The sequence below is a fragment of the Actinoplanes sp. NPDC049598 genome, from assembly GCF_040675435.1.
Lineage (GTDB): Bacteria > Actinomycetota > Actinomycetes > Mycobacteriales > Micromonosporaceae > Actinoplanes.
Genome location: NZ_JBFAOX010000006.1, coordinates 226,705 through 282,970, shown reverse-complemented (window position 1 = coordinate 282,970; position 56,266 = coordinate 226,705). Strand labels below are relative to the sequence as shown.

52 protein-coding genes (2 of these 52 running past the window's edge) are annotated in these 56,266 nt (G+C 71.1%); 19 read left to right on the top strand and 33 right to left on the bottom strand.

Annotated features, from left to right (window positions below; translation table 11 throughout):
* The 10 genes from AB0J66_RS16825 to AB0J66_RS16780 all read right to left on the bottom strand — a co-directional run.
* Positions 1-267: the start of an NAD(P)H-binding protein gene (locus AB0J66_RS16825; protein ID WP_364660807.1), read on the bottom strand. Its footprint begins 546 nt before the window's first position; only the first 267 of its 813 coding nucleotides appear in the window; it begins with the start codon at positions 265-267; its stop codon lies off the left edge, out of view.
* 9 nt (positions 268-276) lie between these two features.
* On the bottom strand, positions 277-912 hold the full coding sequence (locus tag AB0J66_RS16820) for a response regulator transcription factor (RefSeq protein WP_364660804.1): 636 nt from the start codon (positions 910-912) through the stop codon (positions 277-279).
* A complete protein-coding gene (locus AB0J66_RS16815; RefSeq protein WP_364660802.1) occupies positions 903-1,946 on the bottom strand; it encodes a histidine kinase in 1,044 nt (347 codons plus the stop codon). The genes AB0J66_RS16820 and AB0J66_RS16815 overlap by 10 nt, the downstream gene beginning before the upstream one ends.
* 1 nt (position 1,947) lies before the next feature.
* Entirely contained in the window at positions 1,948-2,550 is a 603-nt protein-coding gene (locus AB0J66_RS16810; protein ID WP_364661207.1) for a DedA family protein, read from the bottom strand.
* A gap of 92 nt (positions 2,551-2,642) precedes the next feature.
* Complete coding sequence (locus tag AB0J66_RS16805) at positions 2,643-3,845, bottom strand: amidohydrolase (RefSeq protein WP_364660799.1); 1,203 nt, start codon at positions 3,843-3,845, stop codon at positions 2,643-2,645.
* The gene (gene kynU / locus AB0J66_RS16800; protein ID WP_364660796.1) at positions 3,842-5,035 is read right to left on the bottom strand and encodes a kynureninase; all 1,194 of its coding nucleotides are present in this window, start codon (positions 5,033-5,035) and stop codon (positions 3,842-3,844) included. The genes AB0J66_RS16805 and kynU overlap by 4 nt, the downstream gene beginning before the upstream one ends.
* Positions 5,032-5,886, bottom strand: a complete 855-nt coding sequence (locus AB0J66_RS16795) for a tryptophan 2,3-dioxygenase family protein (RefSeq protein WP_364660793.1) — start codon at positions 5,884-5,886, stop codon at positions 5,032-5,034. Before AB0J66_RS16795 ends, kynU begins: the two co-directional genes overlap by 4 nt.
* 22 nt (positions 5,887-5,908) lie before the next feature.
* On the bottom strand, positions 5,909-6,319 hold the full coding sequence (locus tag AB0J66_RS16790) for a YchJ family metal-binding protein (protein WP_364660791.1): 411 nt from the start codon (positions 6,317-6,319) through the stop codon (positions 5,909-5,911).
* An 8-nt stretch (positions 6,320-6,327) separates the two neighbouring features.
* Positions 6,328-6,732, bottom strand: coding sequence for a methyl-accepting chemotaxis protein (locus AB0J66_RS16785; protein WP_364660788.1), 405 nt, complete (start codon positions 6,730-6,732; stop codon positions 6,328-6,330).
* Positions 6,733-6,860: 128 nt separating this feature from the next.
* Positions 6,861-8,258 carry a HEAT repeat domain-containing protein gene (locus AB0J66_RS16780; protein WP_364660785.1) on the bottom strand — a complete coding sequence of 466 codons (1,398 nt, stop codon included), beginning with the start codon at positions 8,256-8,258 and terminating at the stop codon, positions 6,861-6,863.
* A 282-nt stretch (positions 8,259-8,540) separates the two neighbouring features.
* Between AB0J66_RS16780 and AB0J66_RS16775 the strand changes: the two genes are divergently transcribed.
* The 6 genes from AB0J66_RS16775 (at position 8,541) to AB0J66_RS16750 (ending at position 18,933) form a co-directional block, all read left to right on the top strand.
* A complete protein-coding gene (locus AB0J66_RS16775) occupies positions 8,541-9,545 on the top strand; it encodes a LacI family DNA-binding transcriptional regulator (RefSeq protein WP_364660782.1) in 1,005 nt (334 codons plus the stop codon).
* 822 nt (positions 9,546-10,367) lie between these two features.
* A complete protein-coding gene (locus tag AB0J66_RS16770; protein WP_364660779.1) occupies positions 10,368-11,750 on the top strand; it encodes a sugar ABC transporter substrate-binding protein in 1,383 nt (460 codons plus the stop codon).
* A gap of 68 nt (positions 11,751-11,818) precedes the next feature.
* Positions 11,819-12,751, top strand: coding sequence for a sugar ABC transporter permease (locus AB0J66_RS16765; RefSeq protein ID WP_364661205.1), 933 nt, complete (start codon positions 11,819-11,821; stop codon positions 12,749-12,751).
* A 4-nt stretch (positions 12,752-12,755) separates the two neighbouring features.
* Complete coding sequence (locus tag AB0J66_RS16760; RefSeq protein ID WP_364660777.1) at positions 12,756-13,628, top strand: carbohydrate ABC transporter permease; 873 nt, start codon at positions 12,756-12,758, stop codon at positions 13,626-13,628.
* A 73-nt stretch (positions 13,629-13,701) separates the two neighbouring features.
* Positions 13,702-15,285 (top strand): glycoside hydrolase family 13 protein, encoded by a 1,584-nt coding sequence (locus AB0J66_RS16755; RefSeq protein WP_364660775.1) that lies wholly within the window; start codon positions 13,702-13,704, stop codon positions 15,283-15,285.
* Positions 15,286-15,390: 105 nt separating this feature from the next.
* Positions 15,391-18,933, top strand: coding sequence for a discoidin domain-containing protein (locus AB0J66_RS16750; protein WP_364660772.1), 3,543 nt, complete (start codon positions 15,391-15,393; stop codon positions 18,931-18,933).
* On the opposite strand, the gene AB0J66_RS16745 is transcribed toward AB0J66_RS16750, so the two are convergent.
* Complete coding sequence (locus AB0J66_RS16745) at positions 18,930-19,316, bottom strand: helix-turn-helix domain-containing protein (protein ID WP_364660770.1); 387 nt, start codon at positions 19,314-19,316, stop codon at positions 18,930-18,932. The two genes, AB0J66_RS16750 and AB0J66_RS16745, sit on opposite strands and share 4 nt — an antisense overlap.
* Before the next feature lie 9 nt (positions 19,317-19,325).
* Positions 19,326-20,000 (bottom strand): alpha/beta fold hydrolase, encoded by a 675-nt coding sequence (locus AB0J66_RS16740; protein ID WP_364660767.1) that lies wholly within the window; start codon positions 19,998-20,000, stop codon positions 19,326-19,328.
* Positions 20,001-20,099: 99 nt separating this feature from the next.
* Here AB0J66_RS16740 and AB0J66_RS16735 point away from each other — a divergent pair, with 99 nt between their 5' ends.
* Positions 20,100-20,972 (top strand): alpha/beta hydrolase, encoded by an 873-nt coding sequence (locus AB0J66_RS16735; RefSeq protein ID WP_364660765.1) that lies wholly within the window; start codon positions 20,100-20,102, stop codon positions 20,970-20,972.
* Here AB0J66_RS16735 and AB0J66_RS16730 read toward each other — a convergent pair.
* The 4 genes from AB0J66_RS16730 to AB0J66_RS16715 all read right to left on the bottom strand — a co-directional run bounded on the left by AB0J66_RS16730 (position 20,969) and on the right by AB0J66_RS16715 (position 25,546).
* Entirely contained in the window at positions 20,969-22,270 is a 1,302-nt protein-coding gene (locus AB0J66_RS16730; RefSeq protein WP_364660763.1) for a serine hydrolase domain-containing protein, read from the bottom strand. The two genes, AB0J66_RS16735 and AB0J66_RS16730, sit on opposite strands and share 4 nt — an antisense overlap.
* A 40-nt stretch (positions 22,271-22,310) precedes the next feature.
* Positions 22,311-23,675 carry a hypothetical protein gene (locus AB0J66_RS16725; protein WP_364660760.1) on the bottom strand — a complete coding sequence of 455 codons (1,365 nt, stop codon included), beginning with the start codon at positions 23,673-23,675 and terminating at the stop codon, positions 22,311-22,313.
* A complete protein-coding gene (locus AB0J66_RS16720; RefSeq protein WP_364660759.1) occupies positions 23,672-24,007 on the bottom strand; it encodes a hypothetical protein in 336 nt (111 codons plus the stop codon). The genes AB0J66_RS16725 and AB0J66_RS16720 overlap by 4 nt, the downstream gene beginning before the upstream one ends.
* A gap of 99 nt (positions 24,008-24,106) precedes the next feature.
* A complete protein-coding gene (locus AB0J66_RS16715; RefSeq protein ID WP_364660757.1) occupies positions 24,107-25,546 on the bottom strand; it encodes an MFS transporter in 1,440 nt (479 codons plus the stop codon).
* Between the two features lie 63 nt (positions 25,547-25,609).
* Between AB0J66_RS16715 and AB0J66_RS16710 the strand changes: the two genes are divergently transcribed.
* Complete coding sequence (locus AB0J66_RS16710; RefSeq protein ID WP_364660754.1) at positions 25,610-26,164, top strand: TetR/AcrR family transcriptional regulator; 555 nt, start codon at positions 25,610-25,612, stop codon at positions 26,162-26,164.
* On the opposite strand, the gene AB0J66_RS16705 is transcribed toward AB0J66_RS16710, so the two are convergent.
* Positions 26,161-27,186 (bottom strand): Gfo/Idh/MocA family oxidoreductase, encoded by a 1,026-nt coding sequence (locus tag AB0J66_RS16705; protein ID WP_364660752.1) that lies wholly within the window; start codon positions 27,184-27,186, stop codon positions 26,161-26,163. The genes AB0J66_RS16710 and AB0J66_RS16705 overlap by 4 nt on opposite strands.
* 104 nt (positions 27,187-27,290) lie before the next feature.
* A complete protein-coding gene (locus AB0J66_RS16700) occupies positions 27,291-28,976 on the bottom strand; it encodes an alpha-glucosidase (RefSeq protein ID WP_364660749.1) in 1,686 nt (561 codons plus the stop codon).
* Between the two features lie 82 nt (positions 28,977-29,058).
* Between AB0J66_RS16700 and AB0J66_RS16695 the strand changes: the two genes are divergently transcribed.
* The 4 genes from AB0J66_RS16695 (at position 29,059) to AB0J66_RS16680 (ending at position 33,986) form a co-directional block, all read left to right on the top strand.
* On the top strand, positions 29,059-30,060 hold the full coding sequence (locus AB0J66_RS16695) for a glycosyltransferase family 4 protein (protein WP_364661201.1): 1,002 nt from the start codon (positions 29,059-29,061) through the stop codon (positions 30,058-30,060).
* Between the two features lie 102 nt (positions 30,061-30,162).
* Entirely contained in the window at positions 30,163-31,302 is a 1,140-nt protein-coding gene (locus AB0J66_RS16690) for a glycosyltransferase (protein WP_364660747.1), read from the top strand.
* A gap of 22 nt (positions 31,303-31,324) precedes the next feature.
* Positions 31,325-32,410, top strand: a complete 1,086-nt coding sequence (locus AB0J66_RS16685; RefSeq protein ID WP_364660744.1) for a glycosyltransferase — start codon at positions 31,325-31,327, stop codon at positions 32,408-32,410.
* An 85-nt stretch (positions 32,411-32,495) separates the two neighbouring features.
* Entirely contained in the window at positions 32,496-33,986 is a 1,491-nt protein-coding gene (locus AB0J66_RS16680) for a glycoside hydrolase family 130 protein (RefSeq protein ID WP_364660742.1), read from the top strand.
* Here AB0J66_RS16680 and AB0J66_RS16675 read toward each other — a convergent pair.
* Together AB0J66_RS16675 and AB0J66_RS16670 are read right to left on the bottom strand one after the other, a co-directional pair.
* Entirely contained in the window at positions 33,980-34,648 is a 669-nt protein-coding gene (locus AB0J66_RS16675; RefSeq protein ID WP_364660739.1) for a response regulator transcription factor, read from the bottom strand. The genes AB0J66_RS16680 and AB0J66_RS16675 overlap by 7 nt on opposite strands.
* Positions 34,627-35,733, bottom strand: a complete 1,107-nt coding sequence (locus tag AB0J66_RS16670; protein WP_364661198.1) for a histidine kinase — start codon at positions 35,731-35,733, stop codon at positions 34,627-34,629. The genes AB0J66_RS16675 and AB0J66_RS16670 overlap by 22 nt, the downstream gene beginning before the upstream one ends.
* A 111-nt stretch (positions 35,734-35,844) precedes the next feature.
* Here AB0J66_RS16670 and AB0J66_RS16665 point away from each other — a divergent pair, with 111 nt between their 5' ends.
* Positions 35,845-36,504: a hypothetical protein gene (locus AB0J66_RS16665; protein ID WP_364660736.1), complete on the top strand. Its 660-nt coding sequence runs from the start codon at positions 35,845-35,847 to the stop codon at positions 36,502-36,504.
* On the opposite strand, the gene AB0J66_RS16660 is transcribed toward AB0J66_RS16665, so the two are convergent.
* Complete coding sequence (locus AB0J66_RS16660) at positions 36,501-37,322, bottom strand: methyltransferase domain-containing protein (RefSeq protein ID WP_364660733.1); 822 nt, start codon at positions 37,320-37,322, stop codon at positions 36,501-36,503. The genes AB0J66_RS16665 and AB0J66_RS16660 overlap by 4 nt on opposite strands.
* Positions 37,323-37,433: 111 nt before the next feature.
* On the opposite strand from AB0J66_RS16660, the gene AB0J66_RS16655 reads away from it, so the two are divergent.
* Positions 37,434-38,828, top strand: a complete 1,395-nt coding sequence (locus tag AB0J66_RS16655) for a GGDEF domain-containing protein (protein WP_364660731.1) — start codon at positions 37,434-37,436, stop codon at positions 38,826-38,828.
* A 1,130-nt stretch (positions 38,829-39,958) separates the two neighbouring features.
* Here AB0J66_RS16655 and AB0J66_RS16650 read toward each other — a convergent pair.
* The 3 genes from AB0J66_RS16650 to AB0J66_RS16640 are packed head-to-tail and all read right to left on the bottom strand — an operon-like array spanning position 39,959 to position 42,166.
* A complete protein-coding gene (locus tag AB0J66_RS16650) occupies positions 39,959-40,399 on the bottom strand; it encodes a GNAT family protein (RefSeq protein ID WP_364660729.1) in 441 nt (146 codons plus the stop codon).
* Positions 40,400-40,412: 13 nt separating this feature from the next.
* Positions 40,413-40,562, bottom strand: a complete 150-nt coding sequence (locus AB0J66_RS16645) for a hypothetical protein (protein WP_364660726.1) — start codon at positions 40,560-40,562, stop codon at positions 40,413-40,415.
* Between the two features lie 56 nt (positions 40,563-40,618).
* Positions 40,619-42,166 carry a CocE/NonD family hydrolase gene (locus tag AB0J66_RS16640; protein ID WP_364660723.1) on the bottom strand — a complete coding sequence of 516 codons (1,548 nt, stop codon included), beginning with the start codon at positions 42,164-42,166 and terminating at the stop codon, positions 40,619-40,621.
* A gap of 50 nt (positions 42,167-42,216) precedes the next feature.
* Here AB0J66_RS16640 and AB0J66_RS16635 point away from each other — a divergent pair, with 50 nt between their 5' ends.
* Complete coding sequence (locus AB0J66_RS16635; RefSeq protein ID WP_364660721.1) at positions 42,217-42,861, top strand: TetR/AcrR family transcriptional regulator; 645 nt, start codon at positions 42,217-42,219, stop codon at positions 42,859-42,861.
* 18 nt (positions 42,862-42,879) lie between these two features.
* On the opposite strand, the gene AB0J66_RS16630 is transcribed toward AB0J66_RS16635, so the two are convergent.
* On the bottom strand, positions 42,880-44,769 hold the full coding sequence (locus AB0J66_RS16630) for an N-acetylmuramoyl-L-alanine amidase (RefSeq protein ID WP_364660718.1): 1,890 nt from the start codon (positions 44,767-44,769) through the stop codon (positions 42,880-42,882).
* 453 nt (positions 44,770-45,222) lie between these two features.
* Here AB0J66_RS16630 and AB0J66_RS16625 point away from each other — a divergent pair, with 453 nt between their 5' ends.
* The gene (locus tag AB0J66_RS16625) at positions 45,223-47,502 is read left to right on the top strand and encodes a bifunctional diguanylate cyclase/phosphodiesterase (RefSeq protein WP_364660715.1); all 2,280 of its coding nucleotides are present in this window, start codon (positions 45,223-45,225) and stop codon (positions 47,500-47,502) included.
* Between the two features lie 127 nt (positions 47,503-47,629).
* On the opposite strand, the gene AB0J66_RS16620 is transcribed toward AB0J66_RS16625, so the two are convergent.
* From AB0J66_RS16620 to AB0J66_RS16610, 3 genes are read right to left on the bottom strand one after another with little or no spacing between them, the layout of a single operon-like run.
* Positions 47,630-48,556 (bottom strand): sugar kinase, encoded by a 927-nt coding sequence (locus AB0J66_RS16620; protein WP_364660712.1) that lies wholly within the window; start codon positions 48,554-48,556, stop codon positions 47,630-47,632.
* The gene (locus AB0J66_RS16615; protein ID WP_364660709.1) at positions 48,553-49,188 is read right to left on the bottom strand and encodes a bifunctional 4-hydroxy-2-oxoglutarate aldolase/2-dehydro-3-deoxy-phosphogluconate aldolase; all 636 of its coding nucleotides are present in this window, start codon (positions 49,186-49,188) and stop codon (positions 48,553-48,555) included. The genes AB0J66_RS16620 and AB0J66_RS16615 overlap by 4 nt, the downstream gene beginning before the upstream one ends.
* Positions 49,185-49,778 carry a hypothetical protein gene (locus AB0J66_RS16610; protein ID WP_364660708.1) on the bottom strand — a complete coding sequence of 198 codons (594 nt, stop codon included), beginning with the start codon at positions 49,776-49,778 and terminating at the stop codon, positions 49,185-49,187. Before AB0J66_RS16610 ends, AB0J66_RS16615 begins: the two co-directional genes overlap by 4 nt.
* Before the next feature lie 171 nt (positions 49,779-49,949).
* Here AB0J66_RS16610 and AB0J66_RS16605 point away from each other — a divergent pair, with 171 nt between their 5' ends.
* Positions 49,950-50,843: an NADP-dependent oxidoreductase gene (locus AB0J66_RS16605; protein ID WP_364660705.1), complete on the top strand. Its 894-nt coding sequence runs from the start codon at positions 49,950-49,952 to the stop codon at positions 50,841-50,843.
* Here AB0J66_RS16605 and AB0J66_RS16600 read toward each other — a convergent pair.
* Positions 50,840-51,517: an SDR family NAD(P)-dependent oxidoreductase gene (locus tag AB0J66_RS16600; RefSeq protein ID WP_364660702.1), complete on the bottom strand. Its 678-nt coding sequence runs from the start codon at positions 51,515-51,517 to the stop codon at positions 50,840-50,842. The two genes, AB0J66_RS16605 and AB0J66_RS16600, sit on opposite strands and share 4 nt — an antisense overlap.
* Before the next feature lie 87 nt (positions 51,518-51,604).
* Between AB0J66_RS16600 and AB0J66_RS16595 the strand changes: the two genes are divergently transcribed.
* Positions 51,605-52,483, top strand: a complete 879-nt coding sequence (locus AB0J66_RS16595; RefSeq protein ID WP_364660699.1) for a helix-turn-helix transcriptional regulator — start codon at positions 51,605-51,607, stop codon at positions 52,481-52,483.
* Here AB0J66_RS16595 and AB0J66_RS16590 read toward each other — a convergent pair.
* Positions 52,440-53,336, bottom strand: coding sequence for a TetR/AcrR family transcriptional regulator C-terminal domain-containing protein (locus AB0J66_RS16590; protein WP_364660697.1), 897 nt, complete (start codon positions 53,334-53,336; stop codon positions 52,440-52,442). The genes AB0J66_RS16595 and AB0J66_RS16590 overlap by 44 nt on opposite strands.
* Positions 53,337-53,453: 117 nt before the next feature.
* On the opposite strand from AB0J66_RS16590, the gene AB0J66_RS16585 reads away from it, so the two are divergent.
* Positions 53,454-54,632, top strand: coding sequence for an FAD-dependent monooxygenase (locus AB0J66_RS16585; protein WP_364660694.1), 1,179 nt, complete (start codon positions 53,454-53,456; stop codon positions 54,630-54,632).
* A gap of 165 nt (positions 54,633-54,797) precedes the next feature.
* Here AB0J66_RS16585 and AB0J66_RS16580 read toward each other — a convergent pair whose 3' ends face one another.
* The 3 genes from AB0J66_RS16580 to AB0J66_RS16570 form a co-directional block, all read right to left on the bottom strand.
* Complete coding sequence (locus AB0J66_RS16580) at positions 54,798-55,475, bottom strand: DUF6518 family protein (protein ID WP_364660691.1); 678 nt, start codon at positions 55,473-55,475, stop codon at positions 54,798-54,800.
* A 31-nt stretch (positions 55,476-55,506) separates the two neighbouring features.
* A complete protein-coding gene (locus AB0J66_RS16575; protein ID WP_364660688.1) occupies positions 55,507-55,734 on the bottom strand; it encodes a hypothetical protein in 228 nt (75 codons plus the stop codon).
* A gap of 320 nt (positions 55,735-56,054) precedes the next feature.
* A protein-coding gene (locus tag AB0J66_RS16570) for a DUF6596 domain-containing protein (protein WP_364660686.1) crosses the window boundary here: on the bottom strand, positions 56,055-56,266 show its final stretch. 982 nt of this gene lie beyond the right edge of the window; the window shows 212 of its 1,194 coding nt (coding positions 983-1,194); its start codon lies off the right edge, out of view — the gene reads right to left on this strand; its stop codon occupies positions 56,055-56,057.

Sequence of the window (56,266 nt, the reverse complement as noted above, 5' to 3'; positions counted from 1 at the left end):
GTGCCCGATGCCGGCTGCGGCCGCCGCGTCGACGAACGAGAGGTGCTCGGCCACCCGGTCCGGGGTCTCCGCGGCCGAGACCATGAGGACCGTGTCGCCGCTGGTCAGGGCGCGCCGGACTGCGTCGCCGTCGTCGTAGGTGGCGACCGCGGCGTCGAAGCCGGCCGGTGCGCGGGAGGCGTCCCGGACCAGCAGGCGCAGCGGAGCGTTCAGACGCTGGACGACCCGCCCGCCCAGGCGGCCGGTTGCTCCTGTCACCACGATCATGGGATCAGCCTACGATTCGAGGTAGCGGAGGATGGCCAGGACCCGGCGGTTGTAGTCGCCCGCCACGGCCAGCTCGAGCTTGTCGAAGATGGCCATGACGTGCTTCTCGACGGCGCTCTGCGACACGAAGAGGCGCTCGGCCACCCCGACGTTCGTGTAGCCCGCCGCCATGAGCCGCAGGACATCGCTCTCGCGTGGGGACAGCCTGCTCAACCCCGCGGTGCCCGACATCAGCTGCCGTACGACCTCGGGGTCGAGCGCGGTCGAGCCGGCCGCGACCCGGTCCAGGGCGTCGAGGAAATCCTCGACCTGGGCCACCCGGTCCTTCAGCACGTAGCCGACGCCGTCGGACCGGTCGGCCAGCAGCTGCGAGGCGTACCGCTTCTCGACGTACTGCGAGAGAACCAGCACCCCGGTCCCCGGCCAGCGGCGGCGGATCTCCAGGGCGGCCCGCAGACCGTCGTCGGTGTTGGTCGGCGGCATCCGGACGTCGGTGATCACGACGTCGGGCTGATCCTCCGCCACCACCGCGATCAGCGACTCCGCGTCGGCCACGGCGGCGACCAGCGAGTGGCCCTCGTCGGCCAGCAGCCGTACGAGCCCCTCGCGCAGCAGCGTGGAATCCTCGGCGAGCACTATGCGCACGGCAGTGAGACCCGGATCGTGGTGCCGCCGCCGGGCGGGCTGTCGAGCTCGAAGACGCCGTCCAGCGCGCCCACCCGGTCGGCCAGCCCGCGCAGCCCGGAACCGGAGAGGGAGGCGCCGCCGGCGCCGTCGTCCCGGACCACCATCTCCACCCCGGGCGTCAACAACACGGTGATCACCGTAGCGCCGGCGTGCTTGGCGGTGTTGGTGATGGCCTCACAGGCGACGAAGTAGAGCACGGTCTCGATCTGCCGCGGCGGCCTCTCGGGTAGGCGATAAGTGACCTCCACGGGAACTGACGAGCGCCGGGCGACCATGGTCAGCACGTCCTCGAGCGTGCCGTGCTCGAGCGCGGACGGATAGACCCGCCAGGCCACCTCGCGCAGCTCGTCGATGGCCCGCTGCGCATCGTCGTGGGCCTGCGCGAGCAACTCGGCCGCGCGCGCCGGCGAACGACGGGCCCGGCCCAGCAGCATGCCCAGCGCGACCAGCCGCTGCTGCAGCCCGTCGTGCAGGTCGCGCTCGATCCGCCGCCGCTCGGCGTCGACCGCCGAGATCACCCCGGCCCGGCTGACCGTCAGCTCGGTGATGCGCTGCTCCAGCTCGGAACGGGTGCCCGAGGCCAGCAGCGCCCGGGCGAAGTGTCGATCGAGCGCCACCGTGCTCGCCATCGCCTGCAGATTGAGCAGCAGCAGCGCCGAGCCGAAGAGCAGCTGTTCGAACAGCCCCAGCGGCAACATCTCCCCGAAGACCACAGCCCGCACCACGATGCCGGCCAGCACCACCCCGACCGCCAGCATCCCGATGGTCAAGATGCCGAGGAACGCCGGCAGCAGCCGCGCCGCCAGGAACCGGTAGGCCCGCCGCTCATCGAACGGGATCGGCCCGAGCCCGAGCCGCCGGCGCTCCCAATCGGCCAGCCGCACGGCCCACGGCCGGACCGCGGGAACGATGGCGATCACCAGGAACACCGCCTCGACGATCCCGCTCAGCGCACCGGCGGCGACCGTGCGGATCAGTCGGAGGAGGCGCACCCTAGCCATTCTGCCTCTGCCGCAGCAGGCGGCTACCGATGAAGTAGGCGACCAGCAGTGCGCAGGCCGCGATCACAACGTTCTGGAAGGCGCCCACATAGGGCTCGACCGCAGTCCAGTTGGCCCCGAGCGCATAGCCGGCCAGCACGAAGGTGGAGTTCCAGATCAGGCTGCCGATCGTGGTGCAGAGCAGGAATGTGGACAGCCGCATCCGCTCGACCCCGGCCGGCACCGAGACCAGACTTCGGAAGATCGGGATCATCCGCCCGAGGAACACGGCTTTCGTGCCGTGACGAGCGAACCAGGCTTCCGTACGGTCGAGGTCGCTCACCTTCACCAAGGGCAGCCGGGCGGCGATCGCCCGCACGCGCTCCCGGCCCAGGGCGGCCCCGATGTAGTAGAGGGCGACCGCGCCGACCACGGAGCCGAGCGTGGTCCAGGCGATCGCCGAGACGACGCTCATCCGCCCCTGCCCGGCGGTGAAGCCGGCCAGCGGCAGGATCACCTCGCTCGGGATCGGCGGGAACAGGTTTTCCAGGGCCACGGCGAGCCCGGCGCCCGGCCCGCCGAGCTGCTCCACGAGATCGGTCACGAATGTCGTCATCGAGGTCATGGATCGACCGTAGAAATCGGACGGACCCGGGACCATGAGGCCGCCCACCGACTTGAACTGAGGAAAACCGCAATGTCGGTCGGTCAGCGCGGGCGTACCGTCGAGTCCAGCACACGGGCAGTGGCCAGCGAATCGGCGAAGCGGGTGGGGTCGAGGTCGAGCCCGCCCGGCACCCATGAGAGCGCGCCATACGGCACCCACGGGAGATCGGTGCCAGCCGGGGCCTGTGGGGCTGTGCCGCCGGCCGGGGTGTGCGGGGGATTGCCGCCGGCCGGGGCTTGCGAGGGATCGCGGTCGGCGGGGGCTTGCCGAGGATCGCTGTGGGCCGGGGTGTGCGGGGGATTGCTGTCGGCCGGGGCCTGCCGGGGGTTGCTGTGGGCCGGCGGGTGCGGGGGAGTGCTGTCCGTTGGAGCGGTTGGGAAGTCGTCGCCGGTCATGGAGAGGAGGATTTCGTTGGGTGTCATTCCGGCGTTTTGGAGGAGGCGTATCTCTCGGGGGTTGATCGCCGGGGGGAGGGGGCCGTTGCCGAGATCGGTGCCGTAGCGGACCTTTCCGCCGTTGCCGAGGAAGAGCCGGAGGTTGGCGATGGCGGTGGCCTGCTCGGGGGTCGGCCGGCCCCAGCCGTGGATGTCGAGCGTGCTGATCCAGGTCGTCTGCTCGGCGCACGCGCGGGCCAGGCCGGGTTCGAGCGGCTCGGTCCACGGGGTGTGCGCCAGGTAGGCGGCGCCGGCGTCGACGGCCAGCTTGACCGTGCCGGGGCCTTCGGCGTGGACGACCACCGGGAGGCCCTCGCCGACGATGGCGGCCATGATCTCGGGGGAGAGCAGCGGGCCGCCGGCGTGTGCGGTGACCTTGATGAGCGTCGCGCCGAACGACTTCGCCTCGGCGGCTGCCTCGATCGCCTCGGCCGGGGAGTGGATGTCGCGCCAGCTTCCGGGCGGGGCCCAGGATCGATCGCTCGGGTAGCCGCCGGGGGCGGTCAGGAACGGGCCGGCGTATCGGATTCGCGGCATCCGGCGGCGTTCGTGGTCGGCGGCCACGGCGGCCACTGTGGAGGGTTCGCCGCCGAGGTCCCAGACGGCCGCGATGCCGCCGGCCCGGACCGTCGCGAGGTCGACCAGGGCGGAATGGACATGGGCGTCCACCAGCCCCGGCAGCAGCGTGCCCGGCAGCCGCCGGGCGTCAGCGGGAATGTCCGTCAGCAGCGCTGGGCGGGTGGCGGCGTGGAGGGCGGCGGGCTGGTGGAGCCGGCCGTTCCACCAGATCGAGTCGGCGGTGAGGGTCACAGGAGGGTGCGCAAGGTGGACAGGCCATGGTGAACCTCGGCGAAGCTGGTGCTCAACGGGGCCGGGCCGATGCGGAGGCCGTCGGGGCGGCGGTAGTCCGGGATGACACCGGCGGCCCACAACGGCTCCAGGAGCTGCTCGAAGCCGGGGCGGCGCAGCGTGATGTGCCCGCCTCGGCGTTCGGGGGTACGAGGGCTGACGACCTCGACGCCGGCGGGGACGAGCCATTCGTCGGCCAGCTCCAGGGCATAGGAGGTCAGGCGCAGCGACTTGGCGCGGACGGCCTCGATGCCGGCCTCCTCCAGGACGTCGAGGTTGGCGTGCAGGGGGACCATGGCCAGGATCGGCGGGGTGCCGCTGAGCAGCGCCCGCGAGCCCTTCGCCGGTTCGTAGCCGGGGCCCATCTCGAAGGAGGCGCGGTGGCCCATCCAGCCCTGGATCGGCTGGCGGAGCTCCTCCTGCAGGCCGGCACGGAGGAACGCGAACGCCGGTGCGCCGGGGCCGCCGTTCAGGTATTTGTAGGTGCAGCCGACCGCGAGGTCGACGCCCCAGTCGTCCAGGGCGATCGGCACCGAGCCGGCCGAGTGGCACAGATCCCACATGGTCAGCGCGCCGGCCTCGTGGGCGATCCGGTTGATATCGGCGACGTCGGCGAGCCAGCCCGAGCGGTACGCGACGTGGCTGAACAGCACCAGCGCGGTGCGCTCGTCGACCACCTCGGCCACCTGCGACGGTTCGACGCCGGCGACCGGGTCGGTCTCGATCCAGACCAGCTCCAGGTCGCGTTCGGCGGCGATGCCCTCCAGCACGTACCGGTCGGTGGGGAAGTTGTCGGTGTCGAGGACCACGCGGCGGCGGCCGGGCCGGGCGTCCACCGCGGCCCGGGCCAGCTTGTAGATCAGCACCGTGGTCGAGTCGGCCACCACCACCTGGCCGGGGGCCGCGCCCAGCGCGATCGCGCCGAGCCGGTCGCCCAGCGTGATCGGCCACTCCAGCCAGCCGTCGGTCCAGCCTTGGATCAAACGGCCGGCCCATTCCGTACGGATGAAGTTGTCCATCAAGTCGGCGGTCGCCTTCAACGGCCGTCCGAGCGAGTTGCCGTCCAGGTAGGAGGTGAAGTCGCCCGGCAGGAACCTGTCCCGGAAATGGGCCAGCGGGTCGGCCGCGTCCAGGGCGTGCGCGTCGGTCAACTTGTGGCTCCGATCTCGGTGCGTACGGCGTACAGCTCGGGGAAGAAGGTCAGGTCGAGGGCCTTCCGCAGGAAATCGACGCCGCTGGAGCCGCCCGTGCCCCGCTTGAAGCCGATCGTGCGCTCGACGGTCTTGAGGTGGCGGAAGCGCCAGAGCTGGAAGTTCTCCTCCAGGTCGACCAGTTCCTCGCAGGCCTCGTACGCCTCCCAGAAGCGCTCCGGATCGCTGTAGATCCGCACGAAGACCGGCACGAGGTCCTCGTCGAAGTGGTGCGGCTCGGCCACGTCGCGGTGCAGTTGCTCGGCCGGGATGTCGTGGCCGTGCCGGGACAGGTAGCGCAGGAACTCGTCGTACACGCTGGGGCTCTCGAGGGCCTCGACCAGCAGGTCACGCGCGGCCGGGTCGTCGTCGAACAGCGACAGCATGCGGCGGTCCTTGTTGCCGAGCATGAACTCGACCGCGCGGTACTGGTACGACTGGAAGCCGGAGGAGGTGCCGAGGAAGCTGCGGAACTCGGAGTATTCGCTCGGGGTCAGGGTGGCCAGCACCGACCACTGCTCGGTCAAGGTCTTCTGGATGTGCTTGACCCGGGCCAGCCCTTTGAGCGCGGGGCGCAGATCGTCCTTGGCCAGGTAGCGCTGGACGGCCCGCAGCTCGTGCAGCACCAACTTGAGCCAGAGCTCCGAGGTCTGGTGCTGCAGGATGAACAGCAGCTCGTCGTGGTGCTCCGGGACGCTGACCGGGTGCTGCGCCCCGAGGATCTCGTCCAGGTGCAGGTATCGACCGTACGAAAGGTTGACCTTGAAGTCACGGACGATGCCGTCCTCCATCGGTCGCTGGTCAGCTGCCATCCCTGAAGGGAATCACACGACCTCAGACATTGGCGAGCGACCCGTTGGTAAGGATCGGACCCCAGTACACCCACTGACCGTCATGACGGACGAAACGGCTTCGCTCCACCATCTCGCCGGGCTTGCCCCGGTCGGTGTAGTGGGCGCGGAACTCGACCACACCCTCGGTGTCGAACATGCCACCGCCCTCGGTCTCGACGATCTCCAGACCGGTCCAGCGCAGGCGCGAGTCGGGCTCGATCCGCTCGGGCCGCGTCTTCGGGTGCCAGGAGCTGAGGACGTACGCGTCGTCGTCGCGGGCGAAGGCGCTGAACCGCGACCGCATCAACGCCTCGGCCGTGGCCGGCTTCCCGCCCCGGTGGATCGGCTCGCAGCACTCCGCGTAGGGCAGGCCGCGCCCGCACGGGCACGCGGTGGTCGTCTTCTTCGCCATGGCTCCATTTAACCGCGCACGAACTCGCTGATCAGTTGTTGACACCGCTCCAGCTCCGCGATCATCGTGTCCACCGCTTCGACCGCGTCCTGGGTGCCGCTGCGGATGCCGCCCACCTCATCACCGATCCGTTTGGTGGCGGTGGCGGTCTGGCCGGCCAGTTGCTGGACCTCGCCGGCCACGACGGCGAAGCCCTTGCCGGCCTCACCGGCCCGCGCGGCCTCGATCGTCGCGTTGAGCGCGAGCAGGTTGGTCTGCTTGGCGATGGTTGCGATGAGCTGCACCACCTGCTCGATCTCGGTGCTGCCGGACGCCAGCCGGCGGATCACCGAGGCGGCGGTACGGGCCGCACGCACCGCGGCCTCGGCCGCGCTCGCCGCATCGCCGGCCAGCCGCTGATCCGCATCGGTCATCGCGCCTCCCCTTGCGCTTTCACCGTGCCATCGTCACCCCCGGCCCGTCCGTCGTTTCGCCCGATTGCGCCGTTCATCGCGGCCGGTCCCCGGGTCTGGCGAGCGTGCGGTCGCTTCGGCTTCGAGCGTCAGGGGAGAGCACGGATGCCGTCGGCGAGGTACGGGGACAGGCGGGCGGCCAAGCCGGCAAGTTCGGCGCGGTCGCCGGCGGAGAGGCTGGAGGGATCGCCGATGCGGGCCAGGCCGTAGCGGACCAGGCGGTCGGCGTCGGCGTGGCCACGGCGGGCCAGACCGGCGTCGGTGTCGGCGGCCAGCAGCAGGGCGGCGCGCAACCGGGCGTGGAGGTCGCCGCCGGCGAGCGCGCGGTAGGCGCCGCGGCGTACCTCCGGCCTCGGGTCGGTGAGCAGGGACCACGGGGCCGCCGGGAGGCGATGGCCGCGCAAGGCCCCGGCCGCCTCGCGGACGACCGATGGCGACGGATCGCGCAGCAGCGGTGTGACAGCGTCGACGGGCAAGCAGTCGACGGCGGCCAGGGCCCGCACGGCGGCCGCTCGGATCTGGGCGTCGCCATGGGCGAGCAGCGGCGTCAGCAGGGCCGCGTCGGCGTAGTGGCCGACTTCGCCGAGGGCGGCGACCGTGGCCGGGGTGGGGTCGGCGGCGACTGCGGCGCGGTAGTGGGCGAGTGGGTCGGTGGCCCGGCTGCGAGCGTAGGCGCGGACCAGGGGAGTGGGGTCGTCCATGAGAGCGGCCACCTCGGCGTCGAGGCCCAGCTTGGCCAGGCCGACCAGCGCGGTCGCGCGGACGCCGGAGAAACGTGACCGCACGAGCGAGCGCAGGACGTCGACGTCGGCGGTGGCGATGACGCCGTCAAGGCTGAGCCGGCGGATGAACGGGTCCTTCTCGCGACGGGCCCAGCCGACGAGGTCGTCGTAGATCCAGCGGCGAAGGCTGACCCCCACTTCGAAGGCGAGCCGCCGTTCGCGCGGCGATCGGGAGCGCATGAGCGCCGGGCCGATGTCGTCGAAGGCCTCGGTCACCCTCCGGCGCAGGTGGGTCATGGCCCACCCGCCACGGCCGCGGGCGGCGGTGTAGGCGGCCATGGGCAGGGCCGCCGGCAGAAAGCGGGCGAGATCGGCCGCGAGTACGGCGGACAGGACGCTACGCGCCGGTCCGCGGACCTGGGCTGCCCAATCGCCGCAGCGCAGGACGATGAACGGGATCAAGCCCGGCTCGGGTGACTCCGCCAGCACGGCCACCGCCCGCTCCCGGATGCGTCCGTCGCGGCTCATGCTCGCGAGAGCGGCGGTGAGCGGCGACGGCGACTGGAGGAAATACGCCTCCGGCTGGCGGATCGGCGCCGGCAGCCAGACCGCCCGCCGGGAGCACGCATCGAGGTCGGACAGCAGCCGGGGCCGCGCGATGAGGGCGGCCAGATCGACCCGCCCCTCGGCCAGAGCCGGCAGCAGCTCGGCCAGCGCCTCACCGCCGCGGCGGGCGGCGCGCTGCAGGATCTCCTCGGCGGTCATCGCGACATCGTGGCGCATCGCTCCGCCCGTCGTCGGCTGGTTTTCGATCGGCCGGGCGTTATGGAACCGTGGTGAAAGCGATGACTTCGGCTTCGTGGCGCAGAGTGATCACTTAATCGCTTCACCTCAGGGACGGCGGCCACACCGCGCAATGTTCCGGAAACAGGATTGCTCATGGAGCGAACGACTTGTTGCCGAGATATGAAATTGTGGGCGTCCGTTCGTGCAAGCGGGGCAGATTGGCGTTCGAAATTTGCAGGGATCTGACGTAGGCTCTCGCTCGTGACCAAACGTCTGGCCGAGGTGGCCAAGAAGGCGGGCGTCAGCGAGGCGACCGTCAGCCGGGTGCTCAACGGGCGCAGCGGCGTCTCCGAGGCCACACGCGCGTCGGTGCTGACCGCTCTCGATGTCCTGGGCTACGAGCGGCCCACCAAGCTGCGCGGTGAGCGGGGCCGCCTGGTCGGCCTGGTGCTGCCCGAACTGCAAAACCCGATCTTCCCGGCGCTGGCCGAGGTGGTGACCGCCTCGCTCGCGCAGCGCGGCTTCACCCCGGCCCTGTGCGCGCGGACCATAGGCGGTGTCCCCGAGCGCGACTACATCGAGATGCTGCTCGACCACCAGGTCTCGGGCGTCGTCTTCGCCGGTGGGTCCTACGCGCTGGCCGAGGCCGAGCACGGGCACTACAAGGCGCTGACCGACCGGCGGCTACCCGTCGTCATGGTCAACGCCGGGGTCGGCGACCTGGGCTTCCCGCACATCTCCACCGACGACGCGGTGGCGGTCGAGCAGGCGTACGGCCACTTGAAGTCCCTGGGTCACGCCCGCGTGGGCATGGTGATGGGGCCGGAAGACCACATGCCGTCGCGGCGCAAGCTCGGCGCCCTGGTGAAGATCGCCGGGCCCGAGGGGGAGGACTGGTTCGTCGAGCGGACCAACTTCTCGATGGAAAGCGCCCGGCTGGCCGCGGCCAAGCTGATCGAGCGCGGCGTGACCGGCATGATCTGCGCGAGCGACGTGCTGGCGCTCGGGTCGATCCGGGCCGCGCGCCGGCTCGGGCTCGACGTGCCGGCCGACGTGTCAGTAGTCGGCTTCGATGATTCGGCGTTGATGACCTGCACCGATCCGCCGCTGACGACGGTGCGGCAGCCGATCGAGATGATGGGCCAGGCCGCGGTCGACCTGCTGGTCAACCAGATCGAAGGCAGCGGCGTCGAGCCGGACGAGCTGCTCTTCGAGCCCGAGCTGGTGGTGCGGGGGTCGACCGCCCCCGCGCCGCAGAGGGTCTAGGTCGCCACTGCTCCCGCGCCGCAGAGGGCTGGATCGCCAGATTTAAAAAGAAGATTTCATTTCACACCACGAAGGGCGGGCCGCCACGGCCCGCCCTTCGTCGTGCGTGGGAAGGAGGCATGCCGGGTGGGGACATCCGTGCATGGGGAGGTGTTGGGGCGGTGGCGCGCGGGGTGCGGCACGCCGCGAGGTGCGCGGGGCGGTGACGCGCGGGGCGGCGGGGCGCGGGGCGGTGACGCGCGGGGCGGCGGCACGCCGGGAGGTGCGCGGGGTGGCGGGGCGTGGGGAGGTGGGGCGTCGGGAGGCGCGCGGGGCGTCTGGGCGCGGGGAGGTGGGGCGTCGGGAGGCGCGCGGGGCGGCGGGGCGGGGCGCTGCGCGCACGGCCCGGCGCGCGGGGAGGTGGGCGGGGCCGCGGCGTATTGGGCGGGGCGTCGTGCGCGGCGGGGTGGCGTGCGCGGCGGGGCGTCGTGCGCGGCTGGGTGGCGGCGTCATGCGCGGAGGCGTGGGTGGCGGGCGTTCGTCGGCGCGGGGAGGCCTGCCGGGTGGGGGCGCTCGCCGGGCGTGGGGGCGGGCCGGGTGGCGGCGTGGGCCTGCGGTGTCTTTGGGCTTGTGCGGGGGCGACGTCTGGAGTGTGGGTGGTCACAATCTCGACATCTGCCGGAGATTCAGTCGTGTTTTTTCAGTGAACGATCGAAACCTTGCCGAAACAGGTCGGTCTCGTTACAGTGACTCCACTCACTCCCGCCCCGGTGTGTCAAGGGCGGACGGCAAATGCGATCAAACGAAGGCCATGGATACACCCGTTCCCGAAGGGATGGACAGATGTCCGCACCGCAGTACCGGAAGGTTGCGGCTCTAGCGCTCGTAACCGGCCTGGGGCTCAGCCTCGTGGGGTGCTCCACGAAGAGCGACGACGACTCCGGGAAAGACGCTGCCGGCAAGACCACGATCACCGTCGACTGTCAGCCCGTCGGCGCGCAGAAGGAGCTGCTGGCCAACTGGAACGCGGATGTCGCGGCGTTCGAGAAGGACAACCCCGACATCACGATCAAGAGCGTCAGCGTCGGCGAGCAGTGCAACAACCCGCCGGACTTCACCGCCCGCCTGGCCGGCGGCACGATGACCGACGTCTTCTACGGTTATATGACCGACCTGCAGCAGGTGCTCGACTCCGGTCAGGCCATGGACATCACGTCGCTGGTGACCAAGGATTCCATCCCGACCTGGGACAGCGTCGACCCCGCGCTCAAGGATGTCTTCACCGACGGCGGCAAGCTGTACGCGGTGCCGGTGAAGAACTACTCGATGGGCCTGGTCTACAACAAGACCCTGTTCAAGAAGGCCGGCCTCGACCCGGCCGCCCCGCCCAAGACGTGGGCCGAGGTCCGTACGGCCGCCAAGAAGATCTCCGCGCTGGGTGGCGGCATCGCGGGCTACTCGGAGTACAGCGCCGGCAACACCGGCGGCTGGCACTTCACCGCCGAGCTGTACGCGCAGGGTGGCCAGGTCGTGAGCGAGGACGGCAAGAAGGCCGACTTCAACAACGCCCAGGGCAAGCAGGTCCTGCAGAACCTCAAGGACATGCGGTACGGCGACAACAGCATGGGCAGCCGCCAGCTGCTGCAGTGGGGCGACCTGCTGACCAACGCCGGCGCCGGCAAGGTGGGCATGTTCATCGGCGCCCCCGACGCCACCCAGGCCATCGTCTCCCAGTTCCAGGGCAAGTACGAGGACTGGGCGATGGGCCCGATGCCCGGCCAGGACGGCCCGGCCAAGGCGACGCTCGGCGGCGGCGAGGGCTACTTCTTCAAGAAGGGCCTCACCGACGACCAGGTCAAGGCCGGTCTGAAGTGGCTCGCCTACCAGAAGCTCACCCCGGGCAAGGGCCAGTTCGACTACGTGCGGGCCAAGCCGCAGAACTACCCGGTCGGCCTGCCCCAGCCGCTGCTGTTCACCAACGGCAGCGAGGCCCAGAAGCAGGAGCTCGACCTGCGCAAGGCCAACGCGAACCTCGACACGGCGAACTTCGCGCCGTTCGAGCAGAACCCGGTCCCGATCAAGGGCGAGCCGGCCAACGCGCAGGCCATCTACGCGGTGCTCGACTCGGCGATGTCCGGGGTGCTGACCAACCCCAACGCCAACATCGACGAGCTGCTCAAGACGGCCGACACCAAGGTCAACCAGCTCCTGACCTCCGGTAGCTGATCCACCGAGGGCGGGGGCCGGATGACGGCCCCCGCCCGCCGATGAAGCAGGAGCTTTCCTTGGCGATCATGACCGCGCCGAGCACGACGCCGCAGCGAAGTCACGCCGTGTCAAAAACACCGACGAAACGGGGTCGCCGGCTCCGGGACAACCTCACTGGGTACTCGTTCCTGATCGGGGCGATCTTCTGCTTCGCCCTCTTCATGTGGTTCCCGATGATCCGCGGCATCGTGATGAGCTTCCAGCGCACCCGCCGCGGCGAGACGACCTGGGTCGGCTGGGACAACTACACCCGGATCATCGCCGACCCCAGCTTCTGGATCGCCTGGAAGAACACGTTCCTGTTCACGCTGCTGGCGCTGGTCCTGGGCTATCTGCTCCCGTTCTTCGTGGCGATCCTGCTCAACGAGCTGCGCCACCTCAAGGGCTACCTGCGGATTCTGGTCTACCTGCCGGTGATGCTGCCCCCGGCCTCGGCCTTGTTCCTGTTCAAGTACTACGCGTACGACCCGAGCGAAGCGGGCCTGTTCAACGCGATCCTGAAGTTCCTGCACCTGCCCACCTCGGAGTGGATGCAGTCGCCGGGCATGACCATCCCGGCCATGGTGATCGCCTCGACCTGGATGAACATGGGCAGCGCGGTTCTCATCTACCTCGCTTCCCTGCAGAACATCCCGGGCGAGTTGTACGAGGCCGCGGAGCTGGACGGCGCGGGCATCGCGCGCCGCATCTGGAACGTGACGATCCCGCAGACCCGCCTGATCCTGGCCCTGCTCGCGATGATCCAGATCGTGGCCACCATGCAGCTGTTCATCGAGCCGCTGATCCTGGCCAACGGCGCCGGCACGCAGGATTCGGCCACCTCGGTGGCGTACCTGATCTATCAGCACGGCTTCTTCCAGAACGACCTGAACGGCGCCGCCGCCCTCGGCGTGATCATGCTGCTCGTGCTGGCCGCCTTCTCCGCCGTCTACGTGCGACTGACGACGAAACAGGACTGAGACGATGACCCGTACCCTCATCTCGCAGGCGCAGCTGAAGCGGGGCCGCGGCAAGTTCTTCTACTGGGCGGTCCTGGCCGTCGTGGTCCTCGGTTTCACCCTGGTGTTCCTCGGGCCGCTCTACTGGATGGTCACCGGCGCTTTCAAGTCCGGTCAGGAGATCGCGCAGACGCCGCCGACCCTGTGGCCGAAGGACCCGCAGACGCAGAACTACGCCGACGCGTGGAACAACCTCGACCTGGCCAAGCTGATGTTCAACACCTTCTACTACGCGGCCGGCGCGGTCTTCTTCCAGCTCGTCTTCGACACCGCCGCGGCGTACGCCCTGTCGAAGCTGCGGCCCGCGTTCGGCAACGTGGTCCTCGGCGCGATGCTGGCCACGCTGATGATCCCGGCCATGGTGCTGATCGTCCCGCAGTACGTGACGGCGATCGACCTGCCGATCATCCACGTCAACCTGCTCGACTCGCCGTGGGCCCTGTGGCTGCCGCTGGTCGCCAACGCGTTCAACATCTTCCTGCTCAAGCGGTTCTTCGACTCGATCCCGGAGGATCTGATCGCCGCCGCCCAGGTGGACGGCGCGTCACCGCTGCGCACGCTGTGGTCGATCATCCTGCCGATGTCGCGGCCCATCCTCGGCGTGGTCTCGATCTTCGCGGTGACCGCGGTCTGGAAGGACTTCCTCTGGCCCAAGCTGGTCATGCCCTCACCGGAGACGCGCACGCTCAGCGTCGGCATCTACGCCTTCGCCGGCGGCACCCCGCAGAACGTGGTGATCGCGGCCTCGGTCATCGCGGCCATCCCCACCGTGATCATCTTCCTGCTCTTCCAGCGGAACATCATGTCCGGTTTGACCACCGGTAGCCTCAAGGGTTAATCCCCACAAAACGGACAACGGGCGGCCAGGATCAACGGCCGTCGGACCCAGCGTGCACAGAAAGCGGGCAAAAGTGTCTCACCAAGACTCCCAGTGGTGGCGCGACGCGGTGATCTACCAGGTCTATCCGCGCAGCTACGCCGACGCGGACGGCGACGGCGTGGGCGACATCGCCGGCATCCGGGCCCACCTGGGACACCTGGCCGACCTGGGTGTCGACGCGATCTGGATGAGCCCCTGGTACCCGTCCCCGATGGCCGACGCCGGCTACGACGTGGCCGACTTCCGCGACATCGATCCCGCCTTCGGCACCCTGGCCGAGGCCGAGGCGCTGGTCGAGGAGGCGCACGCGGCCGGCATCCGGATGATCGTCGACATCGTCCCGAACCACATCTCCAGCGAGCACCCCTGGTTCAAGGCCGCCCTGGCCTCGCCGGACGCCCCGGAGCGGGACTACTTCTGGTTCCGTCCGGGGCGGGGGCCGAACGGCGACGAGATGCCCACCGACTGGGTCGGCGAGTTCGGCGGCACCACCTGGACCCGCGTCCCCGACGGCCAGTGGTACCTGCATCTGTTCACGCCCGAGCAGCCCGACCTCAACTGGGACCACCCCGACGTGCGGGCCGAGTTCGAGAGCATCCTGCGCTTCTGGTTCGACCGCGGCGTCGACGGCATCCGGATCGACTCGGCCGCGCTTCTGCTGAAGGACAAGGACCTTCCGGAGGTACGCGACGGCGAGGCGCACCCGTTCCACGACCTCGACGGCGTCCACGACGTGTACCGGGCCTGGCGGCGCGTCGCCGACGCGTACGGCGGTGATCGGGCCTTGATCGGTGAGGTGTGGATGCCGGAGGTCGAGCGGTTCGCGAACTACCTGCGCCCGGACGAGCTGCACGCGGCGTTCAACTTCGACTTCCTGGGCTGCGCCTGGGATCCGGCCCTGATGCGCGAGTGCGTCGACCGCACGCTCGACGCGCACAAGGCGATCGGCGCCCCGGCGACCTGGGTGCTGTCCAATCACGACGTCACCCGGCACGTCACCCGGTACGGCCGCGAGGACACCACGTTCAGCTTCGACAACAACCTCGACGGCACCCCGGTCGACCTCGAGCTGGGCACCCGCCGGGCCCGGGCGGCGGCCCTGCTGTCGCTCTCGTTGCCCGGCGCCACCTACATCTACCAGGGTGAGGAGCTGGGCCTCTGGGAGAACGAGAACATCCCGCCGGAGCAGTTCCAGGATCCCATGTGGCAGCGGCGCGGGCACAGCCGCGACGGCTGCCGGGTGCCGCTGCCCTGGTCGGGTGACACTTCGCCGTACGGCTTCACCACCGGCACGCCGTGGCTGCCCCAGCCCGCCGAGTGGAAGGACCGGACCGTCCAGGCCCAGACCGGTGACCCGAGCTCGATGCTGGAGCTCTACCGCTCGGCGATCGCTGTGCGCCGCACCGAAAAGGGTCTGCACCAGCCGGCCATGGCCTGGCTCGACGCGGGCCGGGACGTGCTCGCCTACACCCGCGGCGACGCGTTCGCCTGCGTCGTCAACATGTCCGGCAGCCCGGTCGCGCTGCCGGACCACGAGACCTCTCTGCTCGCCAGTGGCCCTCTCGACGGTGACCGCCTCCCCCCGGATACCGCCGTCTGGCTGCGCCTGCACTGAAATCCCCTTTCCCGGCCGGCCGGAGCCACCACCGGCCGGCCGGGAAAAGAGCAGAGGTAGCAATGCCCCCAGGGGGCCTTTCACGGAAGAAAGGTTCGCTCCCGCATGAGAAAACGGCTTCTGGCCGCGCTCGCCGCGGCCGGCCTCGTCGCCACCGTCCTCATCGCTCCCAGCCCCGCCAACGCCGCCGGCCCCAACCTGGCCGCCGGCAAGACCTTCAGCGCCAGCAGCTTCTCCGACGTCTACGGGGCGGGCAATGCCGGTGACGGCAACGCCAACTCCTACTGGGAGAGCAGCAACAACGCGTTCCCGCAGTGGATCCAGGTCGACCTGGGCACCGCCACGCAGGTCAACCAGGCCGTGCTCAAGCTGCCGCCGGCGACCGCCTGGGCCACCCGGACCCAGACCCTGACCATCCAGGGCAGTACGGACGGGTCCTCGTTCAGCACGCTCAAGGCGAGCGCGGGGTACACGTTCAACCCGGCGAGCGGCAACACCGTCACCGCCGACTTCACGGCGGCGAGCGCGCGCTTCGTCCGGCTGAGCTTCACCGGCAACACCGGCTGGCCGGCCGGTCAGCTGTCCGAGCTCGAGGTGTACGGCCCGGTCTCCGGCGGCGACACGCAGGCGCCGTCCGCGCCCGGCACCCTCGCCTACACCCAGCCGGCCACCGACCAGATCCGGCTCACCTGGGGCGCGTCGAGCGACAACGTCGGCGTCACCGGCTACGACGTCTACGCCAACGGCGTGCTGCGCACCAGCGTGGCCGGCAACGTGCTGACCTACACCGACACCCAGCCGGCCGGCACGACCGTCGCGTACCAGGTCCGGGCCAAGGACGCGGCGGGCAACGTCTCGTCCTTCAGTAACACGGTGACCCGCAACGGCACGTCCACCCCGGGCAGCAACCTGGCCCAGGGCAAGCCGATCGAGGCGTCGTCGGTCGTGCACACCTTCGTGGCCACCAACGCCAACGACGGCGACACCGCCACGTACTGGGAGGGCAGCGCCTACCCGGCCACGCTGACGGTCAAGCTCGGCGCCAACGCCGCGGTCTCGTCGGTGGTGGTCAAGCTCAACCCCGACAGTTCCTGGGGGACGCGTCAGCAGACGTTCGCGGTCCTCGGACGTGACCAGAGCGCGTCCTCCTACACGACCATCGTCGGCTCCGCCTCGTACAGCTTCAATCCGGCCTCCGGCAACACGGTGACCATCCCGGTCAGCGCGACCACCGCCGACCTTCGCCTGTCCTTCACCGCCAACACCGGCGCGCCGAGCGGCCAGGTGGCGGAGTTGCAGGTCATCGGCAACGCCGCGCCGAACCCGGACCTGACCGTCACCGCCGTCTCGTCCTCGCCGGCCTCCCCGGTCGAGACCGACACGGTCACGCTGTCGGCCACCGTCCGCAACGCGGGCACGGTCGCCAGCGCCGCCACCAACGTCAACTTCTACCTCGGTACGGCGAAGGTCGGCACCGCCAACGTCGGCGCCCTCGCCGGCGGCGCGTCGACGACCGTGACCGCCGCCATCGGCGCCCGCGACGCGGGGATGTACCAGGTGGTGGCCAAGGTCGACGAGGCCAACACGGTCTTCGAGACCAACGAGGCCAACAACTCGGGCACCGGCTCGCTGACCGTGACCCCGGTCAGCAGCTCCGACCTGGTCGCGTCGGCCGTCTCGTGGTCGCCCGGCAACCCGACGGCCGGGCAGACGGTCACCTTCTCGGTCACGCTGAAGAACCAGGGCTCGGCGGCCTCGGCGGCCGGCGCGCACGGCGTCACGGTCACGATTCTGAACGGCTCGACCGTGGTGAAGACGCTGACCGGCTCGTACAGCGGCACGCTCGCGGCGGGGGCCTCCTCGCCGGCGATCAACCTGGGCACGTGGACCGCGGCCAACGGGCGCTACACGGTCCGTACGGTCGTGGCCAACGACGGCAACGAGCTGCCCGTCAAGCAGGCCAACAACACCAGCGAGAAGTCGTTCTTCGTGGGCCGCGGGGCGAACATGCCCTACGACTACTACGAGGCCGAGGACGGCCAGACCGGTGGCGGCGCCGCCGTCGTCGGGCCGAACCGGACCGTCGGCGACCTCGCCGGTGAGGCGTCCGGCCGCAAGGCCGTCACGCTCAACCAGACCGGCTCGTACGTGCAGTGGACCACCCGCGCCGCGACCAACACGATCGTGGCCCGCTTCTCCATCCCGGACGGCACCACCAGCTCGATCAACGTCTACGTCAACGGGTCGCTCAACAAGACGCTGCCGCTGACCTCCAAGTACGCCTGGCTCTACGGCAACGAGACGGCGCCGCAGAACTCGGGCACCGGCCCGCGGCACATCTACGACGAGGCGAACATCCTGCTGAGCGGGTCGTTCCCGGCCGGCAGCACCATCAAGCTGCAGAAGGACTCGGCCAACTCGGGCAACATCGCGATCGACTTCATCAACCTGGAGCAGGTCTCGCCGAAGGCCAACCCGGACGCCTCGAAGTACGTCGTCCCGGCCGGCTTCGACCAGCAGTCGGTGCAGAACGCCCTGGACACGGCCCGGCAGGACACCACCAAGCTCGGCGTCTACCTGCCGGCCGGTGACTACCAGACCTCGTCCAAGTTCCAGATCTACGGCAAGTCGATCCGGGTGGTGGGCGCCGGCCCCTGGTACACCCGCTTCTACACGCCGTCGACGCAGACCGAGACCGACGCCGGCTTCCGGGCCGACAGCACGGCCAACGGGTCGACGTTCGCCGACTTCGCGTTCTTCGGCAACTACACGATCCGCATCGACGGGCCGGGCAAGGTCTTCGATTTCGCCAACACGGCCAACATCACGATCGACAACATCTGGACCGAGCACGTCGTGTGCCTCTACTGGGGCGCCAACACCGACAACATGGTCATCAAGAACAGCCGGATCCGGAACACGTTCGCCGACGGCGTCAACATGACCAACGGCAGCACCGGCAACCTGGTCGACAACAACGAGGCCCGGGCCACCGGTGACGACAGCTTCGCGCTGTTCTCGGCGATCGACGCCGGCGGCGCGGACGAGATCAACAATGTCTACAGCAACCTCACGTCGATCCTGACGTGGCGGGCGGCGGGCATCGCGGTCTACGGCGGCTACGCGAACACGTTCAAGAACATCTACATCGCGGACACCCTGGTCTACTCGGGCATCACCATCAGCTCGCTGGACTTCGGCTACCCGATGAACGGGTTCGGGGCCAACCCGCCGACGGTCTTCGACAACATCTCGATCGTCCGGGCCGGCGGCCACTTCTGGGGCTCGCAGGTCTTCCCGGCCATCTGGATCTTCAGCGCGTCGAAGGTCTTCCAGGGCATCCGGGTCTCGAACGTCGACATCGTCGACCCCACGTACTCGGGCATCATGTTCCAGACCAACTACGTGGGCGGCCAGCCGCAGAACATCGTGAAGGACACCACCTTCACCAACATCACCATCAGCGGCGCCCAGCGCAGCGGTGACGCCTACGACGCCAAGTCCGGTTACGGCATCTGGGCCAACCCGATGCCGGAGGCCGGCCAGGGCCCGGCGGTGGGCTCGGCCACCTTCACCAACCTGCAGTTCAGCAACAACTACCGCGACATCGAGAACCCGACCAGCACGTTCACCATCATCCGGAACTAGGACCCGCTCCCAGGGGGCCCGTCACCGTCCCGGCGGGCCCCCGCCCGCGCGTCGTACTCGGCGCGCGCTTTCTCCACCAGTTCCAGGTTGTCCTGACCCCAATCCAGCATCGGGGCGACCGCGGCCAGAAATGTGCGGCCGAGCGGGGTCAGCGAATAACTGATGTGCGGCGGCATGACGTTGTGAATGGTGCGCAGCAGAATGCCGTCGCGCTCCAGATTGCGTAAAGTAACGGTCAGCATGCGCTGGCTGACGCCGTCGATTTCCCGTTTGAGCTCGGTGAAGCGCCGGGGGGCGTCGGCAACGGCGGAGACGATCATCAGGGACCACTTGTCCTCGATGATGGGCCGGCAGCCGGCCCGCTTGCCCGTCGCGTCGGTCACCCGGCCAGGCTACGCCAGCTTCAGGAGCAGCCCGGCGAGCTCGGCCGGCATCGTGATCATGCAGTCGTGCCCGGTCGGCAGCTCCCACGCCTGCCCCACCGGCTGCCTTCGCTCCGGGGCGCCCAGGGTGCAGTGGATATGCGTACGAGGGATCCCGGCCGTGGCCGGGTTGTCCAGCCGGGCCGGCTGCTGGAAACACAGCACCGACTCGTCCGACAGCAGGGTACGAAGCCAGGCCTGGTCCTCGGGGTCGGTGACGCCGAAGGAGCCGTCCATGGGTGGGATGCGCCAGGGGGTGCCGGTCGTGGCCGCCCGGTCGATCAGGAACTGGGTGACCGGCAGAACGTCGATCGCGTTCTCACCGTCCTCGGGGACCATGGCGTCCAGATAGACCAGCTCGGCGATCCGCTCCGGGACCCGGTTGGCGGCCGAGGAGACGACCAGCCCGGCGTAGCTGTGCCCGACCAGCACGACGTCGGTCAGATCCTCGTCCAGGATCAGCCGCACGATGTCGTCGACGTGGGTGTCGAGACCGACATTCTCGTCGAGCAGATGAGCCTTGTCGCCATGACCGGTCAAGGACGGGGCGAACACGCGGTGACCGGCGGCGGATAGCAGCGGGGTCACCCGATTCCAGGCCTCGCCATTGTGCCAGGCGCCGTGAACAAGCAGATAAGTTGCCATTCGTCGAGCATGAGCAAATGCCGTTCCGTCGGCAATAAGGCACTTTTGTGTGACCCGGTTCCCCGGAGGTAACCGCAAAAATCGCGTATGTTTCACCACGTGGAACGCATCGACCTGCCCGACGGCCGCACCATGGAGTACCTCATCGAGGGCCCGACCGGCGGCCTGCCGCTGGTCTTCCATCACGGCACCCCGTCCGGGGCGGTCCGCTACGAGCCGGTCGTCGCCTCCGCGGTCCGGCACGGGCTGCGGATCATCCTGCCGAGCCGCGCCGGGTATGCGGGCTCGTCACCCCACCCCGGCCGGCGCGTGGCCGACGTCGCGACCGACGTGGCGGCGCTGCTCGACGGGCTCGGCGCCCAGCACTTCGTCACCATCGGCTGGTCCGGCGGCGGACCGCACGCGCTGGCCTGCGCGGCCCGGCTCCCCGGGCGCTGCCTGGGGGCCGCCCTCATCGCCGGGGTCGCGCCCTACGAGGCGGCCGGGCTCGACTGGATGGCCGGGATGGGCGAGGAGAACGTCGCCGAGTTCGGTGCGGCCGCCCGCGGCGTACAGGACCTGGACGTGGTCCTGAACCAGATGGCCGAGGGCCTCTCCCGGGTCACCGGGGCCGACGTGGCCGAGGCCTTCGGCGACCTGCTGTCCAGCGTCGACCAGGCCGCCCTGACCGGCGAGTTCGCCGACTACCTGGCCGAGTCGTCGCGCTACTCGGTCTCGGCCGGCATCGCCGGCTGGCGCGAGGACGACCTGGCCTTCCTGGCCGACTGGGGCTTCCCGCTGACCGACATCAAGGTGCCGGTCGCCGTCTGGCAGGGCGACCAGGACCGGATGGTCCCGCCCGCCCACGGCCGCTGGCTGGCCACCCACGTGCCCGGGGCCGAGGCCCACCTACTGCCGGGGGAGGGGCACCTCTCCCTGCTGGCCGACATCGACACCGTGATCGAGAGCCTGCTGGCGCACAGCAATTCCTAAGGGATGCGCACGGCCACCCGGCCGCCGTAGAGATAGCGGCCGTCGTCGAGGAACGTGAGCGTCGAGTGCGAGCCGTCGACCGGCCGCTCGGTGATGAACGTGCTGCCGCTCAGCAGGACGTACTTGTCGGTGCTCTTCTCGTCGCCGAACTGCGCAGCCAGCCCCTCCGGAGTGGACGTCACCTCGAAACCATCGTCCGTGGCCACCACGTCGTAGGTGGCCAGCGGATAGTGGTAACGGCCGGCGAATCGCTCCGGCCCGCGCTGCTTCGGCCCGGTCGGTGTCGGCCGGGCGGGCACGGTGACGCCGATGACCTCCCGCACGATCCGCTCCAGCATCTCGTCGAAGAAGCCCGTGTACGGGCTGCCGTTGACCCCGATCGCGATGACGAGCTCGTGCTCAGGCACCACCCGCCACAGCGTGCCCTGGCCCATCGTGTCGCCGTTGTGGCCGAACGCCGCGGTGCCGTCCCAGTCGAAGAGAACGAGCCCGAGCCCCCGCTGCCGGGCACCCTGCTCCGCCACCCCCGGCAGCGTGATCTGAGGGGTGGTCATCGCCGTTCCCTCTTCGATCAGCATCTGTCCGAAGCGGACCAGCTCCCGCGGCGCGACGCACGGCATGGCCCCGGCCGGCCCGATCGACCGGGGCAACTGCCACTGCGACGTCAGCTTGCCCTTGAAGTGCCCGGCCGCGACCCGGAAGAGCACCGCCTCCTCCGCGAACAGCGCCACGTGCCGCATCCCCAGCGGCTCGACGATGCGCTCCCGCACCACCGCCTCCCACGTCTGGCTCCGCAGCTTGGCCACCAGCGCGCCGAGCGTGCTGAAGCCGGAGTTGCAGTACGAGTAGAGCGCCCCCGGCGGAGCGATCTGCCGGGCGTTGCTCTTGAGGTGCTCCAGGTATCGGCCGAGGGCGTCATCCCCGCGCCCGGTGTCCTCGAACAGGTCGCCGTCGAAGCCCCCGGTGTGCGTCAGCAGATGCCGCACCGTCACCGTCGCGCTGACCTCCGGATCGATCACCCCGAACTCCGGCAGGTAACGCCGCACGGGTTGATCGAGCTCGACCAGCCCGTCCTCCACCAGCTGCATCACCAGGAAGGCGGTCCAGACCTTGGCCACCGATCCGGCCTGGAACAGGCTGTCGGGGGTGGCCGTCACCCCGGTGTCCACATTGAGCACACCGGTGGCCGCCTCGGCCAGCTCACCCCGATGCCCGACCGCCACCGCCGTCCCGGGGATGCCGTGCCGCTTCGCGGCCTCCTCGACCCACTGGTCCAACTCCGCAAGTACCGACACCACGCCCCCGCTCGATGGCCGACGCTCATCACCGTAACGGCATTCACTCCTGCCGGTTGACCCACCACTGCTGGGTCTGGTTGCGCTTGCTCTCGTCTGTCTCGCATTCGGCCATGACAACGCGGTCCTCGGTCGAGAGCGTCAGACAGTATTTGCTGTCGAATCCGGTGTACTGGATCTGCCACGAGCTGCGACCGTCCGCCGAGGAATTGACTCCCAGAAAGCGCCACGGCAGGGACGAGTCACATGCGGCTATCCCGGCCGCCGAGGTGGATGTGGCGACCAGGCAGTAGGGCTCGTTGCTTGTGCTGTGGTCGAACCGCAGCTTGTATTCCGTGGGGGCCGTTCCAATCGACGTGAAGGCCTGGTTCCGGTACTCCCGGCAGCTGCTTGTCACGATCGGTGCGGCCGGATCCGGTGGGTCGCCGTTGCTCTTGGAACGGGACTCGACGCACATGTCGCCGCCGGCGCGGATGCTGCCGTGAAGGGGAACGATCGAGGGCTGCGCCGACCGGGGCGGGTCCGACTGCAACAGAGGAACGGTCACCGCGACCGCGCCGGCGATCAGCACACCGCCGGCGATCGCGACAAACGTGCGCCGACGATCCCGCGTAGCCGGCGCCGTGGGCGCGGGCACCTCCGGGCGGACCGTGGACGCCTGGTTGCGGACGATGGCGAGGCGGTCGGCGCCGTTGAAGGTGCCCTGGCACGGTGCCGGCACCCGTCTGTCCCCGAGCTCGGTGATGCGCCGCTGCACCTCGGAAAAGACCAGCGGCAGCGGGAGATGAGCGGGGCCGCCGGGCACGCCCTCACGCAAGGTCGTCAGCAGTGCTCCGGTGAAGGTCGTGAACTCGCCCGGCAAGGCCATCGCCTCGCGGGAGCCGGAGCACGCCGTCATGAGGTAACTACCCCGGGCGTCGAGCCGGTGTTTCATCACGTCGGCAATCGAACTGCCGGCCAGGGTGTGCAGGACCCGGCCGCTGTAGCAGGAGTCGAGGACGACCACTTTGAGGCGGGCGCGACTCCGTTCGAGCAGAGCCCGGATGTCATCGAAGTTGACCGCGCGGTGCGTGGCGTCGGGGTGGGCCGTAGGGAGGGCGAGGAACCACTTCCCGTCGCCTCCGGGGAGACCGTGCCCGGCCAAGTAGACGATGAGCGCCTCGGTCGCTCGCCGGCCCGCTTCGTAGAGCTCGTCCTTGACCGCGTCGCTGGTGGACGGGTCGATCATGACCCGGCACTGATCGGCGGGGATTCCCCAGAGCCGTTCGTCGGTGAGGACCGAGCGCAGCTCCCGGAGGTTGCTCCGGATCGCCGGCTGGGGCGTGAGGCGGGTGTAGCCGGCCACGCCGACCAGCACGGCCCACGAGCCGGCCGGGTCGGGCAGGTCCACGTCGTCGAGGACGGTCATGGCTCGTCGCCGGTGTTCGCCTCCAGGAAGGCGATCACGATCTGCGGGTCGTACGTCTCACCGCCCTTGATCGTCAAGGTCTTGCCGTTGGCCGCGGTGAACGTGGTCGCCGAGCGGCCTTTCTTGTTGCCCGCCACCGAGTAGACCAGCGTGGCGATCGCCACGGCGTGGGTGAGCGCGATGTCGATGACGTCGATCGCGCCGAGGGTGGTGGCGTCCTCGTCGACGGTCGCGGTCACCGTCGCATGTGGACGAAGCTCCGGGTCGCAGGCGAGGGCGTGGTGAAGGTCGGCCAGCTCGGCTTTGTCGGCGACCGCGACGCGGATCAGCATGCGGGGCTCCGGCGGGGGCGACGGGCACGGGTCACGAGGAACATAACGCGACATGCCGCGACCGGGATCCGGTCGCGGCATGTCTGAAAGGTGATTGCGTCAGACCTCGACCGGTGAGAGCTCCGGCAGGACCTCGGGCTCGTGCTTCTCCTCAGTGGTCGCGCGGCGGGCCGTGGGGACCAGCAGGGCGACCAGGAAGGCGGCGGCGCCGACGATGGCCAGGATCAGGAACGAGGTGGTGTAGCCGGACTCGGCGGGGAGGCCGGCCGGGCCGGGGTGGCTGGTGACGATGGAGCTGACGACCGCGGTGCCGATGGAGGCGCCGATGGTGCGGATGTTGGTGTTCATGCCACTGGCGGCGCCGGTCTGGTGGCGGGGGACGGCCTGGACGATCAGGTTGATCATCGAGGAGTAGACGAGGCCGAGGGCCACGCCGAAGACGGCGCCGGCGATCGAGAGGGACCAGCGGTCGCCGTGCTCGTAGGCGAAGGACAGCGAGGCCAGCGCGCCCAGGGCGGAGCCGATCAGGAGTTGGGCCTTGCTGCTGAGCCAGCGGGTCAGCGGGCCGCTGAGCGAGCCGAACACCGCCATCATGACCAGCATCGGCAGCATGATGAGCCCGGCCTCGGTGACCGACGCCCCGAACCCGTACCCCGAGGTCTTGGGCACTTGAACCAGCTGGGGGAGGAAGGCGAACACGCCGAACATGGCGGCCCCGAAGAGCAGCGCGACCAGGTTGGTGGTCCAGACCGCGGGCAGGCGCATCATCCGCATGTCGATCAGCGGGTTGGCCGAGCGGACCTCGGCGAACAGCCACGCCGCGAACAACACCAGAGCAAGAGCGAACAGTCCCAGCGTCTTACTGGAGGCCCAGCCCCACGCGGTGGCCTTGCTCAGCGGCAGCAGCAGCGCGACGAGCCAGCCCGGCAGCAGCAGCGCCGACAGCCAGTTGACCTTGCCGGGGGTACGGACCGGGGAGGCCGGCACGAAACGCCAGGCCGCGACGCCGACCACGGTCACCACGGCCATCGGGATCCAGAACAGCCAGCGCCAGTCGAGCGCGCCGACGATCGGGCCGGCCAGCACGATGCCGAGGCCGCTGCCGGTGGCGATGACGGCCGCGAGCACACCGACGGCCGAGGAGACGCGCTCGGCGGGGAACTCGTCGCGGATGATGCCGAACGAGACGGGGAAGACGGCCCCGCCGAGGCCCTGCAGGACGCGGGCCAGGATCAGGACGGTGACGTTGGGGGCGACCGCGGCGACGAGGCAGCCGACGGCGATCGCGGCCAGCGCGACCAGCAGCGTGCGGTCCTTGCCGAGCATGTCGGCGATCCGGCCCATGAGCGGGGTGGCCACCGACGCGGACAGCAACCAGGCGGTGAGCACCCAGGTGACTGTGCCGGTGGACGTGTGCAGGTCCTGCTGGATCGTCGGCAGAACCGGCGTCACCAGCGACTGCATGAGCGAGAAGGCCGCCGCGGCGGCGGCCAGCACCGCGAAGGTGGTTCGCGGTTTGCTCTGATAAAGTCGAGGCATGCCTCCAGATTAGTGGAGGGGTGCCTCCGGTTCGCAAGGGCCGAGGGTGTGAGGAGGGTCTCCATGACTGACGTGCCCGTCGCCGTCCGCCGTCCGCAGCGCGCGGACGCCCGGCGCAACTTCGACGCGCTGCTCGCCGCCGCCCGCGACGCCTTCGCCGAGAACGGCACCGACGCCTCGCTCGAGGACATCGCCCGCCGGGCCGGGGTCGGGATCGGGACGCTATACCGCAACTTCCCCACGCGACAGGACCTCTTCGAGGCCGTCTACGTCGAGGAGATCGACCAGCTGCGGCAGGTGGCCACGAAGGTCTCGGCGCTGCCGCCATGGCAGGCGCTGAGCGCCTGGCTGGAGCAATTCGTGCGGTACGCGGTGACGAAGCGCGCGGTCATCGAGGCGCTCAACCGCGAGTCGGACATGTTCCGCCAGTGCCGGATCACCATGTACGAGGCCGGCGAGCCGCTCTTCCAGCGCGCCCAGGAGGCCGGCGAGGTCCGCCCGGACGCCAGCTTCGACGACGTCCTACGGATGATCTCCGGCCTGACCGGCGGCGCGTTCGTCGACGACGCCCAGCGCGACCGGGTCTTCGGTTACGCCCTGAACGGCATCCGCCCCTAGAGGCGGACGGCTTCGCCGCTGCGGGCGCTGCGCCGGGCCGCGTCGAGGACGGTCATCGTCCGTACGGCGTCCTCGGGGTCGACCGGCACTTGACCTTCACCGCGCACCGCCGCCGCGAAGGCCGGGTAGTACGTGTCCCAGCGCCCGCGCTCGCTCGGCACGGCGGTGCCCTCGTCCCCGCGGAAGATCTTGCCCTGGGCCGTCTCGACACCCCACCGGTCGCCCAGCCCGGCCGGCGACTGCCCGCCCTTGAGCAGCTCCTCCTGGATGTCGATGCTGCCGTCGAACCCGGTGATGAACGCGCCGGTCGTGCCGACGACCCGGAACCGCGGGCCCGGGGCCGGCTGCCGCCAGCTGCCCCACAGATGCGACTCGACCCCGCCGACGTGGTGCAGAGCCATGAACATGTCGTCGTCGAGATCCCCGTTGCCGCGCATCTCGGCGTACACCCGGACGGCCGGACCATGCAGCAGCAGGGCCTGATCGACCAGATGCGACCCGAAGTCCATCAGGGTGCCGCCGCCGGCGGCTCCGACCTTGCGCTCCGGCTGCCAGCGCTCGAAGCGAGACTCGAACCGCCGGATCGACCCCAGCTGCCCGTCGTCGATGAGCCGGCGCAGCGTCAGCAGATCGGAATCCCACCGCCGGTTCTGATAGACGCTGAGCTGCACACCCTTCTCGGCGGCGGCCGCGACGACCTCCCGCGCGGCGTCCGCGTCGACGGCGAACGGCTTGTCGACGACCACGCTCAGCCCATGCGAGATCGCCTCCAGGGCAAGCTCCGCATGCGTGCCGACCGGCGTCGAGATGGTGACCCCCTCGGCCCCGGCCGCCGCGAGATCGGCGATCGAGTCGAACGCCACCGCCGCCGGATGCTGCTGAGCCAGCTCGGCCCGCCGCTCGGCGTTCGTGGTCACCACACCGAGAAACTCGATGTTCCCCGCGGACGCGATCAGCGGGGCGTGGAAGATCCGCCCACCCGAGCCGTAGCCGACAAGCCCGAACCGCACCGCGTCACTCATGCCAAAAGCCTGCCACAGCCGGGCGGCATGGCCACCGAGTGGGTCGCGGCGCCGGTCCGGGTCGGGCCGGCGCCGCGCTCGTCTTCGGCGGGGCGGGTGAGCGCCTAAACGGTGCGGCGGTAGACCACGGCCTGCCACGGGGCCAGGGTGAGGCCGTCCGGGGCCGGCAGGTTGGTCAGCACCAGCTCGGCGTCGGACCAGCCGTCGATGTCGGCGGTCACCTGTTCGCCGGAGAAGTTGCCGATGACCAGGAGTTCGGTCGTGTCGAGGCGGCGGGTGTAGGCGTACAGCTGCTCGTCGTTCGGCAGGAGCATGGTGAAGTCGCCGTCGACCACGGCCGGTTCGGTGTGGCGGAGCTCGATCAGCCGGCGGTAGTAGTGGTAGACCGAGTCCGGGTCTTCGTGCTGGGCGGCGGCGTTGATCTCCGGGTAGTTTGGGTTGACCGCGAGCCACGGGGTGCCGGTGGAGAAGCCGGCGTTGGCTGAGTCGTCCCACTGCACGGGCGTACGGGCGTTGTCGCGGCCCCGGGCCCGCAGGACGGTCAGCACCTCTTCGGGGGAGCGGCCCTGCTTGTCGACCGCGTCCGCGTACTGGCCGAGGGCCTCGATGTCGCGGAAGTCGGCGATGGTCCGGAACGGGTAGTTGGTCATGCCGAGTTCTTCGCCCTGGTAGATGTAGGGCGTTCCGCGGTGCAGGTGCAGCACCGTGCCGAGCATCTTGGCCGAGGCCACCCGGTGCGCGGGGCTGTCGTCGCCGTAGCGAGAGACCGCGCGGGGCTGGTCGTGGTTGTTCCAGTAAAGGCTGTTCCAGCCGAGGTCGGCCAGGCCCGCCTGCCAGCGGTTGAAGATGGCCTTGAGCTTGGTGAGCTGGAGCGGGACGAGCAGCCAGGGGTCGTCGCCGCGGTCGGCCCAGACGTGGTCGAACTGGAAGACCATGTCGACCTCGTGCCGGTCGGGGTCGGTGAAGAGTTTCGCCTCGTCGACGGTGACGCCGGGCATCTCGCCGACGGTCAGCATGGCGTCGCGGCCGGCGAAGACCTTGGCGTGCATCTCCTGGAGGAACTCGTGGAGGCGGGGGCCGTTGATGTAGCCCGCCGAGCCGTCGCCGTACAGCGAACCGGCCGTGAGGCGCCCGTCGGGGAGGGGCAGGACCTTGGAGATCATGTTGATGACGTCCATCCGGAAGCCGTCGACGCCCCGGTCGAGCCACCAGTTCATCATGTCGTAGACGGCCGTGCGGACCTCGTCGTTCTCCCAGTTGAGGTCGGGCTGCTTCTTCGAGAACAGGTGCAGGTAGTACTCGCCGGTCTTCTCGTCGTACTCCCAGGCCGGGCCGCCGAAGGCCGAGCCCCAGTTGGTCGGCTCGGCGCCGGGGGTGCCCGGCTCCATGCCGTCGCGGGCCGGCCGCCACCAGTACCAGTCACGCTTGTCGTTGGAGACGGAGGAGCGGGACTCGACGAACCACGGGTGCTCGTCGGAGCTGTGGTTCACCACCAGGTCCATGATCAGCTTCATGCCGCGGGCGTGGGCGCCGGCCAGCAGCTCGTCGAAGATCTCCAGGTTGCCGAAGATCGGTTCGATGTCCTGGTAGTCGCTGATGTCGTAGCCGTTGTCGTCCTGCGGGGACGGATAGATGGGTGACAGCCAGAGCACGTCGACACCGAGCCCGGCCAGGTGGTCCAGGTGCTCGATGATGCCGCGCAGGTCGCCCATGCCGTCGCCGTCGGCGTCGGCGAAGCTGCGCGGGTAGATCTGGTAAACGACCGCGCTCTTCCACCACAGATCCGTCATGGGTGTTGTCTAACACGAGAACGGCGGCGCCAACCGCTGGGCATACTAAGCACGTGTTAACTAGCAAAAAGTGGCTTTTGTCGTGAAGGTCGCCATGCTGGGGCCGATCGCCTGGCGTACGCCGCCTCGCCACTACGGGCCCTGGGAGCTGGTGACCAGCCTGATCACCGAGGGGCTGGTGGCCCGCGGGGTCGACGTCACGCTCTTCGCCACCCTCGACTCGATCACCAAGGCCACCCTCGACGGCGTGGCCCGGGCCGGGTACGAGGAGGACGACGAGATCGACGGCCGGGTCTGGGAGGCGCTGCACGTGGGGCACGCGCTGGCCCGCTCCGGCGAGTTCGACCTCGTGCACAACCACCTGGACTGGCTGCCGCTCGCCTTCTCCCAGCACTGCGCGGCCCCGATGCTGACCACGATCCACGGCTTCTCGGGGGCGAACATCCTGCCGGCCTACCGGCGGGCCCGGTCGCACTTCGTCTCGATCTCGGACAGCGACCGCTCGCCCGACCTCGATTATCTGGCGACGGTCCACCACGGCATCGACCTGGACGGGCTCCCGGTCCAGCCCCTGGCGGGAGACGACCTGATCCTCTTCGGGCGCATCCACCCGGACAAGGGCACCGATCTGGCCATCGAGATCGCCGAACGGGCCGGCCGCCGGCTGATCATGTGCGGGATCGTGCAGGACCGGGCGTTCTTCGAACAGCGGATCGAGCCGCGGATCGACGGGGACCGGGTGGTCTATCGGGGGTCGGTCGGCCCGGACGAGCGGGGCGCGATCCTCGGGTCGGGGCGGGCCCTTCTGCATCCGATCCGGTTCGCCGAGCCGTTCGGCCTGTCGGTCGTCGAGTCGATGGCCTGCGGTACGCCCGTCGTCGCGTACCGCAAAGGCTCCATGCCGGAAGTCGTCGACGAGGGCGTGACCGGCCGCCTGGTCTCGGAGGTCGCGGAGGCGGTGGCGGCGGTCGAGACGATCGACCGGATCGACCGCGTGGCGTGCGCCCGGCGGGCCCGGGAACGGTTCTCGGTGAACCGGATGGTTGACGACTACCTGGCCATTTACCGCAAAATCATCAGCTGAATAGGCCTTTCGGGTTAACGTCGGAATGTGATTTACGCCCTTAACGCGCGTATTTCCTGACCGTGCTGCGGGAAGGCAGCCACGGACCGAGAAAGGCCTGTCATGCCCGCGAAGTACGGATTTCTGAGCACCTACCCGCCCACCCAATGCGGTTTGGCGACCTTCAATGCCGCCCTGGCCTCGCATCTGAACACCGGCGGCGCCTCCGGCGTCGTCCGGTTGCTGGCCGGTGACAGCGTCAGCGGCGGCATCGAACTCGACCGCGCGGCGCCGCGGGTCGTGCACACGTGGCACACCGACAGCGCCGGCGGCTGGCAGGCCGCGGCCAACGCGCTCAACCGCTTCGACGTGGCGATCATCCAGCACGAGTACGGGATCTATCCCGGCGACGCCGGCGAGGAGGTGCTCCCGCTGCTGCGCGCCCTGCGGATCCCGTCCATCGTCGTGCTGCACACCGTGCTGAGCACCCCCGACCCGCTGCAGCGCCGCGTGCTGGAGCGGATCGGGGCCTTGGCCGACGGCCTGGTGACCATGACCGACACCGCCCGGCAGCGGCTCACCACCGGCTACGACGTGGACCCGCGCAAGATCTCGGTGATCCCGCACGGCGCCGGCAGCCGGGCCGGGACCCCGCGCGAGGACCACGACCGGCCACACCTGCTGACCTGGGGGCTGCTCGGGCCGGGCAAGGGCATCGAGTGGGCGATCCGGGCGCTGGCCCGGCTGGGCGACCTCGACCCGAAGCCGGTGTACACGGTGGCCGGGCGGACCCACCCCAAGGTGCTGGAGCAGTTCGGCGACGCCTACCGGGACTCGCTCAAGCGGCTCGCGGAGGATCTCGGGGTGACCGAGCAGGTGCGCTGGGCCGACGCCTACCTGGAGGAGGCCGAGCTGACCCGGCTGATCCGCTCGGCCGACGTGGTGGTGCTGCCCTACGACTCGACCGAGCAGGTCACCTCGGGCGTGCTGATCGAGGCGGTCGGGGCCGAGGTCCCGGTCGTGGCCACCGAGTTCCCGCACGCCGTGGAGCTGCTGGCCGACGGGCCGGGCCTGCTCGTGCCGCATCAGGACCCGGAGGCGATGGCGGTGGCGATCCGCCGCGCGCTGGCCGAGCCGGGCATGCCCGGGCGGCTCACCGGCCTGACCGGCGGGCCCACCCTGCGGTGGCCCGCGGTCGCGGCCCGCTACCAGGCCCTGGCCGGCCGGCTGCTTCCCGCGATGGCCGCTTCGGTCCCCGCCTGAAAACCGGAAAACAGGAGTACGCATGACGATCGGGCTCCGGCTGGTGCCGCCGCCGATTCAGCTCGCCGACGCGCCACCGCCCGACTGGAGTCACGTCGCCCGCCTCTCCGACGACACCGGCCTGCTCGAGCACGCCCGGCACGCGATCGCCCGCCGCGAGCACGGGTACTGCGTGGACGACGTCGCCCGCGGGCTCCTGGTGATCAGCCGGGAGCCGCGGCCGAGCCCGCAGCTCGTCGGCCTGGCCGAGCGCTACCTGACGTTCCTCACCCACGCGCAGGACCCGGGCGGCGCGTTCCGCAATCGCCTGTCGTACGACCGGCGGTGGATCGACGAGCCGTCGACCGGCGACTGGTGGGGCCGCGCCATGTGGGGCCTGGGCACGGCGGCCGCCCGCTCGGCCGTGCCGTGGATCCGCCGGGAGGCGATGACCGCCTTCCGGATCGGGGTCGGGCAGCGCTCCCCGTGGCCCCGGGCCATGGCGTACGCGGCGCTGGGCGCGGCCGAGGTGCTGCGGGGCGACCCGCGCGCCGCGGACGCGGCCGACCTGCTGGCCGACGCGGCCACGGTGATCGGCCTGCCCTCGGCCACCACGCCGGACTGGTTCTGGCCCGAGCCGGAGCTGACCTACGCCAACCCGGCCCTGGCCGAGGTGCTGATCGCGGCCGGCGACCTGCTCGGCGACGAGCCGCTGCTGCGGACCGGGCTCAAGATGCTGGCCTGGCTCTGCCGGGAGCAGGACCACGAGGGGCGCCTGTCCACGGTGCCGGTCGGCGGGTGGCGGCCGGGCGTGCCCAAGCACCGCTTCGACCAGCAGCCGATCGAGGCCGCGGCCACGGCCGACGCCTGCGCCACGGCGGCCGCGGTGACCGGGGACGAGCGCTGGGACGAGCAGCTGTTCCGGGCGGTGGCCTGGTTCCTCGGGGACAACGACTCCCAAACCGTCATGTACGACCCCCTAACCGGCGGATGTTATGACGGATTGACGGTAGAAGGTCCTAATGTGAACCAAGGAGCCGAATCAACCCTCGCGCTTATCTCAACGCTGCAGCACGCCCGCACGCTGGTGAGCCGAAGCGCGACCCGACCGTCAGGCGGCCTGGCATGACCGACTGCACCGAGTGGCACTCAGCCGGAGGTGCGGACGGCCTCGCAGACGAGGGCCAGAAGGGCATGCCGAAGGAGAGCACGGTATGACCGCAGTCATGAATGCCCAGTCCCTCATCACGCGCCACGACATCGTCATGGAGCCGGACGGCCGGCGTGTCGTGATCAAGCTGTTCGTGCCCGGCGAGGACGCCCAGGGCGTCAAGAACCGCACCCAGATGCTCATCGAGCGCATCCTGCAGCTCGACGAGACCGAGATCGCCCGCCTGCTCGACGACGTGCTGACCCGCTTCGCCGGCCGGCACCACGACCTGCTGGGCGTCTTCGGTCACCACTACGAGCTCGTGCAGCACCGCGTACCCAGCGAGATCGAGCTTTCCCCCACGGCCCGTACGCTGATCGGCGCCTACTTCAGCCACGAGTTCGCGGTCGAGGCGGCGGCGCTGTGCAACCCGTCGATGGTCGAGCACCCCGACCAGACCGGGCTCGAGCCGGGCCAGCTGCGGGTCGCGATCAGCCTGCGCCAGATCGGCGAGGGGCACATCTCCTCCATCGGCTTCTGCTCGGCCGTGCTCGGCCCGGGCGACACCATCCGGATGGAGGACCGCGACGGTCCCCTCATGATCGGCCAGCGGGTCGGCGCCCAGCACTGGCGCAACCAGCTCGAGGCCGCGCTCCTCGACGCCGGCATCGACCACGAGGCCGCCGCGTACGTGGTCTGCGCCCTGCCCGAGCGCTACACCGACCAGGATTTCGAGGACGTCATCGGGCACGTGCCGGGCGAGCTGCTGGCCCGGCCCACCTCGCAGGAGACGATCGACCGGATCCGGCACATCGTGGCCGACGAGTACGCGGTGCAGTTCCCGCCGGCCGTGCCGCTGCACCAGCGGGTGCTGTGGCCGGCCACCCCGGCCGAGAGCAACGGCATGGAGGACGCCCGCTTCGTGCGCGTGCTCGACCCGGACGGCCGGCACGTCTACCAGGGCACCTACACCGCGTACGACGGCCGGCACATCTCGGGCCGGGTGATCTTCTCGCGGGATCTGCGGCACTTCGAGGTGACCCGGCTGCACGGCCCGGCCGCCCGCAACAAGGGCATGGCGCTGTTCCCGCGCTACATCGGCGGCCGCAAGATGGCGCTGTGCCGCTCCGACGGCGAGACGCTGGGCCTGGCCGTCCGCGACGACCAGCACCGCTGGCAGCCGGCCGAGCCGCTGCTGGTGCCGCACCGCGGGTGGGATCTGATCCAGGTCGGCAACTGCGGCTCGCCGATCGAGACCAGCGAGGGCTGGCTGGTGCTGACCCACGGCGTCGGCCCGATGCGCCGCTACGCCATCGGCGCCATGCTGCTCGACCTGGAGAACCCGGCCCGGGTCATCGCCGACCTGCCCGAGGGCCTGATCGACCCGGACGAGATCGAGCGCGAGGGCTACGTGCCCAACGTCGTCTACTCCTGCGGCGGGCTCGTGCACGACGGCAACTTCTGGCTGCCGTACGGCGCCAGCGACGTCCGCATCGGCTTCGCCAGCGTCCCGGTCGAGCAGCTGCTCAGCCGCATGGTGCCGACCGGTTACTGATCGCGGGCATCGTGCACCAGCAGGGCGATCTGCACACGGTTGGTGACGGTCAACTTCGAGAAGATCCTTGAGACGTACGCCTTGACGGTGGCCGTGCTCATCAGGAGCTCGGTGGCGATCTCCTGGTTGGTGCGGCCCTCGGCGACCAGGCGGGCGACGTCGGTCTCGCCCGGGCTCAGCTGCTCCAGGGCGGCGCGGGCCCGGGCCCGCCGCGGGTCGGCCGGCGCCCCGGCGACCAGGCCGATCATCGTGCGCAGCACCTCGGGCGACATCATCGGCTCGCCCGCGGCCACCCGCCGTACGGCCTCGGCGATCTGCTGGGGTGGCGTGTGCTTGAGCAGGAAGCCGCCGGCCCCGGCCCGCAGCGCCCGCAGCACGTGGTCGTCGGTGTCGAACGTGGTCAGCACGATCACCTCGGGCGCGTCCCGCCGCCGGCGCAGCGACTCGGTCGCGGTCAGCCCGTCCATGCCCGGCATCCGGATGTCCATCAGCACGACGTCGGGCTTGTGGGTGTTGACCGCGGCGGCCACCTCGGTGCCGTCGACGGCCACCCCCACCACCTCGAGGTCGTCGAAGGCGGCCAGCATCATCGTCAGCCCGGCCCGCACGAGCGCGTCGTCGTCGACCAGCAGAACCCGGATCACGCCGTCCACGGCAGCCACGCCTTGAGCTGGAACTCGCCGGCCGGGGTGGGGCCGTGCTCCAGGCGGCCGCCGACCAGCTGGACCCGCTCGCGCAGGCCCGCGAGCCCGGCCCCGGCGCCCGGCAGCTGACCGCCGCCGGCGGCGAGGGCGTTGCCGACCTCGACGGTCAGGCCCGGCTCGGCCCGGTCGCGGTGGATCGCCACCTGAATGGGGGCGCCCGGCGCGTGCTTGCGGGCGTTGGTCAGCGCCTCCTGCACGATCCGGTACGCGTTGCGGCCGACCTGCTCGGGCACGCCGTCGGCGCCGTCGAAGGCCAGGCCCACCTCGGCCCCGGCCTCGCGGGACTGCTCGACCAGGGCCGGCACGTCACCCAGGGTCGGTTGCGGGCGGTCCTCGCCGGGAGTGCGGAGCATGCCGATCACCGTACGGAGGTCCTCGAGCGCGTCGTACGCCGACTGCCGGATGGTCCCGGCCGCCCGCTGCTCCTCGGGCGACGCGTCCCGGCGTACCTCCAGAGCCCCGGCATGGACCGCGAGAAGCGAGATGCGATGGGCCAGGACGTCGTGCATCTCGCGGGCGATGCGCTCGCGCTCGGCCAGGCGGGCCTGGTCGACCCGTAGCCGCTGCCCCTCCTCGGCCTGCCGGGCCCGCTCGGCCCACGACGCGACGAGCTGCCGGTGCGAGCGGATCAGCATGCCGACCGCCACCACGCTGACCTGCAGCAGCGCCAGGAAGGCGATGCCCTCCCAGAAGGCGTGGGCGAAGCCCATGACCAGGGCGTAGACCACCGTGGCGAGGGTGAGGTGCAGGGCGGCCACGGCGATCGCGACCCGGCCCGGGCGATGCACCGCGACCGCGAACAGGGCGACCGGCAGGGCGCCCATCGGCATCGCGAACACGATGCCGAACGGCATCAGCACCAGGGTCAGCGCGACCGGGTAACGGCGCCGGAAGAAGATCAGCCCGACCACCGCGAGCGCGCCGGTCGCCGCTTCCACTTCGATCGGGGCGCCGTCGCCCTCGCCGATCGAGTTGGCCATGAGGAACAGGCCGAGTGCGACCGCCACGGCGGCTGGGGCCAGATCCGAGAGCCAGCGGCGCATCACCCCACCGACGCTACCGGCGGCCGCCGCGGGGAGACAGTCGACTTTGGTCTAGGCCGCATCGCCTTCCGTCGGTATCGGCGGCGCCGCGGTCCGGGCAGAGTCGGTGGCGTGCTGCAGGGAAGAACGACCGTGCCCACCCCGTGGTGGATCCGGGTGATGGTGTGGATCGGCGCGCCGGCGCTCGGCTTCGGGGTGGCCGAGCTGATCATCCTGCTCGGCCGGGTGGAGTGGCTGCCCGGCCCGTTCGGGCTGATCGAGGAACTGCCCGACGTCGTGACCACGTACGTCACTCCGGCCCTGGGGGTGGTGTTGGGCCTGGTGCTGGCGGCGATGGTCGACGCCGAGTCGCTCAAGGTGGAGGTCTCCGTGGCCGAGGTGGTGCTCACCCGGCCCGGCCACCGGCAGGTCGTGCCGCGCGGCGACGTGGCGGTGGCCTTCCCCGACCGCGACAAGCTGGTGCTGCTCGGGCGCACCGGGCGCGAGCTGGCCCGCGAGCCGTGCCACCTGCCGAGGAAGCGGCTGCGGGCGGCCTTCGCGGACAACGGCGTGCCCTGGGCCGACGAGGATCCCTACCTCGGCGCGTACCGCCGCTGGGTGCCGGGCCTGCCCGGCCTGCCCGGCGCGGCCGACGCGATCCTGGCCGAACGGCAGAAGGCCCTGAAGTCGGGCGACGAGGACGAGCTGCGGGACCTGCGCGAGGAGCTGGGCCGGCTGGGCATCGTGGTCCGCGACGTCAAGAAGAAGCAGTACTGGCGCAACGCCTCCTAGACCGTGCCGGCGACGACCCAGATGGTCAGGACGGCGAGGAAGTCGCCCCGGGCCCCGGCCTGCTCCACCTGCGAGAACCACTTCTGCCGTACGCCCGGAGGGGTGAGCCAGGAATCCTCCGGCACCCCGGGATTGAGCATGGGCAGCACCACCGCGGCGCTCGCCGGATCGGGAAAGAGACACGTCACGGGGGTGGCCGCCACCTCGTGCAGGCCCTGGCCGACCAGGCGGCGGCGCAGCGTGCGGCCCATGTCGGCCCGGCGCGGGGTGAGCCGGCCGCGCATGTCGTCGACGACCGTGCGGGCCAGCGCCGGCGGCACGCCGTCGAAGGCCAGCGAGGTCCAGTCGGTGTCGATCAGGCAGATCCGGCCGCCGGGGCGGGTCACCCGGATCAGCTCGGCGATCGCCGCGTCGGCGTCGTCGACGTGCTGCAGCACCCGCTCGCACCAGACGCCGTCGACGCTGCCGGCCGGCAGGGCGATGCTGGTGATGTCGCCGGCCAGGTAGCGCACGTTGCTGCCGTCGTGGCGCTCGACGGCGGCGGCGATGGTCGCGGCCGACGAGTCGAGGGCCACCACCTCGCCCCCGGTGTCGTGGGCCAGCCGCCGGGAGACGTCACCGGCGCCGCACCCGGCGTCCAGGATCCGCCAGCCGGTCCCGGGGTGGAGCGCCTCCCGGGCCGTACGACGGACCCGCCGGATCTCCGGGTGGCGGCCCATCGCCTCGAGCGCGGTGAGCAGCATCGCGGTCAGCTCACGAGGCTGGCCGTCGAGGTCGGCCCACGGCGTGCGCTCGGGGGAGCGCTCCATCTGCTTCATGCGGCAAATGTTGACGCAAAAAATGTCTCAGCGAGAGCCGCCGTCACTCATCCGACAGGAAGGATCACGCAACGTGCTCATGTCGTAGCGCTGCCGGTCGAAGCTTCTACGGTGAGGATCCCCGGGGACAACCTGAAGCGCACGCGGCTCGCGGCCCTCGTGGTCGGCTCGGCCGGGTTGCTCTCCCAGGCCACCCAGATCGGCAACAGCGGGCACTCGGCCGGCTACCTCGGCCTGACGGCCGCCGCGATTCTCGCGCTCCTCGGCCTGCTGAACCTGACGTACGTTCGTGACCGCTCCAGCTGGTGGACGGTGCCGGTCGTCCCGGTGCTGATCGCCGTCGGCGGATCCGGGCTGCAGGACCCGATCGGCGGGCTGGCTTTGGCCCTGGCCTCGTCGGTCGTGTTCTCCCTTTACGGCTCCCGGACCCTGTGGGGCACCCGGCTCGCCCTCGCGGCGATCGCCTACCCGGCGTCGGTCGCGATCTCGCCGCAGTCGCTGGGCCGGGAATTGTCCTGGCACTCGGGCAACGTGCTCGCCCTGATCCCCCAGCTGCTGCTGATGGCCACCCTGACCCGCGGCATCTACCGCGCCCTGCGCCGCCAGGAACGGACCGCGGCCCGCGAGGCGCTGCTGGCCCGCGCCGGCTCGTCCATGCTGGGCGTCACCGACATCGACCGGATCCGCGAGATCGGCCGCAGCACGGCGGAAGAACTCGTGGCCCTGAACCCGGGCGTGGCCCTGCTGATCGTCCGGCGCGACCCCGGCGGCCTGCGGGTGGCCAACCTGGCCGGGGTACGCCCGTCCCTGCGCGGCCGGCGCCTCGCGAACCTCGACGAGCTCAAGACCCTGCTGCCCGAGTTGCACAGCTGGACCGTCAACACCATCGACGCCGAGCTCGACGTGGTGGTGGCCGGCCGCCGCACCGTGCCGGCCGAGGTCCAGGACGCCTTCCGCACCCTCTCCCACCAGGTCGTCCTGGCCGAGGGCGGCTGCCTGGCCCACGCCGAACTCGAACACAGCGCCCACCACGACCACCTCACCCAGCTCCCCAACCGGGCCAAGTTCCTCCGCGCGGTCGCCGCCGCCCCCGGCCCCGTCGCCCTGCTCAACGTCGACCTCGACGACTTCAAACAGGTCAACGACACCCACGGCCACGCCGCCGGCGACGAACTCCTCCAGGAGATCGCCCACCGCCTGACCACCATCGCCCACGGCCGCGGCGTAGCCGGCCGCTTCGGCGGCGACGAGTTCGCCCTGCTCCTGACCGACCCGGCCGCCGCCCCAGCAATCGCCGCCCAGCTCGGCGCCCTGCTCGCCACCCCGGTCACCCTCACCGCCGCCACCGTGACAGTCGGCGCCAGCATCGGCATCGCCCTCAGCGAACCCGGCATCACCGTCAAGGAACTGACCCGCCGCGCCGACATGGCCATGTACGCCGCCAAGACCATGGGCAAGAACCGCATCGAAACCTACTCACCCCAGACCCACCCGGTCGCCGCATAACTCCCGAAGGCCCCACCGGCTCCTCAACTACCGTCGAACCATGCGGACCATGACCGCCACCGAAGCATCCCGAAACTTCCCGGCCCTGCTCGACGCGGCCGAGCGGGGCGAAACCGTCACCATCACCGCGGCGGTCGCCCCGTAGCCGAGATCGCCCCCGCCCGTCGGCGCACCGGCGCCGATCTCGAGGCCGCCCTCACGGGAATCCCGTCCCCCGACGACCGTTTCGCTGACGACATCGCCGCCGCGGCCGCCCCGCCGGCAGCCGATCGGCATGACCCGCGGGCCGACGCCTGATCCTGGACACCGAGGCGACCGCGGCCCACCGTGCTCGCCTGATCGCTCACGTCCGCAACATCAAAACGCCACGTGGCGCCCACGATCTGATCATCGCGAGCCAAACGACGGAGCCAAACGACGGAGCCAAACGACGGAGCCAAACGACCGAGCCACACGGCCGAAGCCGCCGCCGGCCCACGGCCGCCGGCCCACGGCCGCCGGCCCACGGCCGCCGGCCCACGGCCGCCGGCCCACCCTCCCTGGGGGACCAGCCCGATGCCATTCTCCCGCGTTTGACCAAGATCGTGTTCAGGGGGGCCTGTGGACAACCAGGCATTGTGGAAAACGTCGATCGTTGTCGGTGCGCGTGCTACCGGGTTGGTGCGTTTGCGAAGCGGCGCAAGGGCGGTGGGCTGTTCCGTGCCGGTTCCGCGGGTGGGCTGGCCGGGGGCGCGGGCCGGTTGCGCGGGTGGGTTGGCTGGGGGCGCGGGTTGGTTGGCGGGGGAGCGCGGGCCGGTTGCGCGGGTGGGTTGGCCGGGGGCGCGGCCGGTTGCGCGGGTGGGTTGGCGGGGGAGCGCGGGCCGGTTGCGCGGGTGGGTTGGCGGGGGGAGCGCGGGCCGGTTGCGCGGGTGGGTTGGCGGGGGAGCGCGGGCCGGTTGCGCGGGTGGGTTGGCGGGGGAGCGCGGGCCGGTTGCGCGGGTGGGTTGGCCGGGAAGCCTGTGCCGGTTGCGCGGGGTAAGGGAAGCCGTGCCGGTTGCGGGGATCGGGTGATCGGGGAGTCCGTGCCGGTTGCGCGATCGTCGCGGTCGGCTCGGCTCTTCCCCGGGTGCTCGATCAGGGGCGGCGGCCGCTCAAGCGGGCCGGGTGAACACGTCGTAGGGCCGGCCGTCCGTGGACGCTGCGAAGTGGTCGACCGCTCGGAAACCGAGGAGCTGGACCACCTTCTGGGCACGGACGTTGAACGTGGCGATCGTCATCCGGAACGCGGGTGGCGCGAACTGCCGTACGCCGAATGTCAGGCCGGTGCTGATGGCCTCGCGGCCCAGGCCCTGCCCGGTGAGCTCGGGCCGTAGACCGCCGCCGGTGTCGAGGGCCGACGAGTCGTAGTCGCCGCCCGGCACCCGGCCGTCCGGGCCGAACGACCGGAAGCCGATCAGGCCCCGGTCGTCCACCAGGGCGTAGAAGCCGTCGGTGAGGTCGGCGCCGGTCATGTCGTAGCAGTCGTACGGCGCCGGGTATCGCCAGGTGGCGATGTCGGCCGCGTACTCCGCCGTCATGGGCACGATGCGCATCGCTCGGACGGTCTCAAGAGCCGGTGATGGTGTCCCAGGAGTAGCCGAGCAGGGCGAAGGCGGCGCCCAGCAGGGCCAGGCTGACGCCCCGGGAGCTGATGGGGAGGGCGGCCAGCACGAGCAGGATGACGGCAATCAGGTAGAAGACGCCCTGGATGGACATGAATGCTCCTCGATCGGTGGGATGGCGGCGCGGAGATACCCCACCGGTGTCGAGGGCTAAACCAAGGTCAAAGTCAGGGCGACGGTACGGATCGTCGTGGTGGTCGCCACCATGCGGGTGGCCGGGCCGGGTGGCTCGCCGGTGCCGTAGTTCCGCAGGTAGCGGGGGTGAGCGCCGCCGGCGGCGACCACCCGCAGGCGGTGCCCGGGCCGGAAGGCGTGCCCGGCCGGCCCCAGGTCGACGAAGGTGAAGCCGCGGGGGGTGATGCGGGCCAGGCCGTCGCAGACGTTGATCGAGCGGCCGGCCGGGTCGACGTCGCACAGCCGGACGAACAGGTCGCCGCTCGCCGCGGTGGTGGTGGCGTCCACCTCGGCGTGGACCGGGCCCAGCACGGTGAGTTCCTCGGTCAGCGGCTCGCCGGTGAAGAGCACGACGTCGTGCCGTTTCTCCAGCGGCGCGTCGTCGATCTGGCCCTGTGGCCTCGATTGGAGCGGGCCGCCGATCGAGGGCGTCGGGTCGGCCGGGTCGTAGCGGAAGGTCTTCGGGCCGGGCAGCTCCACGGTCACGCCGTGGGCGCCCGGCGGCGGCCAGTCGGGCAGGTCGCGCCATTCGTCGCGGCCGCCCACGTGGACCCGTACGGCATAGGCCGGAGGCTCGCCGCGAAGCCGGCGAAGCACCTGGGGGAAGACCTCGGACCAGCCCTTCTCGAGGGCCGAGGTGTGGGTCCAGGGGCCTATCAGCAGGTCGACGTCGCGGCCGGCCGCGCGCAGCCGGGTGTACTGCTCGACGACCTGGTCGGCCGAGAGGTCCCACCAGCCCGTGCACAGGCTGACCGGCACCTCGATGGCGCCCGCGACCTCGGTCAGGTCGATCTCGCGCCAGAACTCGGGCTCGGGGTGGGCGAGCCACTCCTCGAACGCCGGCCGCCGTCCCCCGAAGACCCGCGGATAGGCGTCGAGGAGTGGCAGTCCCCGGGTGGCCCGGCGGAGCCCGAACTGCAGGCGCAGCGCGCCCCGCAGCAGCGCGGCGCCGCCGAGGGCCGACGACTGGAACAGGGCCAGGCCACCGACCAGGGCCCGCTCCAGGCCGAAGGCGCCGCCCTTCCAGAAGAAGCTGTACGGATCGTTGTGGCCGACCTGCTGGACGGCGGCGCGCCACTCGGGTGGCGGGTCGATGGCCAGCGCCGACTGCGTGAACGCCATATAGCTGGCGCCGAGCGTGTAGAGGTCGCCGGTGAACCAGCTCTGCTTGCGGAGCCACTCGACGGTGGCGTTGCCGTCGGGGCCCTCGTTGTGCCAGCCGTGGAACTCGCCGCCCGAGCCACCGGCGCCGCGGCTGCTCTGCAGCAGCACGTGGAAGCCCTGCTCGGCGACGAGGACACCGTAGAAGTAGTCCCACGGGAAGCCACTGCGCACATACGGCGCGCGGACCATGACGGTCGGGCAGGGCTCGTCGGTGACCGGCGCGTAGTGGTCGGTGAGCAGCGGGCTGTCGTCGGCGCCGGGGACAGCCACGGCGACTTCCCGCCGTACGTCGAAGCGCGCCGGCGGCCCGTTACGGGTGCGCCGTCGCAGCAGGCGGAGGAACAGTGGCAGTCTTTCCATGGCTCGCCCCCATTTTCCGTACGTCGTACCAGAAATAATAGGAGGCTTCGATGGCTCGCGGAAGACCCCCGGCCCACACGCGGGACGAGGTCGTGGCGGCGGCGATCCGGATCGCGGACGCGGAAGGGCTCGACGCGGTGACCATGCGACGGGTCGCGACCGAGATCGGGGCCGGGGCGATGTCGCTCTACACGTACGTCCCGACCAGGGATTCCCTGATCGATCTCATGGTCGACCGGGTGGGCGGGACGGTCGCCTGGGGCGAGCTCACGGGACAGTGGCGGGCCGACCTGCTGGCCATCGCGAGGGGCCAGCGGGCGCTGATGTTGGCACATCCATGGCTGCCGTCGGCCCTGCCGAACCGCGCTCTGACCGGGCGCAACACGCTCGCCTACCTGGAGCGGGGCTTGGCCGCGCTGGCGCCCACCGGCCTCGACGGCCCGACCCGGATGGAACTGATCGCCCTGGTCACGGGCTTCGTGGCGTCGTTCGTGACGGCCGAGCTGGCCGGCCGGACGCCCTCGGAGGAGCAGATCGCGCAGCTCGGCCAGGCGGTCGCCAGTGGTGACTTCCCCCAGCTGGCGACGGTGCTGGCGGCGCCGGCCGGCTCGCCCGAGCCCGACTTCGAGCGCATCGCGGGCTGGATGATCACGGGCCTGGTCACCCAGGCCCGTGATCACTCGGTCAGCTCGTGACGCGGCCTCCGCCGGTGGTCACTTCAGGTACACCAGGCCGTCGACCGCCACGCCCGGGCGTCCCTCGGTGCCTTCGACCTCGACCCGTACGGTGTGCTCGCCGCTCTCGGCCCACCAGCGCGACCAGACGGTCTGCCGGTTGAGCGGCCCGGTCGCCTTGAGGTCGACCGTGCCCTGGGCCTGGCCGTCCACGAAGATCCGGACCTTGCCCGCCTTCGGGCCCCGGCTGAACGCGACCGCGGCCGAGCTGCCACTGAAGGTCCAGCTCGCGCTGCTGCCGGCCGTCGCCGCGCCGAGCGCGGTTCCGCCCAGATAGGCCGGGTTGCTGAGGAGACGCCACGTCCCGGTCCGTTGTGACGCGGCCTCCGAGAGGACCACGGGGGTACGCGTCACCGAGGCGTTCACGACATTCCGCGCCCGGTCGCCCGCGACGATCGCGTACGTGGCCGGCTGCCCGGGCTTGATCGCGAAGTCCCGGCTCGTCGTGGTGGTCAGCAGGTTCATGACGGCCGGCCGGGTCAACCCGACGTAGATCAGGCCACCCGGGTCGGTGGCCTTCCAGTCGAGCCGGACCGGCACGGTGGCGCCGACCGTGCCCGGGCGCAGCACCAGATCCGGCTCCTTGTCGAAGACCGGCGCCAGCGCGTCGGCCATCACCGTGGTGGCGATCCCGGCGACCCGGCCCGACAGGTGCAGGGCCCGGATCGAGACCGTGTGCTTACCCGGCGCGACAGTCACCGAGGTCGTCCGGTGCGTGCCCGGCACGGCCGCGGCCAGCACCCCGTCGACGTAGACCTCGAACCGGTTGATGAGCGCGCTCGCCGTCCGGGTGTCCCATCTCGGGGTGATGGTGCCCTTGGTGAACCACATGCCCGCGTACGGCCAAGTGCCCCCCATGCTGAGCAGCCGGAACCCGGCCGGGGCGCCCCCCGCGACGGCCCGGATCGCCGGCAACTGGCGATAGAGCCCGTCACCCGGGCAGTCCGTACGCCCGGCGTCCCGATGCCCGGAGATCCGCCACATCTCCACCTTGGCCCCCTTCGGGTAGCGGTTGCTGCCCCCCGAGGTGAGCACGACCCGCCCGGCCGGCGGATTGCCGGCCGCGCCAAGCTTGTACGAGGCCACAGTCCCGATCGCCCGCCGCACAGCGGCCGAGACACCCGCCCCGCCGTACGTCCCGATCGCCGCGATAGCGCTCGCGTCGGTGTTGAAGCCCATGGTGTGCGCACCCAGCACCGGCATCTGAACGCCCCCGCCACGCCCCTCGTAGAGCGTCCCGCACTTGTCGACCAGGAAGTTGTAGCCGATGTCGTCCCACCCCCGGCTGCGCACGTGATACGCCTGGATCCCGCGAATGATGGACGCCGACTGCGAGCAGCTGTAGCTGTTCCCGGTAGCCGTGTGGTGCACAAAGAATTCCTGGATGGCCCCGGTGTACTCAGGCGCGCCCCGCACAATCGCCTCGTTGGCCCCCCACTGAGCCCGCGTCACCATCCGCGGCACCGGCCGCACCGGCAGTGTCACCGCAGCCCGCCCGGCGAGAACGCGGCCGCTCTCAACCCACCGCGCTTGCGCGCCTCGCGCATCCGCGCCGCTCGCGCCCGCGCTCTGCGCGGCAGCCCCCGGACCCGATTTATCGGACTTGTTCGGCGTGGGCCGTTGAGTGTCCGGGTTGATCAGGTCCACTCGGAGGTCGGCCGGGAGGTGGTCGCCGAGCGCTCGGGCCTCCAGGCCGTTCGAGGGGCCCACCCAGAGCGGGTCGGTGGCGCCGCGGTGGTCGGCCGGGGAGCCGCCGTCGGACTCCAAGGTCTGCCAAGGTGACCAGCGGCCGGTGGCGGTGGCGCGGGTCCGCACGCGGATCGCGCCGTCGAGGCGGGCCGACGGGTCGGCCCAGGTGACACCGATCATGCTGAACGGTGAGGTCCGCGGGCGCTCGACGCTCGGCCCACCCAGCTGGACCGTCTGAAACGCCGGTGCCGCCGCGCCTGGCGCGATCCGTCCCTCGATATCGCCCGGGATGAGCACGGTCTTCGATTTGGCGCCGGCTGCGCTGGGCGCGGTCTTCCGTTCGGTGCCTGCCGCGCTCGGCGTGAGAGGTGGTTCGGCGTCTGCCTGCCTGGGCAAGGTCAGCGCGCCTGCGACTAGCGTGAGCAGGGCTGTTGCTGCTCGGGTCTTCGTCCGATTCCGGTGCACTTGTCCCCCTGTGGTGCTGGTTCATCGGCCATGAGACACCCTGCCGTTCCTTGGTCGGCTCGTCCGGAAAAGCCGGTCTTATCCCCCGTCTACCGGGCCGAATTGTCCGAACAGGCCGTGGGTCACACCTGCTTTACAACCGAGGTGCTCTGGCCGATAGGGGTGGGCATGACCAATGCCCGCAGCCTCGGCCCCGCCGCCGCCCGCGTGCACCTCGCGGTCGGCGTACTGCTGCTGGTGGTCCTGGCCGTCGGGCCGGTCTGGGTCCAGGCCCCGGTGACCGCGCTGATCATGGTGCAGGGTCTGGTCGCGCTGCACCTCGGGCCCGGCCGCTACCTTCCGGCCGAGCAGCGCACGCCGTGGTGCCACATCCGCTACGCCGGCTACCTGTTCGTGATCGCCAGCGTGATCCGCGCGGCCGTGCCGAGCACGATGGCCACCCCGCCGACCACGATGGCGCTGATCCCCAACGCGTTCGTGGTGCCGGCCTACCTGTTCCTGGGCGCCGCCTTCGCCGGCATGCTGCGGCGACGGCGGGCGGCCGAGGACGACCCGGCCCGGATCGACGCCCTGCTCGTCGGGCTGGCCGGCGCGTTCCTGACCTGGACCTTCGTGATCGCGCCGGCGGTCGACGGGTCGGGCATGACGGTCGTGCGGGTGGTCGACGCGTTCTTCCCGATCGTCGACGTGGTCCTGCTGGTGCTGGTGGCCCAGCTCATGCTGGCCGGCGGGGCCCGCCAGCCGGCGCTGTGGCTGCTCGTGGTCGCCGCGACCGCGATGTTCGGGGCCGATCTGCTCTTCACGCTGCGCGACGCCGAGATGGTCACCGTGTCCCAGCACGTGATCGACCTGCTCTTCGCGGTCATGTTCGTGGCGCTGCCGGCGGCCGCGGTGCATCCGTCGATGCGTACGCTCACGCAGCCGCAGGCGATCGTCATCCGCGACCTCAGCCGGACCCGGCTCGTCGTGATCGCGTTCGTGATGGTCGTGCCGACCGTGGTGGCCACGATGATGCCGCTCGGCAGTGTCACCAACAACGTGGTCCGGGCGCTGTTGTGCGCGCTCGTCGTGCTGGCCGTGCTCGTGCGAGTGGTCCGCTCCAACAACTCCCGCGTACGGGCCGAGCTGGCCAACCGCCGCCGGGCCACCCACGATGCCCTGACCGACCTGCCCAACCGCGAGCTGCTGGCCGAGACCGTGGCGAGCTGGGCCGACCGGGCCGAGCAGGAGGGGCTGGAGATCAGCCTGCTCTTCCTCGACCTCGACCGGTTCAAGATGATCAACGACCACTGGGGGCACGAGGTCGGCGACGAGCTGCTGCTCGAGGTGGCCGGCCGGCTCAGCGCTCAGGTCCGTACGCAGGACATCGTGGCCCGCAACGGCGGCGACGAGTTCGTCATCGCCCTGGCCAGCCCGTCCCACCTGCGCCTGGCCGACTCGCTGGCCGAGCGCCTGCTGGTCGAGCTGGCCCGGCCGTTCAAGCTGTCGGTGGGCGAGGTGGTCATCTCGGCCTCGATCGGCGTGGCCAAGTCGCACGGCGGCGCCCACGCCCTGGAGCTGATCCGGGACGCCGACACCGCCATGTACAAGGCCAAGGGCTCGGGCCGCAACGCGGTGGCGTTGTTCGACACGTCGCTGCGCGAGCAGGTCCGCGACCGGGTCAAGCTCGAGCAGTCGCTGCGCGGTGCGGCCGAGCGGGGCGAGCTCGCCGTGCACTTCCAGCCCATCGTCGACGTGGCGACCGGCGAGCTGGACGGTTTCGAGGCGCTGATGCGCTGGCACTCGGCCGAGCACGGCCACGTCCGCCCGGACGAGTTCATCCCGATCGCCGAGGAGACCGGCATGATCGTGGAGATGGGCGCGTGGCTGCTCGGCGAGTCGGTCCGCCAGCTCCAGGCGTGGCAGGCCATGCGCCGCCCGGGTGACCGCCCGCTGCACGTCTCGGTCAACGTGGCGGTCCGCCAGCTCCGCGACGGCTCGCTGGTCAACATCGTCGACGACCTGCTGCGCGAGACCGGCATCGAGCCCTCCTGCCTCTGGCTCGAGATCACCGAGTCCGGCGTCATGGAGGACATCGAGACTGCCCTGCTCACGCTGAACGCGTTGCGCTCGCTGGGCGCGGTGCTGTGCATCGACGACTTCGGCACCGGCTACTCGTCACTGAGCTACCTGCACCGCCTCCCGGTCGGCATCGTGAAGATCGACCGAGCCTTCGTGAATCGCATCGGCGAGGACGGCGGCGACGAGCCGATCGTCCGGGCCGTGCTCGCCATGACCCACGCCATGGGCCACCGGGTCGTCGCCGAGGGCGTCGAGACCGAGGCTCAGCGCGACTGGCTGCACCGGCAGGGCTGCGATCTGATTCAGGGCTGGTACTACGGCAAGGCCGACCGCCCCGAGAACCTCACCCATTGGATCCGCCCGCAAGAGGTCACAGCACGACGTTGAGCAGGACCGTCAGCAGGATCGAGGCGAGGACCGAGAAGAGGATCATGCCGAGGCAGCCGAGCGGGCCGCCCAGAAACCTGACCTGCGTGTTTCCGATGCGCATGCGGGTGGACTACCCGCCTGCGTCTCAGCGATGCACGTCGTCGCCGGTCAAGGCCGCCAGCTCGGCCCGGGTCGGCGCGCCCTCGCAGTCGCCGGGGACGGAGACGGCGAAGGCGCCGGCGGCGATGGCGGTGGTCAGGCGGGTGGCGGCCGGGGCGCCGGCCAGCCGGTCGGCCAGGTAGCCGGCGACGAAGGCGTCGCCCGCGCCGACCGGGTCGACCACGGTCACCGGCAGGACCGGCAGCTCGTGGCGCTCGCCGTCGATCAGGGCCCGGCAGCCGCGGGCGCCGTCCTTGACGATCACCTCGGCCGGGCCCAGCTTGGCCAGGGCACCCAGCACGTCGTCGGGGCCGACGAACAGCTCGGCCTCCTCGGGCGAGGCGAAGACCACGTCGGCCCGGGAGACCAGGTCACGCAGCACCGGGGCGGCGTCGAAGCGGCTCCACAGCTTGGAGCGGTAGTTGACGTCGACCGACACCGGGACACCGGCCGCGCGGGCCGTCTCGACCGACTGGAAGACCGCGGCCCGGGCCGTCTCGCTCAGCGCGGGCGTGATGCCGGTGACGTGGAGGACGCCGGCCGCGGTGAGCTCGGCCGTGGGCACGTCGGCCGGGGACAGGCGGGAGCCGGCGCTGCCGGCCCGGTGATAGTCGACCTGGGCGAACTGGGCCGACCGCTTGTGCCGGACCATGAGGCCGGTGAACGACTCGTCGGTGACGGCCAGGGTCCGTACGCCCGCGGCCGTCAGACGCTCGGTGATCAGCGCGCCCGTCGCGTCCGGCCCGACCCGGCCCAGCCAGGTGGCCTCGCCGCCGAGCCGGGCCACGCCGACCGCCACATTGCTCTCGGCCCCGCCGATGCCGAAGGAGAAACTCTTGGCGTACGTCAACGGGCCGATGCCGTCGGCCGCGACCAGCCCCATGGTCTCGCCGAAGGTGAAGAGCCCGCTCATGAGCGGGCGAACGCGACCGCGCTCACCGCATGCCGGGCACGGGAGGCCAGCGCCCGCAGGTTGCCGCCGGTCGCGGCGTCGCCGACCAGCGGGGAGCCCACGCCGACCGCTTTGGCCCCGGCGAACAGCCAGTCCGCGATGTCCTCGATCTTGATGCCGCCGGTCGGCATGACCGGGATCTGCGGCAGCGGGCCGCGGACGTCGCGCAGGTAGGACGGTCCGAGGCCGGCCGCGGGGAACAGTTTCACCAGTTCGGCGCCGGCGCGGTAGGCCGCGTACATCTCCGTGGGGGTGCTGGTGCCCGGGTAGAACGGGACCTCGGAGCCGGCCACGAGCTCGGCGTCGATCACGGGGGAGACGAGGAACTCGGCGCCGGCCCCGACCGCCGCCTTCGCGTCGTCGGCGGTCAGCACGGTGCCGGCGCCGATCGCGACCGACGAGGGCAGCTGGCGCCGCAGGCCGGCGATGGCCTCGACGGCCCCGCGCGAGGTCAGCGTGACCTCCATGGCGGTGATGCCGGAATCGACCAGCACCTCGGCCACGGCGGAGAAGTAGTCGGCGGTGGGCGCGCGCAGGATCGCCACGATCCCGCTGCGGATGACGGCGGCGGTGGTCTCGCTCCTATCGGTCACGCCTGTAGATCCTGCCGGACATCGGCGGAACCCTCTAGGGGTGGCGTTTGTGGTTGGCGTCGCAGCAGTGATCGCGCGCGGCCGTTGAGCGACTCGTTCTCCGCCGGCGGGGTGGCCTCGATCCGCAGCTCCTCCCGGATCGCGGCCTCGAACTGCTGCATGACCAGCGGCACCTGGGTGAGCAGCTCCCGGAAGTGGGTCTGCGGCTGGACCCCGGAGACGGCGGCCGGGTTCATCTCGCCGTGCAATTGCTGCAAAAGGACGTGCACGGCCAGGGCGGCGCTGCGCACCGGCCCCGAGGCGAGCAGCCGCACCTGCATGAGGGCCGGGCCGACCTCGTCGACGTAGACCAGCGGCGACGCCGGCTTGGTGCCGGCGTCGTAGGCGGTGCGCAGCGCGTACGTGTCCCGCTCGAAGACGGCGAGCAGGGCGACGTAGGCCGCCTTGCGCTCCTCGTACCACCGGCGGGTACGCCGGCGGCGACTGCGCAGGTAGCTGCTGCGGGCGGTCACGAGCTGGACGGTGGCGGCTCCGGCCAGGGCGAACACGGCGGCGATGAGGGGCAGCCCCCACCACGGGATCTCAGACACGCGCTAACGGTATCGACGCCGCGCCCGGGCGGCGCGGCGCGCCCGGGGATCGTGACCGGGCGGCGACCAATGACCACCTATCCGGCCATCCGGGACAGCGCTGCGTCGATGGCCCGTGACGCTTCGTCGCGCTCTTGACTTCAACCTGCGTTGAGCTTGCAGAGTCGGTGCATGAGAGCCGTCGTCTTCGATCAGTTCGGTCCGCCGTCCGTGCTCCGGCTGGCCGAGCTCCCCGATCCGGTCGCGGGGCCGGGGCAGGTGCGGGTACGGGTCCGTGCGGCCGGGGTCCAGCCGTTCGACGTGGCGGTCCGGCTCGGGCGGATGCCCTGGGCCAAGGTCACGTTCCCGCAGACCATCGGGCAGGAGTACGCGGGTGTGGTCGACCAGGTCGGTGAGGGCGTCGAGGGCATCGCGGTGGGGGACGCCGTCCTCGGCTCCACGATGCTCAACGCCGTCGCGGATCACGTGGTCGTCCCCGCCGCCGACGTGGTGCCCAACCCGCTGGACTTCCCGACGGCGGCCGCGCTGGTGGCCGCCGCGCAGACCGCGAGCGGGTCGTTGCTGGAGCTGGGGGTCGCCGCCGGGGACGTCCTGCTGGTGCACGGCGCCTCGGGCAGCGTGGGCACCGTCGCCACCCAGCTCGCCCGCCTCGCCGGCGCCACCGTGATCGGCACCGCGAGCCCGGGCAACCATGCGTGGTTGCGCGAGATCGGCGCCGTACCCGTGGCGTACGGCCCCGGGCTGGTCGCGATTGTCCGAGCGCTCGGCCTGGAGCCGACCGTAGCGCTGGACACCGCCGGCGGCGAGACCCTGGCCCAGTCGGCGTCGCTCGGCATCCCGGTCGACCGGATCGGCACCATCGCCGACGACAAGGCCGCGGCTGACATCGGCGCTCGGGTGGTGCGGGCCGGGCGTGACCCTCGGCGCCTGGCCGCCGTCGTCGGCCTGGCCGCCGAGGGCAAGCTGACGATGCAGGTCCGCCCGTTCCCGCTCGCGGAGATCGCCGCCGCCCACGCCGCCGTCGAGTCGCGCCACAGCAACGGCAAGGTCGTGCTGATCCTCTAGAGGGCGTGGCGGTCGAGGAAGCGGCCGGAGGGGTGGCCGGGGCCCTCGGTGGCCAGGGCGACGACGGCGTCCGTGCCCTCGGTGACGGTCTGCGGGCCGGAGTGGCCGTTGAAGTCGGTGGCCGTGTAACCGGGGTCGGCGGCGTTGACGCGTACGTCCGGCAGGGCCTTGGCGTACTGGTTGGTCAGCATGGTCAGGGCGGCCTTCGAAGCGGTGTAGGCGGGCGCGATGACGTGCGACTCGGGGCGCGCCGGGTCGTTGGTGAGCTCCAGGGAGCCCATGCCACTGCTGACGTTGATGATGACCGGGTCGGCGGAGCGGCGCAGCAGGGGCAGGAAGGCCGTGGTCGTGCGGACGGCCCCGACCACGTTGACGTCGAGGACGTCGAGCGTGTCGGCCGCGGAGGGCACCCCCATCGGACCGTGGATGCCGGCGTTGTTGATCAGCACGTCGATGTGGCCCTCGTGCTGCTCGATGTCGGCGGCAGCGGCGGCGACCGAGGCGTCGTCGGTGACGTCGATCGGGACGAAGCGGGCGCCGAGGGCTTGGGCGGCCGCGGTGCCGAGGGCCGGGTTGCGGGCGCCGAGGATCACGGTGTGGCCGAGGGCGAGCAGGCGGCGGGCGGTTTCGTGGCCGAGGCCCTTGTTGGCGCCGGTGATGAAGGTGATCGTCATGCCGTTCATCGTTGGCCGCGGGCGGGGGAGCTGCCAGAGAAAGCCAGTACCACCCTCGGGGCGGCCGAGCGCGGAACAATCGGGGGCATGACGAGTCTCGGCACCACGATCCGGGCCTGGCGCGATCGGCTGTCACCGGCCGCGACCGGGCTGCCGGCCCGGCACGGGCGGCGGACGGCCGGGCTGCGGCGCGAGGAGCTGGCCGAGCTGGCCGGCGTGTCGGTCGACTACGTCGTGCGGCTCGAGCAGGGCCGCGCCAGCACGCCGTCCGCGCAGGTCACGGCCGCGCTGGCCCGGGCCCTGCAGCTCACGCCGGCCGAGCGCGACCACCTGTTCCGGCTGGCCGGTCTCACCCCGCCGGCCGACGACCGGATCGCCGATCACATTCCGCCCGGCGTGCAGCGGGTGGTGACCCGGCTCGGTGACGCGGCGGCCGCCGTCTTCGCCGCCGACTGGCAGCTGCTGTGGTGGAACAGGAGCTGGGCCGGGCTGCTCGGCGACCCGTCGGCCGCGCCGCCGGCCCGGCGCAACTTCGCCCGCGACAACTTCCCGGTCGACGGCGACGGCCCCGCCCTGTCCCGCTGGCCGGTCGCCACTCAGGATCCCCACGGCACCAGCGCCGCCATCGTCTCCGACCTGCGGCGGGCCACCGGCCGCTTCCCGGGCGACCGGCGCCTGGCCGCGCTCGTCCGCGAGCTGCGTGAGGGCAACGGGCGCTTCGCCGAGCTGTGGGCGGCCGGGGCGGTCGGCGCGCACCGGGAGGACCGCAAGGTGGTCGAGCATCCGTCGGTCGGGCCGATCACCGTCGACTGCGACACCCTGACCGACGGAGATGCCGAGCTGAAGATCGTCATCCTGACGGCCGAGCCCGGCAGCGAGGACGAGACGAAGCTGCGGCTGGCCGCGATCAGCCTCGAGCCCCTCAGCCTCGCGCCCCTCCGCCCCGAGCCTCGACCAGCAGGCTGAGGCCGTCGAGCAGCCGCGCCAGACCGAACTCGAAGACCAGGTCGAGCCCGAAGTCTAAGCCGTCCTCGGTGAGCTGCTGGAAGTGGCTCATGCCGTTGGTGTCCATGAGCTCGGACAGCGTCGTCTCCTGGGTCTCCATCCACTGCTCGTTGGTCAGGCCGGTCTCGCGGATCGCCTCCGCCTCGGGCTCCAGCGCGCTGGCCACCCCGCGCACGAAGGTGAACAGCACGATCTGCGCGTACATCCGCTCTTCGAGATTGAGCCCGGTGTCGTCGAAAGAGGCCAGGACCCATTCACTGAGCCGTACGCCGTTGGGCGCGAGCTGCGGCCGCGTGATCGACATCGAGGACCCGAGCCACGGATGGCGCTGGAAGACGAGCCACTCCTGTCGGGCGGCCAGCTCGAGGGCCGGCCGCCAGCCGCCGGGGTGGCGCCGCGGCAGCCGGATCTCGCCCAGCGCCTTGTCGATCATCGCGACCACCAGCTCGTCCCGGCTCGGCACGTAGCGGTAGAGCGACATGGTGGCCGCGCCGAGCTCGGTGGCGAGCCGGCGCATGGTCAACTCGGCCATGCCGTGCCGGTCGGCCACCTCGATGGCCGTGGCGACGATCCGGTCCCGGGTCAGCTCGTGCTCGTGGCGCGGCGCCGGCCCGGCGACGACGGTGCCCACACCGGGGCGGGCGACGGTCAGGCCCTCCTCGCGCAGCGCCGCGTGGGCTCGGGTCGCGGTGGCGATCGCGACGCCCCACTCCTGGGTGATGGCCCGGGCCGAGGGCACGCGGTCGCCCGGCCGCAGCTCTCCGGAGGTGATCCGGCGGCGCACTTCTTCCACGATCCGGCGGTACGGATGCACTAGTACACCTCCGGGTAATGCGGCCCGCCGTACTAGTACACGTTGCCGCCTCAGCGATCCGCTTCCTACGCTCTGGCTAGTACACAAACGTACACCGTACGCAGAGGGAGCGGGGACATGCGCGTACTCATCTCGGGCGCCGGCATCGCCGGGCCGGCCCTGGCGTTCTGGCTGCATCGAGCCGGGGCCGACGTCACCATCGTCGAGAAAGCGCCGGGGATGCGGCCGGGTGGCCACGCGGTCGACATCCGCGGCGTGGCCAAGGGCGTGGTCGACCGGATGGGCCTGACCGCGGCGATCCGGGCCGAACAGGTCGACGAACGCGGCATCGCGCTCGTCGACAAGCGCGGCCGGCGGCTGGCCGAGATGCCGGCCGACCTGTTCGGCGGCGAAGGCATCGTGGCCGAGATCGAGATCGCCCGCGGTGACCTCAGCCGCGTGCTCATCGAGGCGACGGCCACGATGGCCGACTACCGCTTCGGCGACCGGATCACCGCGCTGACCCCGGACGGGCGGGTGACGTTCCAGAGCGGCGGCACTTCGCAGTACGACGTGGTCGTGGGCGCGGACGGTGTCCACTCCGGGGTGCGGGCCCTGTCCTTCGGCCCGCAGGACCGGTTCGTACGGCCGCTCGGCTGCTACGGCGCGCTGTTCACCGTGCCGGACATGGGCGACCTCGACCACTGGGCGCACATGTACAACGCCCCCGGCGGCCGGGTCGTCCTGGTCCGGCCGACCCGCGACGGCCGGGCCATGGCCGGGCTGAATTTCGTGACCTCGAAGCGGTACGGGCGGCTGAGCCGGCCCGAACAGCTGGGCCTGATCGCCCGGAACCTGGCCGGTGCGGGCTGGAAGGTGCCGTCGCTGCTGGCCGCGATGCCGGACGCCGAGGACTTCTACTTCGACTCGGTCGACCAGGTGCACGTCGACCGGTGGTCCCGCGGCCGGACCGTCCTGCTCGGCGACGCCGGCTACTGCGGCTCGCCCCTGGCCGGGCTCGGCACCAGCATGAGCATCGTCGGCGCCTACGTGCTGGCCGGCGAGCTGGCCACCCGTCCGGACCCGGCGGCGGCGTTCGAGGCCTATCAGAGCGGAATGGCGTCGTATGTGAAGGAAGGCATGCAGTTGCCGCCGGGCGGGATCCACGCCTACGCGCCGAAAAGCCGCCTGATGATCCGCGCCCGCGCGGCGTCGATGCGCTCGATGTCCCGCTGGCCGATGAAACAGATGCTGGCCAAACAGTTCGGCAAGGCGGACGCGATCACGCTGAAGGATTACGACTTGGCAGCCCGGTGAACCCCGGGAGATTGCGCGGGGTGGAGCCGTCCGGGAGGAGTGCGCGGGTGCGGCCCCGGGCAGGCGTGCGGCCGGGGGACAGCGGCCGGGAGGCGCGCGGCAGCGACGGCTCCCCGCGAGGCGTGCGGCGGGGCCGCTCTGGAAGGTGTGCGGCGGGGCGGCGGGTCAGGCTCTGAAGGCGGCGTCGGTGATGAGGACGGCGGCGGCGAAGGCGGAACCGATGGCGGCCAGGGTGGGCAGCAGGCGGATCAGGGCGGCGCGGCGTTCGGTGGAAGTGCGGGCGAGGCCGATGACCAGCAGGAGGCCGATGATGACGGCGACGGCGCTCTCGGTCCAGTAGTGCAGGATGATCGCGTTGTAGAGGCCCTCGGCGATGAAGAGGGCGCTGGGGGTGGCCAGGGCCCATGGGCGCAGCCGGGTCGGGCCATGACGCCAGATCGCGGCGGCCAGGCCGAAGAGGGGGCCGGCGACCACGGCGATGGCGGCCCAGATGAGCGGGCCGCGCAGGGCGGTCGAGCTCAGGTCGTCGTGGAGAAAGATGGTGGCGGCCGCGTAGTAGCCGACGGTGGCGCCGGCCAGGGTCAGGAAACCGCCTAGCGCGGCCGCCCACCGGGTCAGGCTCAGGGCGGCCACGATCAGGAAGGCGATCGCCGACCAGGTGGCGCCGGAGTTGCTCAGCTGGGCGACGACGTCGGTGACGGCCTTGACCGCGGAGGACTCGGTGATGTGCCGGAAGACATAGCCGGGCAGGGCCTGGCCGCCCAGCGTCAGGACGCCGACCACGAGACCGGCGGCCGATGCTATGGCCAGACTCTTACCGAGAGATCGTGCGGGGACCGGCATTTGATCATCTTGGCCGACCACCGTGGGACGGTCAGGAGCGGGTGGCCTCGCGCTCCAGGCGCTTGCGTTCGCGCTGCTCGCGGGTGTAGCGCTTGCGGTTCTCGAGGTCGCGCTTCCACTGCTCACGGGCGCCCTCGTCGCAGCCTTGAACGGCGTTGCGGGTCTGAGCGGGGCCGATCATGGAGCGGAAGAACCAGTCGTCGAAGGTGTCGTGGAACCACTGCTTGACGCGGCCGCGGCCGTCAGCGTTCTTCGCCATGTCCTTCACGCCCTCCCAATCGTTGCCACGCCAACTATTTGTACACCAACTATCGGACCGGTGGCCAGCGGGCTGAGAGGGTCGAGTTGTGGTCACCGCCACACGTTCGGTGGTCGGCGGGTGAGGGGGTGAGCGGCGTGGCGCCGGGCGAAGGGAGAGGTGAGGGCGAGCGGCGGGGCGGAGGGTGAGGGGTGAGCTGGGCCACCGCCCCATGCGAAAGGCGCCGGGCGGCCGTGACCGCGACGGAGGACGCGCCGCAGGGGCGGGGCTGTGCTTCGCCGGGTGCCGCCTCATGCGGGCGGTGGAGCGTGGAGGCGTACCTACGGCAGTTGCCTCTTGAGAAACGCACGCTCGGTCTCGTTGTCGGTCAGGGTGAGGGCCTCCTCGTAGGCGGCGGTCGCCTCGGTGTGGCGGCCCAGGCGGCGGAGGAAATCCGCGCGGGCCGCCGACAAATACGGATATGTCGCTAATGAAGGATCGGCGAGTAGCGGGGTGAGGGCGGCCAAGCCGGCCGCGGGGCCGTCGCGGAAGC

Excerpts from the sequence above, each read along its gene's own strand:
- AB0J66_RS16810 (WP_364661207.1), bottom strand. The coding sequence starts at position 2,550 with ATGACGACATTCGTGACCGATCTCGTGGAGCAGCTCGGCGGGCCGGGC.
- AB0J66_RS16795 (WP_364660793.1), bottom strand. The coding sequence starts at position 5,886 with ATGGCAGCTGACCAGCGACCGATGGAGGACGGCATCGTCCGTGACTTC.
- AB0J66_RS16790 (WP_364660791.1), bottom strand. The coding sequence starts at position 6,319 with ATGGCGAAGAAGACGACCACCGCGTGCCCGTGCGGGCGCGGCCTGCCC.
- AB0J66_RS16785 (WP_364660788.1), bottom strand. The coding sequence starts at position 6,732 with ATGACCGATGCGGATCAGCGGCTGGCCGGCGATGCGGCGAGCGCGGCC.
- AB0J66_RS16780 (WP_364660785.1), bottom strand. The coding sequence starts at position 8,258 with ATGACCGCCGAGGAGATCCTGCAGCGCGCCGCCCGCCGCGGCGGTGAG.
- AB0J66_RS16770 (WP_364660779.1), top strand. The coding sequence starts at position 10,368 with ATGTCCGCACCGCAGTACCGGAAGGTTGCGGCTCTAGCGCTCGTAACC.
- AB0J66_RS16765 (WP_364661205.1), top strand. The coding sequence starts at position 11,819 with ATGACCGCGCCGAGCACGACGCCGCAGCGAAGTCACGCCGTGTCAAAA.
- AB0J66_RS16760 (WP_364660777.1), top strand. The coding sequence starts at position 12,756 with ATGACCCGTACCCTCATCTCGCAGGCGCAGCTGAAGCGGGGCCGCGGC.
- AB0J66_RS16750 (WP_364660772.1), top strand. The coding sequence starts at position 15,391 with ATGAGAAAACGGCTTCTGGCCGCGCTCGCCGCGGCCGGCCTCGTCGCC.
- AB0J66_RS16740 (WP_364660767.1), bottom strand. The coding sequence starts at position 20,000 with ATGGCAACTTATCTGCTTGTTCACGGCGCCTGGCACAATGGCGAGGCC.
- AB0J66_RS16725 (WP_364660760.1), bottom strand. The coding sequence starts at position 23,675 with ATGACCGTCCTCGACGACGTGGACCTGCCCGACCCGGCCGGCTCGTGG.
- AB0J66_RS16720 (WP_364660759.1), bottom strand. The coding sequence starts at position 24,007 with ATGCTGATCCGCGTCGCGGTCGCCGACAAAGCCGAGCTGGCCGACCTT.
- AB0J66_RS16715 (WP_364660757.1), bottom strand. The coding sequence starts at position 25,546 with ATGCCTCGACTTTATCAGAGCAAACCGCGAACCACCTTCGCGGTGCTG.
- AB0J66_RS16710 (WP_364660754.1), top strand. The coding sequence starts at position 25,610 with ATGACTGACGTGCCCGTCGCCGTCCGCCGTCCGCAGCGCGCGGACGCC.
- AB0J66_RS16705 (WP_364660752.1), bottom strand. The coding sequence starts at position 27,186 with ATGAGTGACGCGGTGCGGTTCGGGCTTGTCGGCTACGGCTCGGGTGGG.
- AB0J66_RS16700 (WP_364660749.1), bottom strand. The coding sequence starts at position 28,976 with ATGACGGATCTGTGGTGGAAGAGCGCGGTCGTTTACCAGATCTACCCG.
- AB0J66_RS16690 (WP_364660747.1), top strand. The coding sequence starts at position 30,163 with ATGCCCGCGAAGTACGGATTTCTGAGCACCTACCCGCCCACCCAATGC.
- AB0J66_RS16685 (WP_364660744.1), top strand. The coding sequence starts at position 31,325 with ATGACGATCGGGCTCCGGCTGGTGCCGCCGCCGATTCAGCTCGCCGAC.
- AB0J66_RS16680 (WP_364660742.1), top strand. The coding sequence starts at position 32,496 with ATGACCGCAGTCATGAATGCCCAGTCCCTCATCACGCGCCACGACATC.
- AB0J66_RS16670 (WP_364661198.1), bottom strand. The coding sequence starts at position 35,733 with ATGCGCCGCTGGCTCTCGGATCTGGCCCCAGCCGCCGTGGCGGTCGCA.
- AB0J66_RS16660 (WP_364660733.1), bottom strand. The coding sequence starts at position 37,322 with ATGAAGCAGATGGAGCGCTCCCCCGAGCGCACGCCGTGGGCCGACCTC.
- AB0J66_RS16650 (WP_364660729.1), bottom strand. The coding sequence starts at position 40,399 with ATGCGCATCGTGCCCATGACGGCGGAGTACGCGGCCGACATCGCCACC.
- AB0J66_RS16645 (WP_364660726.1), bottom strand. The coding sequence starts at position 40,562 with ATGTCCATCCAGGGCGTCTTCTACCTGATTGCCGTCATCCTGCTCGTG.
- AB0J66_RS16640 (WP_364660723.1), bottom strand. The coding sequence starts at position 42,166 with ATGGAAAGACTGCCACTGTTCCTCCGCCTGCTGCGACGGCGCACCCGT.
- AB0J66_RS16635 (WP_364660721.1), top strand. The coding sequence starts at position 42,217 with ATGGCTCGCGGAAGACCCCCGGCCCACACGCGGGACGAGGTCGTGGCG.
- AB0J66_RS16630 (WP_364660718.1), bottom strand. The coding sequence starts at position 44,769 with ATGATCGGTGTCACCTGGGCCGACCCGTCGGCCCGCCTCGACGGCGCG.
- AB0J66_RS16625 (WP_364660715.1), top strand. The coding sequence starts at position 45,223 with ATGACCAATGCCCGCAGCCTCGGCCCCGCCGCCGCCCGCGTGCACCTC.
- AB0J66_RS16620 (WP_364660712.1), bottom strand. The coding sequence starts at position 48,556 with ATGAGCGGGCTCTTCACCTTCGGCGAGACCATGGGGCTGGTCGCGGCC.
- AB0J66_RS16605 (WP_364660705.1), top strand. The coding sequence starts at position 49,950 with ATGAGAGCCGTCGTCTTCGATCAGTTCGGTCCGCCGTCCGTGCTCCGG.
- AB0J66_RS16600 (WP_364660702.1), bottom strand. The coding sequence starts at position 51,517 with ATGACGATCACCTTCATCACCGGCGCCAACAAGGGCCTCGGCCACGAA.
- AB0J66_RS16595 (WP_364660699.1), top strand. The coding sequence starts at position 51,605 with ATGACGAGTCTCGGCACCACGATCCGGGCCTGGCGCGATCGGCTGTCA.
- AB0J66_RS16585 (WP_364660694.1), top strand. The coding sequence starts at position 53,454 with ATGCGCGTACTCATCTCGGGCGCCGGCATCGCCGGGCCGGCCCTGGCG.
- AB0J66_RS16580 (WP_364660691.1), bottom strand. The coding sequence starts at position 55,475 with ATGCCGGTCCCCGCACGATCTCTCGGTAAGAGTCTGGCCATAGCATCG.
- AB0J66_RS16575 (WP_364660688.1), bottom strand. The coding sequence starts at position 55,734 with ATGGCGAAGAACGCTGACGGCCGCGGCCGCGTCAAGCAGTGGTTCCAC.